This is a genomic window from Bacillus sp. FJAT-27225 (genome assembly GCF_001685025.1).
Taxonomy (GTDB): Bacteria; Bacillota; Bacilli; order Bacillales; family Cytobacillaceae; genus Bacillus_D.
Map to the genome: position 1 here is coordinate 346,028 of NZ_MAYU01000021.1, position 57,671 is coordinate 403,698.

Below are 57,671 nucleotides of genomic sequence, written 5' to 3' on the forward strand. Positions count from 1 at the left end.
CATCTTGTGACGATTCAAGAAGAGGCACCAACTGAAGCCAGGCTGAAGGCGGAATTAGCATGGTGGGGCCATTTTTTACAAATGAAGTTCCCAGCAGTGCTTTTTCATCGTCAAGGACCTTTATTAACAGCTGCAGAACATCATCCGTTTCTTTTTCAAAGCAATGAAGTGTTGGATCATAGGCAGCTTCAGGAATCCTTGTCCCATTTTGAACCTGTTCGAGGAATAGCCTGATATTTTCAATCGGGGCTTGGCCTATTTGCACTCCTATTCCAAACATCATTTTTCCTGGTGCAGCTTCAACTGACTCTAGGGTAAAAATAGACTTGAGCACTTGCCTTGTTTCAAAATGAAGCTGCTTCCGGCTCTTCAGCTTTGTCCCGTTCAGAAAAAGCTGTTGAACATCGGCGGACATCGTTTGCTCTGGAATTTCCTTCTGTTGATGTTTTTGGTCCGAGAGAGCCAGAAGTACTGCCGCAACGTGCTGGCATTCCTTCCGAACCGAAGCAAGAGTTGGACACGTGCAGGAGGTCTTAAAACCACCTTTACCGTCAGCCTCCACACGTACATGGAAATCCTCCGCACCTTTTACAATTGCGGAACATTCCTGATTGGTCCGGTACTGGATTACCACTTTATTCGTCTGGTAAAATGCCGTCCCCCTCTTGAACGACACAACACCGCAGCGGTCTTTAATAATTGATTGTGTAACATTTATATTCAAGGATTTGTTTCGTTCCTTCCGAGTTCATTCAAAAGTAACTTTAATTATAGCTTGTCGGGATCGTTGTTTCCATAAAAGGAGTAGTTGAATTCTGTCTTAAACCAAGTTTTACATAATGAAAGTAGTTCTCTTTTTGGGGATGTGGGAAATAGGAAAGGATTTTACTTGTGGTAATAAATGAGGCACTTTCGGAAGGTGTATACGACTGAAGACTACACCAGCGGTACTCTTCAAGTTCGTTGGCCAGACCTGCCCTAATTGGATTTAGATGTATATAACGACTTAGCTCCAATTCGTATTTGGGACTCGTAACGAGGAAAGATTTGTATCTTCTTTCGAAAACATAACCGCTATGGTGATTCACTCTGTTAAAATACCTGGCATACCCAGCATTTATGTCTTGCATGATTTTACTTAAATAGTGATCAATTGTTTGAATTTGAAGATGAATGTGGTTTGGCATAATACAATAGGAAAAAAGTTTAAAAGGGTATCGCTGCTGAGCCATTTTAACATATTCTAAATACATTTCTCTGTCCTCATCGCTATGGAACAATGTTGTTCTTCGAATACCCCTGCTAATGACATGGAACTGGGCACCTTTAAACCAGATTCGATTCCTTTTAGACAAGCAGATCACAGCCTTCTTATAATATTTTGATTGATAAATAGGGTTGGGAATTTTTATCAGGTGTTGGAAGAGGGAGATTAGAGGATGTACATCTTACTATTTTCTCTTTTATTGGGCTATTTCCTTCTTTTATAAAATTTTTTTTTATTTTTGTAGTCGCAGTAGGTAAAATGTGTAGCCTCCGAGATAGAGTCATTCTGGTACTTCTCTAAGTACTACTAGTTTTTCCGCTGGATTGCCTAGTGATACTCCGAGTACTGCTAGTGATTAGTGACCATTCTATCACCTCGACTAGTAATAAAGTGTAGCCTTTGCGGCATAGTACTTCTAGTACAACTCAGAGTACTACTAGTTTTTCCGACAGGTTACCTAGTGATACTCTGAGTACTGCTAGTGATAAGTGACCGGTCTTTCACTTAGACTAGTTATAAAGTGTAGCCTCTGCGGCATAGTACTTCTAGTACTACTCAGAGTACTACTAGTTTTTCCGACAGGTTACCTAGTGATACTCTGAGTACTACTAGTGAAAAGCGACCATTCTCTAGCTCCATCTAGTGAAAAAGTGTTATCCCAGTGACATAGTCATTCTAGTACTACTCAGAGTACTACTAGTTTTTCCGACACGTTACCTAGTGATACTCTGAGTACTACTAGTGAAAAGCGACCATTCTTTAGCTCCATCTAGTGAAAAAGTGTTGTCCAAGTGACATAGTCATTCTAGTACTACTCAGAGTACTACTAGTTTTTCCAACGGGTTACCTAGTGATACTCTAAGTACTGCTAGTGAAAAGTGACCATTCTCCCCCCCTTCTAGTAACTAAAGTACAAAAAAACAAACCCCTTCCCAGCAAAAAAACCAGAAAGGGGTTTCTAATAATATTAGGATTCTTTCATGCCGGGCAGGTCAGGTGCTTCAAAAATTGGTGGTTCCCCGCCCAGCGCCTTTAGGAAGGCAAGCAAATCGGCTTTCTCTTCCTCTGTCAAGCCAAGCGGCATGAATTGCTTCATAAAAAAGCTCTTGTTCGCGTTGGTACTTTAATTATAAATCTCGAACCCCAGCAAAAGAGCTTGGCATTGTGAACAATTTTCTAAACGTATTCAACATGGAAACTGAGCAAAACCCAAAAAATAATGCCCCATCCTAATTGAAATGGGGCATCAGAACAACAATTTATTCAACAACCCTTGATACATCCTGCTTCTTCCCGTTATCTTTTTCCCGGAAGATGAGCCAGACAATCAAACTTAAGGATACGAGAAGCCCTTCAAGGGATAGGATGTACCATGGGTGAGGGCCGAGGAAATCCAGTAAGCTTGCCGTTTCAGGTTTATGACTCAGATACATATAGTTGCCATCGACCAGCTTATTTATCAGTATGACAACTGGCAGAATTAGATTAAGAAAAACAATCAGTTTCACGACAGACCAAATAGTCGGGCGGTAGCCGTGGACCCATGTAAAATACAGTGGAACCAGGACGATCATCATATGGGTATAGAAAAAATGAATGAATCGGAAATGCGGGAAATCGAAAAAAAGATAAGGAGTTGCGAGTGCCTGGGTTGCACCAAGCAGTGCGGTATAGAGCAGCACATCATAGACTGCCTTGCTCCTTGTAAACAGCAGGATTACAGCCAATATCAGGCTGATACTGCACAACCCTGCCGGCAGAGAATCCATGGAACGCCAGATGCCATTCTTGAACATCCACACATTATACAGCGTCTCCATCACGATAAGGGACACAGCCACCCCTAATTCAATTTTCCTTTCCTGCCTTCCTTTTAATTTTTCACGGAATAAAAAGATGCCGATGGATGCGGTAATGAGGATCCCCAATATAAAGAGGTGGGAGATTCCAAACATCTCAAAGCGAATATCCTTTGAACTTCCGCCAAACCAATCCATCCGGCTCACCCTTTCATGTATGCTAGTCTGTTATCTATTTAGTATACAATGGCTATATGATTTAGACTTAGTTTTTCTTAACCAATTTTCTCCGTGTCCATTTTGAAAGGTCATTGCCCTTCAGGACATCTTCAAGCAATTCTGGCAGGAGGTTCGGGCTGCAGCCGAAGCACGGGATTCCCATTTTGCCAAGTTTGTTTGCATTTCCTTCATCATAGCTTGGCAAGCCTTGGTCTGAAAGAGCCAGCAATCCGACGACTGTCACTCCTGATTCATGCATTTCTTTCATCCGCCTCAGCATGGCAGCCTGGTTGCCGCCCTCATATAAATCAGAAACGAGCAAAAAGATTGTTTTTGCTGGATCGGTGATCAAAGTTTGGCAATACGCAATCGATTTATTGATGTCAGTGCCTCCGCCGAGCTGAATCCCAAACAATAAATCAACCGGGTCTTCCTTTGCCTGCTCTGTCAAATCGACGAATTTATCATCAAACGCTACAACATGTGTCTTTAAAGCCGGTATACTGGCAAAAATTGAACCGATAATCGAGGCATATATGACAGAGTTGGCCATCGAGCCGCTTTGGTCAATATCGAGAATAATTGTCCAATTGTTCGAGTTCCTTTTTCTATCAAAAAAGTAAAAACGCTCGGGTACGATGAGTTTCCGGTCCCGATCATAATTCTTTAAATTCCTCTGTATGGTATATTTCCAGTCGATGCTTTGCGGGCCTCCGGAAATGAGCGTCCTTTCCCTCCGGTTCAATGCTCCTTTGACAGCTTTCCTGACATCGTTTTCAAGAAGCTTCTTAATATCTTCCACTACACTTTTGACAAGCTCCCTTGCTGTGTCCTTCGTGCGTTCCGGAATCCGGCCTTTCAGAGCCATAAGTGTGGCTACCATTTCAATGCTCGGTTTGACATTTTTAAGTATTTCCGGTTCAAAAAGAAGCTGGGTTAGTCCTTTTCTTTCAATAGCATCCTGCTGGATGACAGATACAATGTCATCCGGAAAAAAGGTCCGGACATCGCCAAGCCATTTAGCAAGCCGGATTCCTCCGCCCGAACTGCCCAACGAACCCGTCCGGCTTCCTGTATCGTAGAGGGCAGCGAGCGCTTCATCCATCAGCATTTCTTCTTCCGTTAACAACTGCTGGCTATCCCCGCCAGTCAATTCTTTTTCAGCTGCCGGGCCAAGAATAAGCCTCCATCGTTTTTTTCGGTTAGTCATTTTACCAATCCCCAAAATCAAAATCATTTAATTGGTCTAGCGCACTTTCCTCTGTATCGCTCAACTCTTCATTCAAGTATTCACTGACTTCCAAAGCCTCAAGCCCCCATAAGCCGGCAAGAAGTTCGGCAACTCTTGCCCTGTCCGAGGCAGTGAAGGTTGTAAATGACCTGCGCAGAAATACGAGTGCCCGACGAAACTCCTCTTCCGATAATGTGGCAATATAGGCGTCCATTTGCTCCCATACGAATGAGCGGGAAATCAGCGCGTGCCTATTCCGAAGACAAAGCCCCTCGAACCAGCCTCCTCCAATATCAGCAGGTATCCCGGGTGAGAGCCTTCTCGACACTTCCTGCTCCAATTGTTCCGGACCGAGCTCATTTCTTTCAAGGAGAACTGCACAGCTATAGCCAGAAAGCAATGGATTCAGGTCATCCCGGCTGACGAGCTCCCCCAAGGTTGCCAGCCAGAGTCCTTCATCTACATGTTCATAGAGCTGGCGGGCTGTCTCATTCATGTCGCCCATTCCTTCCATGATTCCTCGCGCCGCGTCATTATTGCACAGGGCAGCACCCGGCAAGAGCAGGGTTCCTCTAAGGAACAGCCTTGTAATAAGCGGGATGAGCGGCGTGGTATCAAGACCGCGTACATCACCGAACTGCAGCACATAAGCAAGCTCTCCGATGGCAGAAGCAGTCTCGTTGAAGTCACCAGTTTCGGTACCCATCCTCGCCACCATGAGCCTTGCCTCTTCCATCATTTCCATCAATCCACACAAATAACTGTCCCGGATCACCCTGGAAGCATCCGCAATAGTTTTCGCTTTTTCCAGCCTTTCCTTGAGAATAAAGCCAACTGCAAGCTCAATCGTTTCACCCAATAGTGTGGACTCTACAAGCTGGATTTCACTTTCAGGGCTCCACCTGAGGTTCCACAATTCCCCCCAGCTGGCATTGTCCTGGCTATAGGCACCTTGAATTGCAAAGCCGACTCCAAGCGTTTTCAACTGATGGAAAAAGAACGATCTGTGCCTGTCCAGGAATGCTGCTTCCCTGCTTTTCACACGTCTGTTTTCCCGCAGGTCAAGCTGGATTTGGACATTGACATTGGTTTTGTATTTTGTAAGCTTCAGGTCATGGAGCCTTCTTTTAAAATCCTGCTGTAACGGTGTCTGTACAACTCCTTCAGGCAGTTCTCCAATATCCGCCCCAATCTCAATTTTGGCGCAGGCATCCGATATCACGGAAAAATCCCCATGTCCGAGGCACATTGTCGCCGAATCCCTAAGGTCCTGCAGGGTAGGCCTTCCACTCCTGAAGGATGCGAGCGAATAGGCAAGCCTGCTCGCCTCCATTACTTCTGCTGTTGACCGGAATGTCCCTTTCTTTCTTAACTCAGCTGCGAGAGACGATAAATAATAGACAGGGAGCTTCTCATGATCTTCTTCCAAGAGGCATTCCCACATCATCTTAAAATAAGCAGGGGCATGATTGCCGGCGCCATAGCCTGAGCGGGAGGACAGCCTGAAATTGGAATACGGCATCAAGGTGAAATTGACGGGAACCTCCGGAAGCAGCTTCAGTTCACCATCCCCGCCTTCTTCCTCCAGCAAACCATTGATATGGAAAGCACCAGTGATCACAACCGTTTTTTCAGGGGGATGGCCTTCCAACATCGCAGCTGCAATTCTGCTCCGCATATAGGATTCGCGTATATAGTTATGCTTTCGTTCCCGTTCACTGTCCGTTCCCGCGGCTTCTGAACGCAGCTCATGGGAAAAGGCATTTATCGAGGAAAGAAACGACATCCCATTCCTTATTTGCTCAAACGATCGCTCCCAATAGGATTCATAATTATGTTCTCCGGCCAGAGAAGCAATCTCATCGTAAACCGAAGCCCGGTTTGTCTCCTCAATCTCTTCATCCTGTTCATTCGCATGTTCAATCCTTGCAATCGCGAATGAGTTCGCAGCCGGTAAATCAATGAACTCCACATGAGCACCATGCTCAATAGCCCAGAGGATTGCCTGGTATTCCGGAGAGTAGTCAGCCAAAGGATATACAATTGATTCAATAGGCAAATCGGTTGTATAAGCCATGATGGCAATCGGAGGTTTTACATTTTTCCTGGCAATATCCTTCAGGAGCGGTGTCATATCGGCAGGCCCTTCAATCAGCACAGCTGTTGGGTTTACTTCATTAAGGAACCTCTCTAAATGCCACGCTGCCGCAGGTGATAAGTGGCGGACCCCGAAAACATGCGGCTTCATCGCCCGTTCATCTCACTGCAAGCATTGTACAGCTTCCGCCATTCTGTTCCCCTTTTCTTCATTACATTCTCCAGATATTCCTTCCAGACGATGCTGTCCTTCTCTTCATCCTTGACAACCGTGCCCTGAAGACCGGCGGCCACATCTTTCTCGCTAATTTGGCCCGTCCCAAAGCTTCCCGCAAGTGCCATGCTGTTGGTTAAAAGAGAAATCGCTTCCGCTGTCGAAATAACGCCGCTCGGGGATTTGAGTTTTTCTTTCCTGTCCATTGTCATTCCTGCGCGAAGCTCCCGGAAAATCGTTACCACTTTTTCGACCAGCTCCTCCGATGGCAATTCAGCCTGGAGGCGGAATTGGGCGGACAGTTCACCTACACGCTTGCGGACGATGTCCATTTCCGTTTCAATGTTTCCGGGAGTCGGCAAAACGAGGATGTTGAAGCGCCTCTTTAAAGCGGAAGACATTTCATTAACACCACGATCGCGCGTGTTGGCTGTCCCAATGATCGAGAATCCGCGAACCGCCGAAATTTCTTCGCCTAGCTCGGGAATTGTCATGCTCTTTTCCGATAAAATAGAGATCAGTGCATCCTGAACCTCGGACGAGCAGCGGGAGATTTCTTCAAAGCGGGCAATGCTGCCAGTTTCCATGGCCCGGAAGACTGGGCTTTTGACGAGAGCCTGACGTGAAGGGCCGTTGGCAAGAAGCATTGCGTAATTCCAACTATAGCGGATTTGCTCCTCTGTTGTACCTGCTGTCCCCTGAATGATTTTTCCCGAATCACCGTGAATCCCGGCAGCAAGCAACTCTGACAACGTTGATTTGGCTGTCCCCGGCTCACCAATCAAAAGCAGCGCCCGGTCAGTTACGAGTGTAGCAATCGCCATTTCTATCAATCTTTTATTTCCGATATATTTGGGTGCAATCTCTTTCTTACCTGCTGTTCCACCGGCAATAAATGTATAGACTGATTTCGGTGATAGCAGCCAGCCTTCAGGGATGCTTCCTTTCTCCTCTTTTTTTAGTATCTCCAACTCTTCCTGAAACAGCTTTTCCGCTGGCAATCGCAGCAATTCCGCCATTACTTTCCCTCCCGCACGCGCATTTCGCTGACTATTTCAAACAGGATTTCTTTCATTTTTTCGTTATTTATTTCGGTCATGGCAATCTTCTCCAGACTGTCCGCTCTTTCTGCTGGCAGGTGGAGCAACAACGATAGATTTTTATATGCTTTGTAGTAATAATAGCTACCAGATTTGATAGATTCGTCCGTTTTTTTCAAAACAGAATAAACGACATCAAAAACATCCTGGTAACCAATCTGGATGAGCGAAGCCATGGCCAGTACAGTTGTTTTATCATTGAAGGATGGTTTCTTGTTTATTTTTCCTAAAATAAACTCAAGGTGGGCTTTTCCGAAAACCTTATCGGCCATTCTGAATACAAGCTTATGTTCATCAACGGAAATGAGGAGAGGAATCCACCTTTCGTCCCACTCAATCCTCGATTTCAGCTCCATTTCCTCAAATTCCTCACGGCGGGGATGCCATATGTATTCCTCATCGAACACCCTAAGTCCCGGCTTGAGAAAAACAAGCTCTTCCATTGTTTCAAGGATGGCTGTCCGGGCTGCATCCTTGCTTGATTTTTTAGCATAATCCGAATACATGCCGTAAATTTCAGATGCCGTTCTCTGTTGTAAAGATGCCCTTAAGGATACTCCGGCAAGCTTCGCTTTTTTTGGTAAAAGAAACAGGGTTTCGACAAATTCCAAATATTCCTTTTCTGGCTGCCCCATTAGGATATCAGCTGCTTTTAATGCAACATCCACGGAAACCTTGGGATCGGCGGCAACTTCCATTAAGAATGTATAGATATCATGGCTCTTTGCCCCATCGAGGGCCCAGATTGCCCAAAGTAGCGAATAGTCATCAGCTTTTGGTTTGGAGATCTTCTGCTCGCCGTACACCTTTTTTGCATAAGAAAGCATCGTCTCTGCCATTTGAGGCGATGGATTGGCTCCTGCAACTTCAATTACTAATTCCTTGTCCCTCGTTTGAAGTGCATTTGAAAGACAGCCAAGGGCCTCCCGGGTTGCCCGTTTTGCAAGGGAAGTATAAGCGGCCCGCCTCAAATCCAGCTTCTTCGCCTTAGTGTAGTCAATCAGCACTGGCTCACACTCATCATAGTCTGCAAGAAAGCCAAGAATGGTTTCCTTTATCACTAACGAACCTGATTCAAGAACCTCGAGGTAAAACGGCAGCCCGTCCTTGCCTAGAATCGTATGGATGGCCCGAATCCGTCTGCTATCTCCCGCTTTACCTTGAGGATTGAAAGAATCATTTAAGAGAGGGACAATTTGCTTTCCAAGGCTTGGCAAAATTTCATCCATGATATAATCCGCAAGAAGTGTATGGGAGTCGTCCAACCCTGAAATTAGCGGTAACACAACCCGCAAGTCATTCATTTTTCCAGTTTCATATGCTTCCTTCACTATTTCCATTCGCCCAGGCCCTTTAGATTCAAGTGCCTGAAGAATAGAATTTAAAGAAAGATACGACATTTCAGTGTTATAAGACATACTATGTCCAGCGTTTGTGATTTCCCCTTGTTTTCCTGTTATCCCCATCGTATATAAGACCGATGATAGCAACTGGGAAAGCTCCAGCAAGTCTTCAGCCGAGCTGCCGTTCCCATTTGCAAGTTCCTCGGTTAACTGTCCGAGCCTCTTAAATACAGGGGCTTTCTCCCCCATCTTCTTTAACACCGGGATTGCTTTTTGAAGCTTCATGTCGCCTCTGGCAAGGTCACTGCCCGCAATTGCAAGCCTCCGGGCTTCTTCCTTCAGTTCAATTAAAACTGGAATGCTCATGATTTCCCTCCCTTAGCCCAGCAGCCTGATGAGGCGATTTTCGGTGATGATTGACAATGGTTTCGCACCAAGCATGCCAGTTGACTGATCATGATAAAAATGGACAAGTATGGCCTGATTTTTCAAGTCTCTATCGGGTAAGAGCCCGAGTAATGGCAATGTGGGCCGTTCATCTTCAGGGCTGTCAACAAGGCTTAATCTTACTCCGTTCATGTCCTCAAGCTGCCACTCGCCTTCGACTTTTCCGATCCTGCTAAAGGAAATAAGGACAGCCGGCTGCTTGTCGGCTAAAGGCAGCCTCAGTATATTCCGTACTTCCTTTAGAACCTCCGTAACACTTTCTTTGGCATATCCTCTTACTTTTGAAAAATCCGCCTTGCCTTCAAGAGTGTATTCCTCCCAGCGGACCCTTCTATTGCCTTCACCTGGATAGATGTACAATTGGCTTGTACTAAGGATTTCCATAACTGAATCTTCTTCTTTAATATATTTAAGCGCCTTAAAGGGCCGGTAGTTTTTTGTATAAACCAATTCCCCTGAACCGAGATCCAGCCAAATTCCCTGGTCCACATACTCCCCGCGTGCTTCATTCCGATGTGAGGCAAATGAAAGTTGTACGAGTCTCACGTTTTGTTTTACCTGTCCATACTCCTTCAGCTCAGTTAATTGCCACGTGTGTCCAAGCCACTCCTCAATAGACGTCGCAGTATCGGGCAGGAGATTTTCATCTTCCAGCCGTTTTTCGAGATGCTGACGTCCCTTTTTGCACAATGCATGCAACACAAGCAGCCTTTCATAGGCTAACTGGTAGAGGCGCTCTTCAGGTTGCTCTTTTTTCCATAAAAGTATAAAAGCTCTTAATTCATTTTGAGCCTCCTTCAAATAATGGTTCCCAAGCAGCCTCGCTGTCTCATCAAGCTGCTTCAGTTTTTTTGGATCAATTGAAGCAAGCCCCGCTAAAAGAAGCTGGTTGATTTGTTTTTCTAGGAGTGAAAGCCCTTCAAGCTGAGTATGCAGCTTCTTTGATAGGGCGGATTTATTTACCTTCCTCGGCGCTTTCTGCTGCTCTTTCTTTTTTTCTTCACGCTCTGAGGCTTTTGAACGTTTGGCGATTATATCTTCAGGAATGGATGCTTCTGTAAAGGGTGCCCCGTTTATGTATGCATACAACAGCCCAAGAGAATGTTTACAAGGAAATTGGCGGCTTGGGCAGCTGCAGCGAAAAACTGGGTCTCCTTTTATAAAGTCAGCCGATGTAAAATACGGGTTTTTCCCACTGCCTTTGCATTCTCCAAAGATAAGTGTCCCGTCACTGCTAATATGCAGGTTTTGTAACTGATTTTTCCGCACCAGGCCCCAGCCATTCTTTACTGCAGCGGCATTTGGTGCAAAAGAATTAACATAGGCTTCCGTTAATGAATTCATTTTTCCACCTCTTTTAAAATTTCACAACGTCTGAAATTTCTGAAATGAACAATATCCACTATTTTACCATCTTATAACTCCCACAGTGGAAAAAAATCGCAAATATTAATAGTTGGAAAATTTAGGGCGAAAAGCAAAATGAGTGTAGCCACCCGCTGTCACGGGTAAACGGGTAGAAAATCACAAGGGAGGAATTTTCATGAGCCTAAAATTAGTGAAACTCCTTTTGGGGGGAACAATTTTATCCGCTTTATTTAGCTTCATTATTCTAATCATGACTATTGTTCATCATTTTAAAATCAAAAGCCTTGTCAGAGAGGCAGCACGTGCTGAATAATAGGATTGCTGGGAGCATTGGTTATTAAATCATTGCTCCCTTTATTTCTAAATTAGTATAGGAGATCAATAGAAAGGCAGGAAGAGTCATTGGCAAAGATTACGGTTGGCGTCATTGGAGTAGGCGGAATTGGCGAGCGTGTCCTTTCCCAATTTAAAGCCCATCCTGAAATCGAGGTAAAGGGCATTTTTGATACGAACAAAAATAGGCTGGATCAGGTTTCTGCTAACCATTCAATCCCGGCATATAAGGATTACAGGGAACTGCTGGGCGAACCGTCCATCAATTTGATTTATATTGCAGTTCCCCCAAACTTTCATCACCAGTTTGTCATGGAGGCTCTTGAAAATAATAAAAATGTTTTCTGCGAGAAGCCCCTTGCTAGTTCTGTGGCGGAGGCTGTTGAAATGCTGCATGCTGCCGAAGCAAAAAACGCGCTTCATGCAGTGAATTTCCCTACAATCTTTGGACAGGGTTTTATTGAGCTTGAGAGACTGGTTAACGATGGCTTTCTTGGCGAGCTCCGCCGTATCGAGCTTCACTGCCATTTTCCGGAATGGCCCCGTCCTTGGCAAAGAAACAGCTGGATTTCTTCAAGGGAACAGGGGGGTTTTGTCCGTGAGGTGTTCCCGCATTTTATCCAAATCATCCAGCAGCTGTTTGGAGATATATGTGATGTTAACTCATCACTTGAACTGCCTGATGACCCTACCCTTTGCGAAACGGGTATTATTGCAAGCGGAAAGCTGGTAAGCGGAGTCCCTGTCCTTTTAAATGGGCTATCCGGCATTGGAATGAAGGAGGAACTTCGCTTCACTCTATACGGGTCGGAAGGAACGCTTTCTTTGGTAAACTGGTCCGAGTTATGGGCATCGAGGTTAAACGAGCCTCTATCGAGAATCGATGTAGAAGGCCCTGGACATTATTCCATGTTCATGGATGAGCTTGTTAAGGCTGTTGACGGGAAACCTTCAAGGCTGGTCACATTTAAACAAGGCTATGAAGTCCAGAAAGTACTCGATGCACTGCTGAATAAAAACTGATTTCAAAACGAATGGCCAACAAGTATTTTGTTGGCCATCAGTTCATTACATATTTTCAAATTGGATGTACTCCAAAATATTCCCAAAGGGGTCCCTGAAGCTAATATACTCTCCAGGCGGGCATCTAGTTGGTTCATCTAAAACAAAATCCACTTTTCTTTCTTTTAACTGTTTGAGTGTTTCATGTATATCTTCCGTTCTTAATGCTAAAACAACCCCAGATCCTTTACCTACTTGAGCATAGGCTGCATTTTCACTTTCCTCCAGGACCAGTGGAATCCCCCCGTTCAGAAGTGTTACAATTTTGGGACCATATTGTTTGTTTACTTGGAATCCTAACGCATTTGTATAAAAATCGATGGCTTTATTCAAATCCGGTACATAAATGCCTATAACACAAACCTGGCTGCTCATTTCGTTCCCCCTTTTTGGAATATCTTTCTATTTCTATAAATTCCGCCATTTCCCTCCTTTTTGTAAAACAAAACTTTCTCTTGCCCAGCTCCAATAAAAAAATGCTCAGGAAAATCCCTAAGCATTTTTGAAACACATTCTTTTATTTTATTTTAAAGCTGGCGTTTAGTATTACTATTCTTCGTTTCTTCTCTTTACATTGGCCATAATAAATCCGCTTGCCGGCCGTGATGGCATCCGTATGAGACTATAGCTCAGATCCTGTCCATCCGGAACATCGTACTGAAGGTGATTGACGAGAAAATCCACGGCTACTTTCATGACCTCCACTGTTACACCTTCTCCAGGACAGCGGTGGCCTCGGGCGGGATCTCCTCCACCTTGCGGAATAAAGGAGTATGGATTTCCATCCCACTCACGAAAACGCTCGGGATGGAATTCATTCGGAAATTCCCATAGCCGGTAATCATGGTTTGTACCAAAAATATCAAGGAGGACAAGCTGCCCTTCGGTAAAATTATAGCCATTCCAGGTAAAATCCTTGCGAGCCCTGGCACCGAGAAACGGCCCAAATGGATAAAAGCGTCTAACCTCCTGAACAAACCACTCCCTGTATTGATTTCCTTCTGATTTTAATTTTTCCCTGCACTCCGGGTAATCATGGATTGCAAGAGCACAATAGGAGATAAAGGTAGAAATCGCGACAATCGGCCTCAGGATATTTATTAATTCAATTGCCGCCATCTTTGCATCAAGCGGTTCGCCATCAGGATCACGATAGGTTGCCCATTCTTGCAAAGCAGAGCCTTGCCTGGCCTGAAGCTCTCCTGATCTGGTTTTTTCAATAACTTCTATTATCCATGCCTCGCCCCGCTCCCTGGCCCGGCGGCCTTTCCAGTGCCTAGGACCGACAGCACCGAACGCATCCACCATGGCATTAAAATCATTGGCCCGCTGCCTCGCCTCATCTTCCTTAAGAGGGACTCCAGCCCATTCACAGGCAATTCGGCAAAGAACTTCCGCGGATTCATCAAATAGTATAACCTGCTCCATTCCTTCCCATTTTCGCGCAGCTTTCTGAAATTGTTTGTATGCAAGCTGCCCAAGCTCTTTCACGCCCTCTGGCGACAATAGTGCCATGAATAAGCTTTTTCTGCTTTGATGGACAGCACCATCCTTTGTCTGGATTGCATTTACACCAAACAGAGTCTTCTGAATTCGTTTAGGAGCCGCTCCGGTCCGTTGAAAAAACTCATTGTCGTAAAATCGTTTAACCGCCTCTTCACCTGTCATACAGACCGCCTTTTGGCCAAGGATACGAGCCTCAAACAGATCGGCTCCGTACTGTTTCGTCCGATTTTGGATAAAAGTATACCCCTCCTGCATCAAGGCAAGGCTGTTGTCGAGACTTTTATCTTTTGGGACTTCACTCATTTCGATTCGCTCCTTTGGCAGAAAAAACTTATTTCTGCGTTCATCTCCATGACTACATAATTTCCATGAAGAACCTGGATTAAACCGATTACACATCCTGTTTTTCTTTTTGCAAATTATATAGGTGTAAGATGACTTGTTAAAAATGCCGGATAAGGGTATTTGTCATTATTTATAATTGAAAACTCCGCTAATGCCTATACCTTCACCACAAACATGACATAATGTATCCTATCTTCTTCTAAAGGGAGGTGTTGCTCATGTTTGGTTATGGTGGTTATGGTTACGGCGGATGTGGTTACGGTTATGGCGGTGTCGGGCACGGTGGCGGTTTCGCCTTAATCATTGTTCTTTTCATTCTGTTAATTATTATTGGTGCCACTATTTGGTGCTAATCTAGTTCTAAAATCAAGCAGTATAGCCGTTTATCCATCTATGTCCTTAAACCGTACCGAAGGCTTTTTACAACCTCACTTACTTTTATCTCGCGCTGAGAAATGGCATTCTCAGCGTTTTTTTATAACATGGAAAATATGGTCCGCTTTCCGCTCTTTGTCATAGGCGTCTTTCCGTAACATGTTCGCCAGCTTCACCTGTAAATAAATATTCACACCACGAATTAAAAAAAGACAGGGACAACTCCCTGCCTTAAAATATGCTGATATCATGCTAGTAATCTATTACCACTGCGGAAATCCGCCCGACCCGATATACCTTTCCATGATTATTTTCCGATGATGGAGTTCGTGCCCCGCTATAATTGAAACTAATGCACGCGCAGAAACATTTCCCCCATTGGCCACTCCTTCACGCTCCCATATCGAGTCATCAAGCGCTTTAACCAATGTAAGGGTAGATGCCCTGACAGCTAAAAAATTGCCCAGTAAATCTGGGAAAGGATACTTGTCAAATCCAGCCTGCTTTACGTATTCATTTTCATCGAAACCAGGAAGTTCAACCAGATCAGCGCGGGCTATCACCAGCAGCCTGTATGCCATGATACGCTCGGTATCAGCAATATGGCCAAGGACCTCCTTGATGCTCCATTTACCTTTTGCATACCGGAACTCTGCCTGTCGCTCGGACAGTCCTTTTAGGAGGATCCTTGTCTCCTCCGCCTGCCTTTCAAGAATTTTAACCAAATCTCCATCCGCAATCAATCGGATGTATGGTGCATAATAGGGGTTATACTCTCTTGGCTCGGGACGACTGATCATCTTCATCCACTCCCTTTAATACGCATAAATTTCCTATTTTCACCTTATCACTTCTTACATAAAAGGAAAAGGATGCCCGTATGACAAATTTCGGACTCCTCATTCATTGACAAAAGGAAAGAAATACTCACCCAAGTTTCCCATGTTCTGGTTTTGTATCCCCTGGTCCAAAGTATTGGCAGTAGAGATCTCCATGAATCTTTCCAATAACCGCATCCCCTCGTATTACTCCCGCAGAAACAAGGTCGTTTTTGACTTTCGCAAGGAAAAGTCTTCTAAAGTAGGCGGAACGATTAGGGTCCAAGTTGGAGATCAATTCCCATATCCATGATTCAAGATTGAGACTGACAGGCTTTTTCTTTATAGAGGCAGGCACGTTCTCCCCTGCATTTCTGCTCCTTACCCTTGAACGGTCCAAACGCACTGGAAGCTTGCGCCGTTTTTGCTGGCACAAAATTCGATAATAATCTGCGAAGGCCTCAGTCATCTGGTCATTTTCACCAATTAACTTTGCATGCAAAAGTTCTTTTTTCATTTTTTCCAGAAAAAGTTCCCTAAAGAATTGTGTTCGATTGGCCTGTATCCGATCAACCGTTTCCCAAATCCATTCTTCAAGATTAATACTGATAGGCACTTTGTCCAGTGTGCCTTTCTCTTTTTTTATTCGCATCTTATATACCCCTTAATTTTCGGGCATGTAGAGAAGCTTGCCCGTCCTTGAAGCCATCCCTTCTTTCTATTCAGGAAAGAGTGCTGTTGAATACCCATCCTTATTGACGATTGCCCCTTTGTCAAAGTTACAAAATTTAATTCTCTTTACTCTTTTACACGACTATCATACAATGTCACAATTTGAACATTTTTTAACCAACCATTATTTACCTATTTTTTATAAAGATAGTAGCTCAAAACTAGAATTGGCAAAATAGAAAAATATTGGCGAAAAGGTAGTAATACTGCCGTTTTTTCTTATTTTTACCACCAAATTATTACAGTTAAATCCAATAATTGGCTTAAATTTTCAGAATTCTCATATTTGCTCGTAATAAACTTGTAATCTCTCTGTGATGACTCTGTTAAATTGATTCCAGTATAGTAGGTTTATCAAATCACCCAGGGGGTATACAACTATGTTGAAGAAATTCATGGCCGTTCTTCTAATGACAACGATGCTGACTACTATCCTGCCGACGATGGGCGAAGCTGCCTACTATCATACAAAAGCTATTTCTGTTGCTAAATCCAATATTGGAGTTCCTTATAAATGGGGCGGTACAAGCACTAGCGGATTTGATTGTTCCGGACTTGTAAAATATTCATTTGGTAAAGCCGGTAAAACTCTTCCTCGTACTACCACTGAAATGTGGACTAAAGGTACAAAAGTCAGCAGCCTTCAGCCGGGTGACCTCGTATTCTATAAAACTTCTTCTGTAAGCCGCGTTTCACACGTAGGCATTTACATCGGAAGCGGCAAGTTCATCCACTCTGCCTCTTCCAAAGGCGTTTCAATCGCATACCTGAGCAACTCTTACTGGAAGCCGCGCTATGTAGGTGCAAAACGAATTTAATAGACCATATACGAGAGGGCTGGACAAGCCCTCTTTTTGTTGGTGAGGCAAGTATCTTAATATATACGTTGAACTTAAAAAATTGCTTTTTAAGCCCTGTTGTTTGAAGTGGAAGGCGCGAAGCTCGTTCGAAAATGCAAAAACCGCATTTTCTCCTGCATGCTTTTTCAGGGAAGCTTATTCAACGTCCTGCGGGAACAGCGGGACAGGTGAGACCCCACAGTCGCTCTCTTCGACAAGGAGAAAGAAATGCGAAGGCGACTGCCCAGCTCCGACAAGCGCTGCAGGGCCTGAAGCGGAAGTCGTTCTTTGACTTCAGCTGAAGGACCGAAGCGACCTCGAGGAGCTAGGAGCCGCAGCTAGACAGGCTCAACGTACGCCCCTAAGGTCCGCGAAGCGCCTCGTGACAGGCAAAGAACGCCTGTCCCTGTGATGAAAATTCTAAGAAGCTTCCCTTTGTGGAACGGAAATCAACAAACCAATTTAGAAAATAATAGGTTCAATCTATATAGATTATTCTTACCCTGACCAAAGAAAATAGAAAAAGAAGTCTTAATACATTGACTTTACTGTAAATATAAACTATTATCACTTTAGCAAACTAAAACTCAATACGTTTTCTTCTTATCAAGAGAGGCGGAGGGAAAGGCCCGATGATGTCTCGGCAACAGGTCCAATGAGGATACTGTGCCAAGTCCTGCAAACTTATGGTTTGGAAGATGAGAAGAGAGTGCGAAATACGGCTCTCTTCTTTTGCGAAGAGAGTTTTTGTTTTGGATTTAAACCCACTAATTTGGTTGGTTTAATAGACATAGTATCGACAAGGAGATGGACAGCAATGAAATATGGATTTTGGTTACCTATATTTGGGGGTTGGCTTCGAAATGTTGACAACGAAAATATGCCCGCAACCTTTGATTACGCAAAACGGGTTGTTCAATCAGCCGAAAAATGGGGCTATTCAACAACTCTAGTTGCAGAACTTTATTTGAATGATATTAAAGGGCCTGAACAGGATTCCCTCGAAGCCTGGACGACAGCTGCAGCTTTGGCAGCCGTGACAGAGAAAATTGAAATTATGACCGCTGTCCGGCCTGGGTTCCATAATCCTGCCGTAACCGCGAAAATGGCAGCCAACATCGACCAGCTTAGTAACGGCCGGTTCACCTTAAATGTTGTTTCCGCGTGGTGGGAAGAAGAAGCACGCCAATACGGCGGCGTTTTTACCGAACATGATGAGAGATATGAGAGGACAACTGAATTTATCGATGTGCTGAAGGGCCTCTGGAGTGAGGATAGCTTCACTTATGAAGGAAGATTCTATCAGCATAAGGATACAAAGCTATTCCCCAAACCGGTGCAGCGGCCAAATCCTGTCCTTTATGCAGGCGGAGAAAGCCCGAAAGGAAAGCAGACAATTGTTGAAAAATGCGATGCCTATGTCATGCATGGCGGAACAGTCGAAGAAATCTCCACCAAGATTGCCGATATGAAATCCCGGCGTTCAGCTGCAGGAAAAGAAGAGCTTTCCGAATTTGGAATGGCTGCATATGTAATCTGCCGGGATACGGAAGAAGAAGCATTTGCCGAGTTGGCCAGAATCACGGATGTGAAGGAATCGGACGCCTATGCCGGGTTTAAGGACTTTACAAGCAAATCACAGCTTGAACAACAAATCCAGCTACAGGATTATTCCGTCTCAAACCGCGGCTTGCGCCCAAATCTTGTCGGAACCCCCGACCAGATAGCAGATCGTATTTTACAATATGAAGAAGCTGGCCTTGGATTGCTCTTACTTCAGTTCTCCCCCCAGCTTGAGGAAATGGAACGGTTCGCAAATCAGGTAATGCCGCTCGTTGAGGAAAAACGCAAACTAGTTGCTGGAGGTGCTATCTAATGAGCAAAATCTATGTTATCCACGAAAACGAAGAATGGACAGTCCATTTAAGAAGGCGCCTGGAGGAGCTTGGTCTTCCATTTGAAGAATGGCACCTTGACGAAGGGACAGTCGATCTATCATCTGAGCCGCCAGAAGGTATATTTTACAGCCGGATGAGTGCATCTTCCCATACCCGTGACCACCGATTCGCAGCTGAACTGACCGGACAGGTCCTTGCCTGGCTTGAAGCCCATGGGCGGACTGTTTTTAACGGCAGCCGCGCCCTTGAGCTGGAAGTAAGCAAGGTAAAACAGTATTTGGAGCTTGAAAAACATGGCGTACGTACTCCTAAAACAATCGCCGCAGTCGGCAAGGCTCAAATTTTAAAAGCGGCCGAAGCCTTTAACAGCAAGCCATTCATCACGAAGCATAACCGAGCTGGTAAAGGATTGGGGGTACAGCTTTTCCAAAGTGTTGAAGCACTCCGCCACTATGTGGATAGCTCAGCCTTCGAGGAGCCAGTTGATGGAATCACGCTTATCCAGGAATACATTCAGTCTCCTGAAAGCTATATCACACGTTGTGAGTTTGTTGGCGGCAAATTTATCTATGCGGTTCGTGTAGACACTTCGGAAGGCTTCCAGCTTTGCCCTGCGGATGCCTGCCAAATTGGCGATCTGTTCTGTCCTGTCGGAGAACAGATAGAGGAAAAGCCCAAGTTTCAAATTGTCGACGGGTTTTATGAGCCGATTTTGGAGAAATATGAAAAGGTTCTCGCAGCGAATAATATTACGGTTGCCGGAATCGAATTCATCCGCAATTCCGACGGAGAAATCTATACGTACGACATCAATACAAACACCAATTACAATTCTGATGCCGAAGCCCGGGCCGGAAAGTACGGCATGCTGGAGCTAGCGTATTTCCTCGGGAAGCAATTAGATAAAAAGACTCCTGTCAGCGTTTCTTAAGATGAAGCCTCACGTTAAAGAGGTCCGTCCCTATTGGGGCGGATTTCTTTTTTCATTGAACTGGTCAAAAAAGTCGGCTCGAACTACTTTCACTATACCTTAGCGAAAAAAGCAACTGCCTTTTGGCAATTGCTTTTTTCATATAAAAAATATTATTCCTCAATATTACGGATTAGGTTTGCCATTTCAATCGCTGTTGAAGCAGCTTCCCATCCCTTATTCCCTGCTTTTGTGCCTGCGCGTTCAATGGCTTGCTCAATCGAATCAACTGTAAGAACGCCAAAGCTAATTGGGACTCCAGTCGCAAGTGCAGTGCTGGCAACACCTTTCGCCAATTCATTGCAGACAAAATCAAAATGAGGTGTGGCTCCGCGAATGACAGCGCCAACCGTAATAACCGCGTCATATTTGTTTGACTTTGCCATCCTTTGGGCAATCAATGGAATTTCAAAAGCACCGGGAACCCACGCCACATCAATATTAGCCTCATCGACACCGTGGCGCTTAAGCGCATCTTGTGCACCGCTTAAAAGCTTATCTGTAATAAAGTCGTTAAATCGGCCCGCAACAATCCCGATTTTTAATCCTGTTCCTACTAAATTTCCTTCAAACAATCGATTCATTTTTATTTCCTCCACTTTCATTTATTCGTTTTGGTCTGTAATTTGGTTTGGCTGCTCTTTTCCTTTATAAACGCAACCAAATCCTTGATTGTTATGATTTTTAAATCAAACCGTTCAGCTACTTTAGACAGCTGCGGCATTCTGGCCATTGTCCCATCTTCGTTCATAATTTCGCAAATGACCCCTGCAGGCTTTGCCCCGCAAAGTTTTGCAAGGTCGACAGCTGCCTCGGTATGGCCGGTCCGTTTTAACACACCGCCATCTCGAGCAATCAAAGGGAAAATATGGCCTGGCCTCTTGAAATCGTCCGGCTTGGCATTTGGATCAAGCATACTGATGACAGTAGCCGAACGTTCATATGCGGATATACCTGTAGTCGAAAATTTATGGTCAATGCTAATTGTAAAAGCAGTTCCATGCGGATCGGTATTATTTTCTACCATGGGATGCAAATTAAGTTTCCTTGCCAGCTCCTTTTCAATTGGTACACAAATAAGGCCGCGGCCATGGGTTGCCATAAAATTAATAACCTCGGGGGTTGCCTTTTCGGCGAGCGAAATAAAATCCCCTTCGTTTTCCCTGTCCTCATCATCACAAACAATGATAGGCTTTCCAGCTTTCAAATCCTTTAATGCTTCTTCTATTGTATTGAACAATGTTGCCACCTCCTTAAATAAACCCGGTTTCCTTTAAGAACTGCGCAGTCAGGGTTGGGGAACTGCTCTTTTCTTCCCGCTGTCCCGGGTTCAGCATATGATGAACATACTTACCTAACATATCACACTCAATATTAACCTTATCCCCTGGGCCTTTATCTGAAAGAATGGTTTCAGACAGAGTGTGAGGTATGAGCGAGATTGTAAAGGTGCGGTCTGATACCCCGAAAACGGTGAGGCTTGTCCCATCAACTGCCACAGATCCTTTTAAAATCACAAAATGGTTGACCTCAGGATTCGTTTCTATTTCATAATAAACAGCATTTTCAAGCCTTTTTTTGCTTTTGATTGTCCCAGTCCCATCAATGTGGCCGCTGACAAAATGTCCTCCGAATCTGCCCCCGGCTGCCATCGCCCGTTCCAAATTGACTTTGGACCCCTTTTTAAGCAAATGAATGGTGGAAGCTTTTACAGTTTCAGGCATAACATCCACAGTAAAATTTGATTTTGAAAAGGAAGTGACTGTCAGGCAAACACCGTTGACTGAAATGCTGTCACCTAGATGGACATCCTCCAACACCTTACTGGCTGATATTGAAAGAACCGAGGATTTGGCTGTTGAAGTGATACTAGAAATCGTGCCGATTTCTTCAATGATTCCAGTGAACATCGCTTTACTCCTTTTTTCTATCCTTATAAGCATTTCCAATTCTTACAGCAACAATATATTTACACGGAAAAACCCCAAAGCATACTGCTTTGGGGCTGGATAAAGTCATGGTTAAATAAGATACCACACATCATGTTTTTTCAAAAAAAGCATGACAAACAAAAGGACAGACCCGCCCTTTTTCGGTACCACCAATCCTTCTCCCATCCAGACTATACTGTCGGCCCTGGAATTGCACCAGGTCCACCGTTTGCCAATCGGCAACCGGGTCACGGGCTTGGAAGCTTCAGCTTCATCACCGCCGGTAGGGAATTTCACCCTGCCCCGAAGGATTATTATATGAAATTAGTTTGATTATATCTCTTTCGGAAATAAAAACAAAATAAAACGTCTTATCCCATCTAGGCAAATTATACCTTTGAGGTTTAGTACCTAATCTTGCGCAATCCCAAAGTATAGAACAGTATTGAAAAACCAACCAATGCAGCGACTGAAGTCCAAATAGTACCTGCATGCAGACTGCCGCCGACAATTTCACGGATGCCTGACATCATCCAGCTCTGTGGCACAAATTTGGCAATCAGCTTCATGATATCAGGAACGATTTCAAGGGGCCAGTATAGGCCTCCAAGCATGGATGTACTGACAATCAGCACCGCACTCACAGCGCCTGCCTGCTGTTTTGTTTTCACAATTCCTGCAATCATCAGTCCAAAACCAACAATCGTCAATATGACCAGTGATGCATAAAGGATGAACCAAACAAGGTTCCCCCACTTCCCGCCATATATCAATGAAATTGCTGACATTAAGACACTAAGCTGAATCCAGCCCATCAGGAAATAAGACATTACATAACCGGCAACGACTTGGCCTCTTGTTGCAGGTGTTGTCATTAGCCTTGGCCATGTACCTCCTGCCCTTTCTTCGAGGATTGCTGAGGCTGCTGACGATATACCGAACATCATGAACATTAAGGTAAAACCGATCGAAAGTAAGCTGATATCGGCACTAAATTTACCTTCCTTTTGAATGATTTCCTTTTCGATCTTCATAGCTTCTTGGCCAGCAACCTCATTCAGTAGAACTGGCCATGCTTCTTCACTGATACTCGCTGCCATACTGCCTGTGCTTGCCAATGTTCTTGCTGTTCCCTCCAGATATGGGTACAAACCGGTATATTCCCGTGTTTCCCGCTGGACAATGATTTCGAATAACGGTTCTGTTCCACCGATTCTCTCTTCAATTCCATCAGGAATAAGAATTGCAGCAATTGCTTCCTGCTCTTTTACCAATGACATTGCGTCCTTTTCCGACACCTGTTTCCATTTGTATTGGTCATTACCAGTTAACAGCTTTACCGCCTGGCCGGTTAAAGGGGCCCCACCGCCAGCAACTGCTACAACAGGTTTGCTTCGGTCGCTGTTTGAAGCCATGCCCCCAAAAATAAGGCTGAAAAGAAGCGGCATCACAAACATAACCACCCAAGCCGATGGCGTCCGGAACATTTCCTTCACATGGAGGAAAGCGATTGCCCACACTCTACGCATACTTGACCCTCCTCTCCGCAGACAAACGAATCCAGCCCAGTGCCAGAAACACGATCCCCAGTCCGAACAGGGCCACAGCCTCCATGAGTACATCGCCTGTACCGGCACCACCCATCAATTCAAGAAATGATTGCAGCGCAAGCGCATTGGGCAATATTCTCGTAATGGAGTTAACCCAATCCGGGAAAAGGTAAAGCGGGACCATACTGCCTCCGACTGCTGCCATGATTTGCGTTGCAAGGCTGCCTGCCACGTCGAAAGACTTTCCTGTTTCCATGAGTGAACCAACGAGAACCCCGAGCCCGCATGCACTGAATACAAAGCCCAACCCAATGATAAGAAGGCCGAGGATGGAAGTTCCCCAATCAACTCCAAATACTAGCCGTGTTCCCAGTACTATGATGAAAAGCTGGACGGATGCCAAAACTAGCAGACCGGCCATTTTCCCCACGAGATAGTTCCGATACGTTAATCTAGAAACCAGCAGCCGCTTATACACTTCCTGCTCTTTTTCCTGAATCATCATTCCCACACCAATTACCACTGTCATCAGCAGGAACATAACGCCCATTCCAGCAGCATAATACTGAAAAGAACTAACTGTTTTTTCGTCTTCACCAACTGCCCGTTCCTTAAGTAAAGGTGAAGAATCGGCGTCCATTGAATTCCAGGAAGCCACCTTAGGGTCAATCTGTCTTCCAGCCTTGGCAGCTGTTTCAATCGCAAGCTTCATTCCCGATACTTGGACTGCGGCTTGTCTCGCGAACTGCTGGACTACATTCTCAACAATAATCGGCTGCAGCCCTGCTGAAGGGATCGATACAATTTTCACAGTCGTTTCATCACCCGCAAGTACCGATTTCGAAAAATCCTTACCAATAAAAAGGCCAATTGAAATGTCCTGATTTCTCAACTGCCTATGTAACTTGTCTTCGTCAACCACCTTTACTTTTACTAAATCAGGCAGACCTTTTGAAAAAACATCCGTTGCCAGTGTATCGCCTAGCTCACCTTCATCAAGATTAGCGATGCCCAACGTAAACTGCTCGATAGCCGCTTCGTCTTCTCCCATCAAACCGCCAAATGCAGCGCCGAGAATTCCGATGAGGATCATAGGCATCAATACAAGGGTAAGCAGTGCCTTTCGGTCCCTGCCAATCAGCAAAAGATCCTTTGCCGCCAGCCAAAAGTAGCTCATGTGAATCCCTCCTAGTCCCGCAGGCTTCTTCCCGTTAAATGCAGGAAGACGCTTTCGAGATTGGGTTCAACAATTTCGACCGATGAAATCCCTGCACCCCGGTCAGTTATTGTTTGAACGAGCGAGCTCAATACGGTTTGGGGTTCTTTATGGAAAACAGTCAGCTTATTGCCCTCCAAGTTGATGTCCTGCCATGGGATTCCATTTAGAAAACCGGCAGGCTGTTCAAACTCTCCGTTTACATCAAACACCATTCTTGATCTGTCCCCAATTGATTCCCTAAGCTCTGGTATTGTTCCGCATGCAATCAGCTTCCCATGATCCATGATGCCAATCCGTGTACAGAGAAACTCAACTTCCTCCATGTAATGGCTCGTATAGATGACGGTCATTCCGTCCTGGTTCAGCTTTTTGACTGTTTCAAGGATATGTGTGCGAGACTGGGGATCGATTCCAACGGTCGGTTCATCCATAATAAGCAAGTGTGGCCTATGCAAGATAGCCGCCCCGATATTTACCCTTCTCTTCATTCCGCCAGAAAAAGTTGAAACCTTGTCCTTTGCCCGATCGGATAATCCAATCAATTCTAGAACCTCAGTAACCCTCTCCTCTAGCATCCGTCCGGTTAGGTCATACATCCGCCCCCAGAATTTCAAGTTCTCTTTTGCACTCATTTCCTGATAGAGAGCGATATCCTGAGGAACAATCCCAATCAGCCCCTGTGCCTTTTTGGGCTCCCTCACCATGTCGATTCCGGCTATTGTAATAGCTCCAGAAGTAGGGGGAAATAATCCAGTAATCATGTTGATCGTCGTCGACTTGCCTGCACCATTCGGTCCGAGGAGACCAAATGCTTCTCCCTTTTTGACCGAAAAAGAGACCCCCTTTACTGCTTCTAACTCCCTAAACGATTTCCTTAACTCAGAGACTGACAATAGTTCCATCGTACCACCTCTCTCTTTTTACACGCACCTTAACTATACCAATTTTCCCAATAATTAGAATCATTTTTGTGGAATTTTTTACAAATATCCAACAATAAAGTGAAACTTCAATCAGTGACGAATTCTACTAATAGACAGTCTCTTCCTACTGCCGCTAACTAATAAAAGGGCGTGGAGTAACGAAACTATTAAGAGCTTGGTTCAGTACTCAATTACCCGAACTTTTACCGCCCGCTTTAACAACTTATCGCCCTGAATGAATGTTTTTTATCCCTCTATCGCAATTATTTCACCCTGAACAAACAATATATCGCCCTTATTCACAATTCAGACACGCTTCGCCAATACGTAAACACTACCAATTGAATGGAAACACCCTTTAAAAGCCAAATACTCTTCAAGCCCCTCTGTCATCGGTGTACAAAATGGGAATCTGACTGCCTTCCTTTAAGGATTCAGACGTTGACATCAAAGATAAATGGCAGCCATAGTTTCTTAATAACCAAAAAAACAGCCGCACGTTTTTGTGCAGCTGTAAGTAATCACTTATTGGTTTTGCTTTTTTCCAGAATCTCATCAAGTTCAGACCAGTCTAAAACCCTTGGCAAGTCCAGATGCTTGTTATAGGACTGGTCCTTGATAAAGACCTTAAGCCCTTCCTCTTCAAGCAAAGTATTCAGAACATCCGGCTTGTCGTCAAAATAGTAATCCAGTTTCAATTCCCGGATAATATTGATCTTCTCCGTATCCTGCATTCCATAAAAGAATCGGCTGTCTTCTACTGGAAACCCATTCTTCTTCATCCACTCTATTGTGCGTTCCCGGTGCCCCTGTGGCCTGGAAGTTATGTAAAAAATTTCATGTCCCTGATCAGCAAGCTTATTTACCGCTTCAACCGCACCCGGGTAAGGGGGACAGTTGGTAAAGTAAATCTCCTCAAGTGAAGATAGCCAGGCTTGTCTGCCTTCATCATCCGTCAAGCCAAAAGGTTCATGTATTTCAACCCGGTTCAGCTTATGAAACTCTTCAAGAGGGACTTGCTTATTGAACTTTTTATTATAGATGCCAAAAGCGTGTTCCCTCAAGCTAATTAATGTGTCATCAATGTCAAATCCCAGCCTCATCTAGCTTTCACCTTCCGGATAGACAGGATAGCCGACAAACTTAAAATCTTTGCCAACCTGTGTAATGCTGGTTTCCGTCAGTTCAACCGCATCTTTCATTTTATCAATGCCTGTCCCTTCAAGAAAAGTTGGGGCATTCTTGCCGCCAATCAGCTTCGAGGCAACATAAAGGACGACTTTATCAATTAGTTTCTGTTCAAGGAAGCTGCCATTGACTGTCCCTCCACCTTCAATCAGAACAGAAGAAACAAGTTTTTCACCAAGGATGGTCATCACATCCTGAATGTTGACTCTTTGCTTTCCCTCCGTCTGGAAAATCTCAATTCCTCGGCCGGAGAGCAAATCTGCTTTATCTTTATCATATGTCTGGCTTGTAAAAATCCAGGTAGGGGCAAGGCCATCGGTAACAACCTTGGATTCGGCCGGAATTTTCAATGACGAATCAAGGACAATTCGGATTGGATTACGTCCATTCGGAATCCGTGCTGTCAGCTCTGGATCATCCTCAATAACAGTATTTGCACCCACAAGAATGGCCATATTTTCACTGCGGAGGTGATGGACATCGCGCCTTGCATCTGCCGACGTAATCCATTTGCTGTCGGATGTATGGCTGGCAATTTTCCCATCAAGAGTGATTCCTGCCTTCATCGTAACAAACGGTTTTTTCTTAACAATAAACTTATTGAAAACTTCGTTCATCGTTCTTGACTCTTCCTCACGAATGCCTATTACGACTTCTATCCCTGCATCCTTTAATATCCTGACTCCATTGCCTGCAACAACCGGATTCGGGTCTAGCGTTGCAATAACAACCGTATTTAGGCCAGCCTCGACAATTGCTTCTGCACACGGACCCGTACGCCCATGGTGCGAACAAGGCTCAAGCGTTACATAAATGGTTCCGCCTTTTGCCTTGTCGCCAGCCATTCTGAGTGCATGAATCTCGGCATGCGACTCGCCTGCTTTAAGGTGGGTTCCAACCCCGACAATCCGATTGCCATTTACAATTACCGAGCCCACAAGAGGATTTGGGTCTGTCTGCCCTTTCATTGCCCGGGCATTCTGCAGAGCCAAATCCATGTAAAATTCATGATTAGTCATTTGTGACTTCCCCTTGTTCATCTTCCTTTAAGTGTCCGGACCGATTGATTTTGGTTTGCAAATATTTCTTGTTATATTCGGAAACGTCGCCCCAAAGCGGCTTTCGTCCACTTACTGGCAAACCTGATTCTTTAAGTGCTTCAAGCTTCCTTGGATTATTCGTCATCAAGGTAACCGGCTTGGAACGGAGTGCCTTCAGTACGGTAATCGCATCATCATAGTTCCGTGCATCGTCAACGAACCCGAGCTTTTCATTTGCCTCTACAGTATCATAGCCTTGTTCCTGAAGAATGTATGCCATTGCCTTGCTGAAAAGGCCAATACCGCGCCCTTCATGGTTTGCCAGGTAAAAAAGTGCACCTGTTCCGTGCTCGACAATCATTTTCATCGACTGCTTCAACTGGAAGCCGCAATCACAACGCTTGCTGCCAAAAATATCTCCAGTATGGCAAATTGAATGCATCCGGATAATCGCGTCATCCCCAAATTGGAAGTCACCGTAGACGAGCACACTGGATTGCTGCAGCTCCGCAAGATTTACGTTTGAAAGCTTATCAATAATCCGCTGGAAGTCCTCGGTCACTTCATCACAATTCAGCCAGCAGTACCATTGAAAGACAACTGTTTCACCGTATAAATTAACTGGCAGCCTGATTGGCCCTACCAGATAAATGGCGCCTTCGCCTGTTTTAATCAATTGTATTTTATCCTGCAAAGCGATCAGAGCTTCTGATTGTAATTTGGCCTGAGTCACATTTAATTCCTCCTTGGGAGTAGTTTTCTTTATGAATGGTAATTTTATGAACACTATCATAAGTTACATCCTTTTTCAAAGAAATACAACTTTGATGCACTCTTTTTAGCAATGATTGCAGGCCATTCCTACTGACTAAAATAAATTTTATTACAGTTTCATTTCAATGAATTCGTCTCTATACGGATTATAATTAAGCCAGTCGTCAAAACTTTCATCATTCACTTTAAAATAGTTTTTGGCAAAGCGGATAAATTCAATCGTTGCAATCTTTTTACCCGAGTATGTCTTTAAATAGCCAGACAGAAAATTCCATCTATCATTTTGGCTGTGGGGCTTCATTAACTCCCATAATCGATATGCAGGCTTTAATTGGGTATGGACGATCAAACCACTCGTTGTACTGTAATATTGTTCCGGCGGAAGGTTCGCTTTACCGCTTTCCCATCCCTTTAATACATTCAAATATTCCAATGTGTATTGAAAGCTTTCTTCCTCCGTTAACTGTTTTCCATCAAGAAAGTATAGCGATGCAGCCAATTCAGAAAGGCCGTATTGAAGCCACAAATCCCTGTAACGGTCAAACAGGACTTTCCCATAAAACCATTGCTGGGCTGTTTGCACGACAACAGCATGCTCCAACGTTTCCTCTATCCTTGCAAACATACTCATCCCCTCCCTTCTGTTCTCAGGAACAAGAATCAAGCCCGGATAGCTGCCACGGTTAGCCTTTGTTAAAACAATATCCAACTGTTTATATGGATATGGCCCAAGTTTTTCCTCAAAAAAGGAAACTGCCTCGGCTGCAGCCTTCAGGGCATGTTCGCCATCAGATTGTTTACCTTGTTCGAAATGGACGCGAATTGTCATATCGTTTACTTTTGCTTCCTCTTGAACAAACCCGTCCAGGAGCATCAGGTACCACTCATTTAAAGCGTTAGCCTTGATCGTACCTGCAGCTGCCTTTGTCGCAGGATCACTGCCTGATGAGACGATATTGAAATCTTTAAAAAGCTGATAGTGAATAGTATACTCTGCCTCCGCGGAAGTGTACGTATCCTTCTGTTCAAAATAAGGCAGAAGATTCCAGCTGCCATCAAAATCCGGTACAAGCGGATACCACTGGGGTAAGTTATAACTGCCGTTCTCTTGATACATACCTGGGAGTGAAAATGTATACTTTATTTCGATATTTCCTGTTTTTCCTTTGTTTAACGTAGAGGAAGGGTAAAGCCTTAATCTGTCCTCCTCGAGAAAATACTTAACAGGCTCTCCGTTATACTGGACAGATTCTACCTTTACCTCACCGCCCCCAACCTTTTTTAGGCATGCTTCAAACGCAAGCCCCCCTTTCGAATAGCACTTTAGTCTTGCATTCGTGCCCATCCGATTCAAATAAAAGTAAAGCAGGATTTCATTCCAGTTTAGGCTGGATGTATTTGTTAAACCTATCTTCGCCTTAACATTAAATACATTTTCTTTTGGCATCTGGATATCAAAGTTATAGACAGCCTTACTTCCGGTTTTCAGTACCTCTGGTTTAAAATCAGGACTAAGTCCGGCCTTATTTACTTTAACGGGCCTTTTTCCATGGGATGATTGAACTCCGTCTGTTTTCACAGCCACATCCGCTGAATCACCCTTCATTAGTTGGACGATGAGGCCTTTACTAAAATACATTCCTAATCCGAAAATGATTATAGCAGCGATTAAAACGAGTTGTTTTTTTCCAAGAAAAACGGTTTGCCTGGTATCGATCCGCTCAAAACTAAATTCTTTATACTTTCGCGAACCTCCTAATCTCTCAAACTCCTTGTTTACGAATTTGAATTTATCCATAAGTCCTCCCTGCCGATTTTTTCCTAAAGCTTAAACGACTCTATGCCTTCATTTGTTGCATATGGATTATAGTCCAGCCACTTGGCAAACATTCCGTCCCCAACTTTAAAATACTCTTTTGAAAACCGGATAAACTCGAAGCTGGATAACTTTTTCCCGGAATATGTTTCAAGATATGTTCTCAAGAACGAAAGTCCCCCATTGGCACCATATGGACGAGAAATCCGCCATAGTTCAACAGCCGGCTGTGCCCTTGTATAAGCGAAATGACCTCCCATTGAACCGCGATAGTCGGATAGTGGCAGATTGGAATTCAAATCTTCCCTCACTCCAAAAAAATCATTGACTTCTTGTGCCAGCGCAAAGCTATCTTTCTCACTCCACTTCTCGTGCTCAAGTAAATATAAGCAGGCAGCAAATTCAGCAAACCCATCCACCATCCATGTATCTTTAAATCGATCTACCTCCACATGCCCATGGAACCATTGTTGAGCGATACGATAAATTAAGGCGCGATGTTCATCTTCTTCCACTTTAAGGTAAATAGGATTAACCGTTTTTCGCTTTTCAGGAACAAAGACAATTCCCGGATAACTTCCTTCTCTTTCCTTGGAAAGAATGAGGTCCAGCTGCCTGTAGGGATATTCCCCCAATTTCTCTTCAAAGAAGGAAATCACGTTTGCCGCCGTTTCAATACTCTGATCCACTCGTGATTCCTGGCCTTTTTCAGCAAAAACCCTTATTGAGAGTTCCTTCACTTTTGTTTCTTTTGCTGCTTTATGAGGCCAAAGCATGACAAACATCTCAGGAATGCCTTTTTCATTTTGCATTCCAGCCCTTTGAGCCTCTTCCGGGTCGATTCCCGAAGTAACCACATGAAAATCCTTTACCAGCTCATACGTAAAATCAAAATTGCCGGGAGACGAAGAAGTTAACTGCCATTCCTTCCTGTCAATCTGCGGAACAATCGGGTGCCATTGCAGCAGGTTATACGTTTCATTTTCAGTGAAAAATTGAGGTAAAGAGAATGTATAATCAAAGTCTACCCTTGCTTTCGTTCTTGAACTGAAAGCCCTCTGAAGGTCAAGCTTAACAACCGTCTCATCGAATTGATAATTCATTTTTTCTCCGTTGAGTTTGATTGACTTTAATTCAAATGCTCCCCCATCCTTCAAGTTACTGATGCATTGATCAACTGCCCATGAAAAGACTCTTTCCTTGCATTTCGCTCTACTTAACTCGCCAACTTGATTCATAGAAAAGTTAAAGGGTATGTTACTTAAATTTGCTGATGATAGATTCTCGATATCTATCGATGCACTTGCCTCAAATTTGTTTTCCTCTATCATCCTTAAATTCAACTTATAGTCTGCCTTTATCCCAGGATTTAACGTTTCTGCCTTGAAATCATCTGGCAGCCCTATTTGCTCCAATTTCATTGCAGGTTCAGCCTGCTCTTTAGGATTTCCTTCTTCGGATGCTGAGTAGGCTCCCTCTTCCTGATTCTTTCGGGCTTCATCATTCTGAAAAAAGTAAATAGCAGTCCCTACAATTACAACGAGAGCTGCCGCAACAGATAATACAAGTTTTATCGGTTTTTTCCTTACTTGTGTACCATCATGAAATGTAAATTGCCTTTTCTTTTGGTCAAGCATTTGATAATCCTTGTTTACAAATTCAAATTTGTTCATCGAAAGCTCCCTCCCTCTGGCAAAAGTTTCCCTAAACGAATAGACTCTTTCACCCAGAAAAAGGTTGCAATCATAAAGTGAAACTTCAAACAGTGGCGATTTTCCACTGTTTGTTAGTCCCGTTCTACTGTCGCTAATTCGCCTAAGAGCGTGCCGAATAAGCGCCACTACGAACCCGATTGGTTCAACTATGCCGCTGAAGTTCACAGCGGCTAGTTTCACTGTATCTCACCAATCGGGCATTTAGGGTCAGTTGCCTCTGGAAGAGGCTTACTGACACTTAATGCGGGATATTTTTGACAGGGAATCCCTGGACAAGCATCTTGTATTTACAAAAGAAAGCCCGCCTAACGGCGAGCTTTCCGGTTAACTTTCTGCTTCCATTCTTGCTTCCTGATGCCTTTTCGTTGCCCATAATGAGGTAAGTAAAATCAGTTCAAACCCATTAACCGCGGCATTGCTATCCACAGGGATTGGAATTGCACTCCCAAGTCCCATTAGAATCACACCAATCGCCATCCACTTCCAGCCTTGCTTTTTCCAGACAGCCAGAGACGAAAAGAGCAGGATCAGTGATACTGCCATGACCATCATCGGCGGACCACTATTTTGTTCTGCAGGTTCATAACTTAAAACCCCATATTCGGTGTCCGGCTTCAATCTGATGCCCACCGTTTCTGCCGCTAATTCCAACACGATTAGAATAACCGTGATAGCCACTGCAATTAGAAAAGAAGGTTTTTGTTTGATCCATCTGACTCCCGCCCGTTTCATGGCTGTCCACGCAAACAATACGAGGGTAGGAGTAAAAAGCCCATGCAGCCAATAACGCACCAAATTCATGTTCTCTAGGGTTTCCCCCTTACCAATCCAGCTTCCTGAAGCCAATATCGCGTTATCATAAATAAGGCCTGCTGTTACTAGAAATAAGGCGTTTTCAGGGGAAAGCCAGCCATTCTCTTTATTTATTCTTAAACCCCAAACGAATAAGGCAATATAACAAAAAGCATAGATTATATACAACAGAGTATCCAAAAAAGGAGGCCTCCTAACTAAACCTCTATGTCTGGATTACTTTCCCCTTAATATTATTATCTTAAACGGAAGGCCACACTCGAGGTTTACAGAAGGATTTTAGTATACTGGGAAACAAGTAGCCTATCTTGGAAAAAGTACGACCAATGGAGTAGAGGATTTAAGGCTTCTGTATGGCAACAAAGCAGTGAATGTAAGATACACTGGGGTTATAAAACGAATTGGAGGTAAAGGAATGTCGAATTCTTGGTCAGAGTTATTACCTGTTGTTCAATTCAGAGTGGCACGCCCAACTGATAAATTGCAGGAAGTTGTGGCTTTTTACAGGGACGGGCTTGGCTTGAAGGTTATCGCTTCTTTCAAAGACCATGAAGGCTACGATGGGGTCATGCTTGGTCTCCCTGACAGCCATTATCATCTCGAATTTACCAGGCATGAATCTGGCAGCCCCTGCCCAGCACCAACCGAGGATAATTTGCTAGTTTTCTATATTCCTAACAAGGAAGCGCGGGATAGAATCGCTAAAAGGCTGGCAGAGATGGGCTATCCAGAAGTTGAACCTGAAAATCCATATTGGAAGAAGGCTGGAATAACAATTGCGGACCCTGACGGCTGGAGAATCGTTTTACAAAATTCGCCGGGGCTGTCCGGATAAACATTACATCTTATTTTTTTCACAGTTTACCTTACATGTTCAGAAGAGGATGGATCTATACTTTTCTATTAGACAAAGAAGGCATCAGCGCTAACCTGCTGATGCCTTCGATGTTCAAGATGTGAAAACATTCTTTCAAGACGCATGACTGTGTCCGGCAAACTTTTTTAACGACAAAATCCCAAAAATAGAAAACGCAATAATGGACCAAACAAACGATAGTTTAGGATTTATATTGGATACAACAAACAAAGAAGGAATATTCCCGTATACCGTGCTATCCATTGTTACGAACCAGCCAATGAACATATTGTTTGCTGCATGCGCGCCAATTGAGAGTTCGGCACTGTTTGTACGGGCCGTGATATAGCACCATATCACACCTGAAAGAACATAATCCGCACCAACGAAGACGGCCGAATAGCCCATTTCCGGATTTGAAAAATGCAATGCTCCGAAGATGCCTCCTGCTATGACCGATAAAGCAAGTGGTGTGGAGACCAGCCTTCCAACCCACTGCATCAAATACCCCCTAAAAAACACCTCTTCCGTGGTCGTCTGAATTGGTGTCAAAACCAGTACCGATAAAAACAAGAGCCAAAAATCGATAGAATCAAAAGTATTGAAGGAATAATCTTCTGGGTTCATTAAAAAATCGGCGGCAGTAGTTCCTGTGAGCAGACAAAAAAACAGCGCAAAGCCCCAAAAAATCTTTTTCCAATTTATACTCCTATAAGGGGTTACCAGGCTGATTAAGCCCCTTTTATGAACAAGTCGTATCCAAAGTGCAATACCGCCAAGCCAAAACACATAAATCAAATGGGAAAACACAAAATCATACACCGGATTCACATTTACCCATATCATCTTGTCACTGTCATAGTATGTACCTGGGTTTCCTCCAAACCACCCATCCATCACCAGGGAATAAACCGCAGAGCCGATAAACATAAAAATCATGATAAGTACGAAAGAGCATATGTACCTCTTCCAATTGTTTTTTCCCACCTTAATGTTTATAAAATCTTCCTTCAAACACTCCACCTTCCCCTTCTTTGCTCCTCCTACGGCCTGTACACCTTCTTCTAGTCTATTCACTCAATGATTAATAATGAACCCTTGCAGGAAACGCCCTATCGAATAGTTCCTGAGAATAGTTGAAAAAGGAAAAAGGAGGACATTTCTGCCCTCCCTAAACATATTCAGTAAACGAAATACTGCTAGTTATTATATTCCCAACTTGGACTTCGTGGTAGTACCGACAATTCCATCTGCCTTTAGCTTGTTGTCCTGTTGGAACCTTTTTACGGCCGCTTCAGTTGCTGGACCGAATGCCCCGTCAATTCCCTTTGTATTATAGCCTTTCTTTGTCAGGATGGTCTGGAGCTGTTTCACTACTGGACCCTTCATTCCTTTTTTCAGAACTGCACTTGGTGTGGCTGCAACAGGGGCAGCACCGCCACCCGTTCCTTTCAATCCATATGACGCGGCGATGGAATCAAAGGATTTGCTGGAGGTAGTGATGACGACCGGTGTATTCACCTCTACCTGGGAGAAGAGCCATTCTACCTCGTTATCATACATCCGGATACAGCCGCCACTGACATAGCCGCCAATCGAGGATGGATTATTATTTCCGTGAATGGCATAGGTCGTTCCCCATGTGCCCCTGGCATTCAGGCCAAGCCATCTATCCCCCAGCGGGTTTCTTGGATCGCCTCCAGGAATATTCGAACTGTAATACGGACGATTTTTGATTTTATTTACAACCTTGAACTTTCCTTCAGGTGTATAGGTAGGCTTTCGTCCAGTGCCAACCTTGAAGGTTTTTACGAGTTTGTTATTATCATAATAAGCCAGTTTGTTATTGGCTTTATTTATAATAATGAATTCCCCCGCTCCCGCTGCCAACGCCGGTACCTCGAACAATACAATAGACAACAACAGCATTAGGCTAATCATAATCTTTTTCATTTCCCAATCCCCCTTATTACGCAACACGCTTTATCCTATGCAGCTCTGTATTAAAATGGTGTAAAGATAAGTGCATATCGATTACAAAATATTGCATCGGATAAAACGTAATCACAATAATAGACTTTCTATTGAAATAATTGTTACATAAATTCCTCTAAACTGGAAAATAAACATTTCCTCTTTTTATGACAAAAGCTGTCAATAAAATATGGATTGAGATTTGTTATGTGACATAGGATTCCGGTTAATCGGACCGCCACTAGAAGGATTTCAAACCGATTATTCAAGCGCCACTCACTATTGAATGTGGCCGTCTTAAAGTTTATCCGAGGCTTTTAACCATATATCCGAGAAAAATGAGTATGTTCGCGAATTTCAACCTTCAGCCACAATCACCACTCCGTAAACAGCACCAATTGAAGGAAAAATGGGTACCAATTTAAAACAGCTACACTAAATTGATGCCAGTCGATAAACATTCTCTCCATAACAAAAGGCCCCCATAAGTCTTGGGGACCTCCATTCTTGAACGATCATACTGCCTTTTGTGATGCATGCAGTTTCCAATATAAACCGCGGCGCTTGAGAAGTTGCTGATGTGTTCCTTCTTCAACAATCCGCCCTTTATCAATAAAAAGAATCCTTGTTGCATTTTGGATGGTTGACAGCCTATGGGCGATGATGAAAGACGTCCGGCCCTTCAATAGTGTTTCAAGCCCTTTTTGCAGAGCCAGCTCGGTTTCGGTATCAATTGACGAGGTTGCTTCATCCAGAATCAGAATTTTCGGGTCGGCCAACAGCGCCCTCGCAAATGAAATTAGCTGGCGCTGGCCGGTTGAAAGCCTCGTACCCCGCTCGTTCACCTCTGTAAAATACCCATCCTTTAAAGAGCTGATAAATTCATGTGCCTGGACCGCTTTTGCTGCCTCAATAACCTCTTCGTCTGTCGCATCGAGGCGCCCATATCGAATATTGTCCATTATTGTCCCTGAAAAAATAAATGGGTCCTGGAGCATGACGCCCATTTGCCGGCGAAGCGAGTGGATGGTGGCTCCGCTAATATCGATGCCATCAATTTCTATTTTCCCATCGGTAATATCATAAAAGCGGCTAAGCAGGCTGACGATAGTTGTTTTACCTGAACCGGTCGCACCGACAAGCGCGATTGTATCGCCCGCTTCTGCTGAAAAACTGACATCATCGAGAACCCGGCCTCCCTCGTCGTAGGCAAAGACCACATGCTTGAACTGAACATGCCCGCGAATTTCAGGAATTTCTTTCGCGTCCGGAGCATCAAGAACGGCAGGCTTTTCATCCATCGTCTCAAATATCCGTTCCAAATAAGCCATTGCATTGATGATCGCATTATAGAAGTTGCCAATGTTTGCGAGCGGCGTCCAGAACATCCAGATGTAACCGACAAAAGCAATCAGCGATCCGACTGTGACACCATCCCCGATCATAGACACACCGGCAAAGTAAATGAATGAGACTGTTAAAACCGAAATATTTTCAATAGCGGGCCATAATAGGAAATGGATTTTAATTGCCCTCATCCATGAATTCCTGTAGCTGCCTGATACCTCGCTGAAAATCCGTTTGTTTTCATGTTCCCTAGTAAACGCCTGGGTTACTTTTATTCCACTGATGCTTTCATGGATGTATGCATTCATATTGGATTGTTTATTGCTGACACTTTGCCACGCCTTTCTCTGGGCATTTTTCAACAGAAGGATGACACCAGCCAGAACCGGGAAGCCTGCCATTGCATAAAGAGTCAGCTGCGGGTCAATTGAAATCATGAACCCGACAATCACAATAAGGCTGAATAAATCAGTAATAACATTGATAATTCCATTTGACAGCAAATCACTTAATGAATTGACATAGTTCACGACTCTGACAAGGATTTTACCATGCGGCCTGCTGTCATAGAATGAAAAGGACAGGTTCTGCAAGTGGGTGAACAAATCTTTTCTGATGTCCCTAATGATACTCTGTCCAGTCTGGGTCATAATTCGGATTCTAAATTTCATGCATAATCCGCTCACGACTAGTGCTAGCAGGTAGATTCCTGCAAGCAGAACCAAACCAGGCACATCACCATCGGGTATTTTATCATCAATTGCCAGTTTGACCAGGTATGGTCCGACAAGATTGGCCGCACTTGCAACAAGCATAATCAAGACAGCCATTAGCAGTTTCCGATTGTATGGCCTCACAAAGCCCATCAGCCGTTTTAAATGGATGACCCTGAAAGGGGATTCCAGTTCTTCATCCACATCGAATTTATTCCGCGCCATGCTGGTATGCCACCTCCCTGTCAGCTGTAATGTCCGCAAATCCGCCATGCTGATTCACAAATACTTTATAGTAATAGCCTTTTGCCATAAGCAATTCCTCATGTGTGCCGCGCTCAATAATCCGCCCTTTTTCCAACACGATAATCAAATCGGCATCTTTAACCGAAGAAATCCGGTGTGCAATAATAAAGCATGTTTTTCCCTTTAAAATCTTCTTTAGAGTTTCCTGGATCCGTTGTTCGGTTTCCATATCAACGGCCGAGGTTGTATCATCCAGAACAAGGATGGATGGATTTTTTAAGATTGCCCGAGCAAGGGCTATCCGTTGCTTTTGGCCTCCGGAAAGTCCGACACCACGCTCCCCGACAATGGTGTCATAGCCCTCAGGCAGTTCCTCGATGAACTCATCCGCTTCCGCCATCCTCGCAGCTTCTTTTACGGCTTCAAATGGCGCATCAGGATTGCCATATGCAATATTCCCTTCGATTGTGTCTGAAAACAGGAAAATATCCTGCATAACCATTGCCATGTTTTCACGAAGTCTTTCGATATCCCATTCCTTTACATTCGTCCCATCTACCTTAACCTCGCCGCTGTCGGCATCGTAAAAACGGTTAAGCAGATTAACCACTGTTGATTTCCCTGAACCAGTTGCACCGATAATCCCAACTGTCTGCCCGGGCTCTGCTTTAAAGCTAACATCGTTCAAAACGTTTTCATCGCCGTAGCTAAAGGACACCTGGTTGAACTCAACATATCCCTTAAGCGGTTCTTTCTTACCTCCGGCAGTATTGAGGATTTTAGCGGGAGTTTTGAGAAGCTCTTCAACCTTCTTGGCCGAAGCTATAAAGCGCTGCACATCATTGATGAGCCAGCCTGCCATCCTCATGGGATTGTTCAATGCCCAGATTAAGCCATTAAACATTGCCAACTCGCCAAGTGATAGCGAACCGTTAATGACCATTATCCCGCCAACGAGGATCATGACGACAATGAAGACTCCGGCAAGCGAATCAAGTACCGGCAGGAATTTTTCCCAAACCTTGGCTGAGGCAAGATTCTTTTCCTTATATCCCTCATTTTCAGAGGTGAATTTTTCGATTTCGTACTGTTCTTTTGCAAACGCCTTAACAACCCTGTTTCCGCTAATATTTTCCTGAACGACTGAATTCAATTTTGCAAATTGTCCGCGAATCTCAGAAAATGTCGGACCGACTGCGAATGTCAGTCTGTATGCAAAAAAACCGATGACAGGTGTGACAGCAAGCATAGCCAGCGCAAGCTGAGGGTGGATGGCAAACATGAAGCCAACCGCAAACAGCAGAATCGTCGCATTTTCAAAAATCATATAAATCGACCAGGCTGTAAACACCCGGACCATTTCCATATCACCGGTCATCCTTGCCATAATATCGCCGGTCTTTGTTTTATCGTAGAAATAAAAATCGAGCAGGTTCAGCTTATCATACAGCTTACCCCTGATCGTATAGACAACATTTTGTGAGATTCGCTCGAAAATCAATTGATACGTGTAACGGATGAACGTTTTGAGAATGGTCGCCCCAATCATGATTCCAATTAGCGAAAACAGCATCCCTTTCTCATTTCCAAGGATTACATCATCAATGATTTTACCAGCTATATATGGGTTAACGAGATTTAGTGATGTCACAACAAGCGCCATCATCAAAGCAAGAATGAATCTCCCCCTATATATCCTGATATACCCCCAAACCCAGCGAATGCTATGCATATGTAATTCCTCCCCCTTCAGCATTCCGTAAACATTAAAAAACCCCTATTCACCCCTTATATGTGTGTGACGGACCTTTTATTACGGAAAACGAAACAAAAATTCCGTGTCATCCATTCTACTACAGGCTTATTTGAATTACTATCAAAATCTTCCACTTAGGTAAAAAAATTCAAAACTTCTCTCAGTTCTGACTTAAAAAGCTCGTTAATTTATTCACTTCCTGGAAATACTGCCTGCAACATTGTCGAACAAAAAAGTGCATAAAAAAACACCCGCATCCTGTTTAGGAATACGGGTGTTGTATTTTTAAATTAAACTATTTCATGCCTTATCGGATGCCCTTCATATAGCTTTGAATCTTAGGAGAGATGAAGAACAAGATAATACCAAGAACAATCGAAGCTCCACCTATAAGACCAAAGTAAGAAATCTCATTTTCAGGTGAATAGAACTTAACCAATTGGGCGTTCAGTGCTTGTGCACCAGAGCTTGATAGGAACCAAAGGCTCATTGTCTGTGCTGAGAATGCCGCAGGTGCCAGTTTCGTTGTGGCTGACAAACCAACTGGCGACAGAAGCAATTCCCCGAGAACAACGATAAAGTAGCTCAAAACAAGCCATAATGGGTTAACCAATGATTCAGTTCCTGTTAGGTACCCAGGCAGCAGGATAACCAGGAAGGATAAACCTGCAAACAATAGCGCCAAGGAGAACTTTTGCGGAATGGTTGGCTGGCGATCACCAAGTTTTACCCACATCCATGCAAATGCTGGCGCAAGGAAAATAATAAATAACGGGTTTAGAGATTGGAACCATGCCGGAGAAATTTCAAGGCCGGCAAAGTTCAAGTCTGTACGCTTGTCCGCATAGCTTGCAAGAATGGTTGATCCCTGTTCCTGGATAGCCCAGAACATAATAGAAGCAATGAACAGCGGGATATATGCAAGCAAACGTGAACGTTCGTCCGAATTTGTTTTAGGGCTGCGGTACATAACAATAAAATAGATGGTTGGGATAAGTAGTGCAAGAATACTTACAATGTCAACAAAGCCGACAATTGTCAAGCTGCCAGTTGACACACCAATAATAATAATTGCTAAAAGAACGGCTGCGCCAATTCCGATATAAGAATATACCTTTTTCTTTTCTTCAGGCAAAAGCGGGTTCGGTACCTGAGTACCAGCAAGGCCGAGGTTCTTCTTCTTCGTGAAGTAAAATTGAAGAAGACCGAAGAACATACCTACTGCCGCTACACTGAAGCCTAGGTGGAAGCTGGTTTTCATGAAGTGGCCTGTAATAAGCGGCGCAAGGAAACCACCCATGTTAATCCCCATATAGAAGATACTGAAGCCGGCATCACGGCGGTCATCATTATCAGCATACAAGTCTCCTACAACCGAGGAAACGTTTGGTTTCAATAATCCTGTACCAAGGATAATAAAAACCATCGACACGTAAAATAGTTCAACACTGCCCGGTATTGCAAGGGCGATGTGACCGAGCATAATTAAAATACCACCATAGAAAATGGCTTTTGATGTACCAAATATACGGTCAGCGAGCCAGCCGCCGATAATCCCCGACATATAAACGAGGGCCCCGTAAATGGACATAATCGCTAACGCAGTTTTTTCTGGCAGCCCTAAGCCGCCTTGGGAAGTTTCATAGTAAATGTAAAAAACGAGGATTGCCCTCATACCATAATATGAGAAACGTTCCCAGAACTCTGTGAAGAAAAGTGTGAACAAGCCTTTTGGATGTCCAAAGAAGCCTGTTTGCGGAACACTGTCCACAATTTTCTGTTTATTGTAGTTTGACATCGTCTTTCTCCTCCTCATATTATGCAATGATACTTTTTCACTGCATATGTTGTCAAAAACTATTTTTGGTAATAGTCTGATTTTGTTGGAAAAATGCTGATTCTTAGGGATTTGAACTATAAAAGTAAGTTTTTTTAAAATAATAATAATCATAAAATAATTCGTATAAATGGTAATATTCGCTATATAGAAAACGACTTCACATGTATTCCCTTTGCTAAACACCACTAAACCTATATAGTGTGATTAGTATGCAGCTGCTTTTGGGCCACTGGTTAAAGCTCCTATTATCGACTCTTCTTCTTATTTTTTATACTTTATAGTATAATTAATACAGAAATGTGATTTTGATGGGAGGATACTACTTGGAAGAGACCAGAAAATCGACTAAGGACAAGATTCTGGAACTTTTAAAAAAAGAAGCATCAATGACAGTCACCCACCTTACCGGCCAGTTAAATATTACGCATATGGCTGTACGGAAGCATCTTAGCGTGCTTGAAAATGACGGACTTATCCAATCCCGGGAATTAAAACAGCCTATGGGCAGGCCGTTGCAGATTTTTACCTTGACTGAAAAAGGGGAAAAGTTGTTTCCGAAGAATTATGAGGGAATTACACTTGAATTTCTGAATGATATACAGGACTTATATGGAGAAATAGCGGTAAAGAGCCTTTTTCAAAAGCGCGAGGAAAGATTGACCCTGGAATATTCTGAAAGGGTCGACAATAAGTCAAATCCCGAAAAAATTCAGGAGCTTGTTTCGATTCAAAATGAAAAAGGCTACATGGCTGCTGGTGTCCAGATAGATGAAAATACGTATGAATTAATTGAATACAATTGCCCGATTCTTGCTGTTGCAAATCAACATAAGGAAGCATGCCGCTGTGAAACAAGGATGCTCAGAAAAGTCCTTCAGACTGAAAAAGTTGAAAGGATCAGCTGCAAAACTGAAGCTGATAACCACTGCAAATTCAGGATTGTGTTTAACTAAAAAACCACTTTCAGCAATGAATGCCGAAAGTGGTTTTTGTTTTATATAGATTGAAATTAATATTTTCTAAATACGTCTGTTGATTTCCGTTCCATAAAGGGAAGCTTCTGAGAATTAAGATCGCAGAGACAGGCGCTTTTTCCCTGTCGCGAGGCGCTTCGCTTTCCGCGGGGCGTGCGGTGAGCCTCCTCGCCGCCGTTGGCGTCTGTGGGGTCTCACCTGTCACGCTGCGCTCCCGCAGGAGTCTTCGCGCCTTTTCTCTCCAATATTCAAGTTCAACATATATAGTATAAAAAAGTCTTTTCTAAGCTTTTCTATTTCGCTGCAGCGTAGAGCTTGTTCACTTCATCCCAGTTAATCACATTGAAGAAAGCTGAAATATAGTCAGGACGCTTGTTTTGATACTTGAGGTAATAAGCATGCTCCCAAACGTCAAGGCCCAGGATAGGTGTTTTGCCTTCCATTACAGGGCTGTCCTGGTTTGGGGTGCTTGTAATAGCCAATTGTCCGTTATCCACAACAAGCCATGCCCAACCGGAACCGAAGCGTGTAGTAGCGGCTTTCGTGAATTCAGCTTTGAAATTGTCATAGCTGCCAAACGCAGAATTAATGGCCTCTGCAACTTCACCTGTTGGTTCACCGCCTCCATTTGGTGATAGAAGTGTCCAGAACAAGCTGTGGTTCGCATGCCCGCCGCCATTGTTGCGGACTGCTGTGCGGATATTTTCCGGAACTGCATCCAGATTGGCAATCAATTCCTCAACGGATTTGCTTGCAAGGTCATCATGGCCCTCAAGCGCAGCATTCAAGTTGTTTACATATGTAGCGTGGTGGCGATCATGGTGAATCTCCATTGTTTGTGCATCAATGTGAGGTTCAAGTGCATCATTAGCATAAGGTAAAGCTGGCAATTCGTGTTTAGCCATTGTCCATTCCTCCCAATTGTTATATTTTTTGTGTACGGTTTCATTATAAGATTGATTTTATACTTTTTCAACTAATAAGTATAAAAAGACAACTTGCAAGGTCTTTACTCGGAAAACACAATTTCCTCAAGAATAGCCAATGGGTCTCTTTTCAATATAGGCTGAATATAATGATTTACCCTGCCGTGGTATTTGCTTAGAAGTTGGCTGTCTTTAAAAAATGCTTCAAGCTGATCGTCAATTGACTTACCTGCATATTCTAATGGCTTCAGTTCATAAATTAATCCCAGATTTTTAAGGATTCTCAGATTAATTTCTTCCTGGCCAGGCAGAGCATGATAATTAAAAATTGGTTTTCTTTTCATGATACATTCGCTAATCGTTACTCCACCTGGTTTTGTAAGGATTGCATCTGCCATGTCATATAATGCATTCATTTCTTGTCTGCACGATATATAGTCAATTGGTATCAGATTATGTTTATTAAGATCCTTAATTTTTTGAAAAAGAGCTTTATTGGTCCCACAAAGAATTAAATAATGATTAGGAGAAGTATGACCAATTTTTAAAATTAACTCTTCAATCGCTCCTACCCCCAGGTTCCCGCCTGTAACGAGTACTGTCAAAGGTTTTGGCGGGTTGGTTCGTAGAACAGGGCCGCTGATGGAGATTTTATGATGGACCGGGATACCAGTCAGATAGATTCGGTCTTCTACAATCCCATTTTCGATTAAGTATTTTTTCGCGTCATCGGTAGGAACAAAGTGAAAGTCAATATATGCCTTTCCCCACACTTTATGAATGAAAAAATCAGTATAGACATTTATAACAGGTATTGATAAATTCCCACTTGCTTTTAAATGATTCAGTAAATACGACGGCAGGCCGTGTGTACAGACGATAAGGTCAGGGTTTTTCTCATTTATCAACCTTTTCATGGCTTTGAGAAAAATCCTTTCGTATACCCAAAATCGTTTTTCTTTTTCGAGGTTGCTGTATACATTCCACCGATAAACAGTGCTATAAATTCGTGGAAAACGTTTTATCCATCCAAGATAAAAAGAAGAAACGAGATTCTCTGCTTTTCCAAGGGTATAGGAAAGGATATCGACCGCTTCGCAAAGGACAGAAGGATGCTTCGATTGGATTCCATCCATTAAAGCTTTGGCGACCTGATGGTGGCCTGAAGGGATTTGCAGGAACGGCAAAAATAATATTCGTTTGCTGGCAGAACCCTTTTCCATGTTATCACCTCTATCATTCCGTACGTAGTTCCATCAATTACCTTGGTTCTAAGAGCCGATCCCCCTGTATAATCAAAGGAGGAGGTGGATAAATGAACATACTTTATGTTGTAGCAATTCTTTTGGTCTTATCTTGGGCTATTTTACGTGCTTATAAGAATACGAAGGAAGTCGTTATAAATAAAATCGAAATTGGCGGAAAGACGAACTCTATCTTGACCATATTGCAGTTATCCGACCTTCACCTCGAACATATATCAATTTCCCCAGAACAGTTATATGAGGAGCTATCAGATAAGGATATCGATTTGATTGCGCTCACTGGAGATTTTTTGGACCGAAAACGCACCATCCCCAAGTTGGAACCCTATTTAAAGGCTTTAGGCAAATTGAACGCCAAATATGGGATGTTTGCAGTATTAGGAAATCATGATTATGTCCTTCGCGGAGAAAATCTTCAACTTTTAAAGGATACCCTTCAAAATTACGGCGTTACTCTCCTACAAAATGAAAGCAAGCTGCTTTCCGCCAATGGCGACTTAGTGAACATCATTGGTATCGATGACTTTAGTACCGGCCGAAGCAATTTGAGAGCATCTTATTCACACGTTAACAACGGACCCAAAATTGTATTGACTCACGACCCCAATATTGTCCTTCATATGAAAGATTATCAGTACGATTATTTAATGGCAGGTCATTTTCATGGTGGACAAATTTGTTATCCTAAAGCTTACCATCTTGTAAAAATGGGAAAGCTCGTCCGGATGAATATGATTAAGGGACTTCACACTCATGATGGCAAACCTTTCTATATAAATGAAGGTCTTGGACAAACAGGAGTAAATATTCGTGTTGGGAGCCGCCCGGAAATTACACTTCACCAGATAGCTTTGCCAATTGGCAAAACAGAATCCAATCCAGCTGTTTAATGAGACTGTTAACTATTGTTAACAGTCTTTTTGTATTACTTATTTGAGTTGTAAAGTCTTCCAAGTTTATCCTTAGACATAACTAAATATCCCGGAGGAGATTTTTTTATCCTTTTTATAGAAAAGCTAGTTGATGCCAAAAACGCAATGGGCAAGAACGTGATCCACTTTAACCATCTATAAAAAGGATGTGAGATAGAAAAAACCTCGAATCCCAATCTGTCACTTCCAGTACATAAAGTTGTGATTCCGATAATCCCTTTAATTTCACTTGAGCGCTTATGATCGCGTATATACGTTTCAATCCCTGGCAAAGACCTCTCAACTAACCTATAAATGGTCTTGGCCCTCTTTATTTCACTATTCATTTGATAAAGTTCTTTTAAAAGTCGGACATTATGCAAATGGATTTTTACCAATAAATCACTTTTCTTAATATGCAATCCATCGGACAGAATTAGCTCCTTGCCCTTATACCTGGTCAATCTAACCCGGAATATATTTCGGCTTACTAAGGAATCCGAGACGTAGGTCAGTCTCGTGAACTTATAATAAAAAGGATCCAATATAGTCCAAACCGATAAAATATACTGTTTCACAATATCCTTATCCCCTTACTCTAGGTTTAGCTTTGAACTCCCCTCCTCTGTACTTTGGCCAGAAAATGTTAACGTGGCCAAAACAGGAAGATGATCCGAGATCTCCCTCTCACTTGTAACAACCTCACAATCAACAACGTTAAAGTATCGATTGACAAAAATATAATCCAGCCTCCTAAATGGGCGTCTTGATGGAAATGTATGCCCTCCCGATGAACGTTGATGAGTTTCAGTCCATACGTCGGTAAGCTGTTCTGTTACTCTCCGCCACGTCCTGGACCGCGGAGTCATGTTCCAATCCCCCATCACAATGGATGGTCCTTTGATTTCATTGACTTTGTTAAGAATAAATGAAGATTGTTTTTTATGCTGAAACAAAGCAAGGCTTAAGTGGGTGACAAAGACTTTCAACGTCTGGTCCCCAGTTTTTAAGGCTACCTCAAGGAGGGCTCTGTCTTCGATTACTTTTGGCAAAAAATCAAAAGGGTAATTCTTTGGTTCAATAATTGGCAAACGGGTTAGTAACGCATTACCAAATTGTCTTTTTTCATTACCATCGAGGCCTTCCATCGTTACTGCGGGCCCAAAAACATGATCATATTGTAATTCCTTTGCCAAATATTTCGCCTGGTCTTGAAATGCACTTCGTTCGGAAAAAAAGCGGTCTACTTCGTTGAGACCGATAATATCCGCATCCAAACTCTTTAAGAGTGAGGCAATCCGTCCTAAATCGAGTTCTTTATCAACTCCGATCCCATGATGAATATTAAAAGTTACTACCCTGAAGTCCACACTGCACTCTCCCAATTAAAATTACTGCCTCTTTTATGGTTTCACCTAAATCCGAGTTTATGATAGCAGATGCTTATTTTTTTCAAAGAAATGGCTGTCTTTTTTGGAAACTAAGGGTTGTTTCAAGTGATTGAGGAACATATTAAAAAGAAAAAGCGGGGGAAGGCTATGCATTTAAATGACACGGACGGGAAACCGACTAAAAAACCGATTATTTTGATCATCGTTGATACACTTATGGATGGGCCTTTGGTAGAGGCGATGCAGACGGGTATGGCTCCCGCATTGAAATTCTTGAAAGAGAAAGGGAACTATTATCCAAATATTGTTGCTCCATTTCCGACCATGTCAGTAAATGTGGATACAACCCTACTGACAGGCACGTATTGCCATCAACATAAGATTCCAGGCTTGGTGTGGTTTAATAAGAAAGAAAACAGACTCGTTAACTACGGAACCCATTATCGTGAGCTATTCAAACTGGGCCTAAGCAAGTCGGTTGAGGATTTGTTATTTAATATGAACGAGAGTCATATCAGCCATAATGTAACTACGATTCATCAGGACCTGGATAGGATGGGGAAGTCTTCCGCTTCCATTAATGCCCTTATTTTCAAGGGCCCCGTTCTGCAATCATTAAAGATACCTTGGCTCGCAAAAGCATTTACTAATATTAAGAAGCATCAAGTGCACGCTCCTAAGTATTTTGCATACGGAAGGTTAGCCCGCCTTTCCCCTTCAATGCAATATCAGCATTTTTGGCAGAAAGGCGGCGTAAACGACTTATCATCTGTTCATCAGCTACGGCATTTAATCAAATCCAATAATCTTCCTTCTTTCTCAATTGTATATTTGCCAGACCTTGACCAGCGAATCCACAAAAATGGAAGGATGGATTTGAAGGGAATTAAAAACGCAGATAAACAAATTCAAAAAATCCTTGATCTGTATGGTGATTGGGAGAAAGCTTTGAGTGAAAACATCTGGATCGCAATGGGAGACAATGGGCAAGCATGGGTGCATTCCAAGCGGTCAGAGGCTGTCATCAATTTAAAAACAATCCTTCATTCTTTTAAAATCATGGGGCTGCGAAAAGGGATTATGCCTTCGGACGAAGTGATCCTTGCAGTGAACGATAGAATGGCTTATATTTATTCGCTCAACCTTGAAACGGTACCGCTTGAAAGTATCGTTAAAGAGCTCCAAGGGGAAAAAAGAATTGATATTATAGCCTGGAAAATAGGTGAAGATATTGCTGTTAGGTCTACAGACTATGTGGGCGAATTAAGATTTAGGAGGAATGGTGTCCACAAGGATCAGTATGGGCAAACTTGGGATCTGTCCGGGAACCACGCCATTTTGGACCTTAAACTAAATTCGGGGATAATTTCATATAGGGATTATCCTGATGCCTTGGCAAGATTATACAGCTCCCTCTTTTCTCATGAAGGGGACTTCCTCGTGGTAAGCGCAAGGCCAGGATATGAATTTGCCGGAGAAGGATCTCCCGTTCACCTTGGAGGAGCCGGGCATGGCGGTTTGCATAAGCAGGATAGCATCGTACCCCTTATTGTAGCAGGGACGGATTCTACCCCTGAAAAATTACGAATTGTCGACTTAAAGAATTGGCTCCTCACTCTTTTATAATATAACTAAAAGAGACCATCCAAAGTTTGGATGGTCTCCTTTTTATCGATTATCGAGAAGGCACTTCGTCTCCTAGCGCGCGAAGGCGTTCGGCTACCTGCTCTCCAGTTAGCCCGTGTTCTTTCACATACATATTACGTGGGTGAACCCGACATTCATGAGTACAGCCACGAAGATGCTTATGCTCGTTTTCCTCGGAGCAAAGGATTTGCTTATTGCACTCAGGGTTGGCACAGTTCACATACCGTTCACACGGCTCACCAGTGAAGTAATCTTTTCCGACAACAACATGCTCAACCTGATTGACTGGCACGGAAATACGCTCATCGAAGACATACATTTTGCCATTCCACAGCTGTCCCTTTACCTCAGGGTCCTTACCATATGTTGCAATTCCGCCATGCAGCTGTCCAACATCCTCAAAGCCTTCCTTCACAAGCCAGCCTGAGAACTTCTCACAGCGAATCCCGCCTGTGCAATACGTCAGGACTTTTTTGCCCTCCAACTCGTCTTTATGCTCGCGAATCCAGTCCGGAAGCTCGCGGAACGCTTTAATGTCAGGACGTATCGCACCGCGGAAATGGCCAAGGTCATACTCATAGTCATTCCGTGCATCAATAACGACCGTATCCGGATCCTGCATTGCTTCATAAAATTCCTTTGGGCTTAAATATTGGCCGGTCACCTGGTTCGGGTCGACATCGTCTTCAAGCCTTAAAGTAACAAGCTCGCTTCGATGGCGAACATGCATCTTTTTAAACGCATGCCCTTCCGCTTCATCGATCTTGAATACCATATCAGCAAAACGAGGGTCTTCCCTCATTGCCTTCATATAGTCATCTGTTTGTTCAATGGTTCCAGATACAGTTCCATTGATTCCCTCTGATGCAATCAGAATCCTTCCCTTCAGGCCAAGCTCCTTGCAGAACTTCAGATGCTGAGCTGTAAATTCCTCTGGATTCTCAATGTGGACATACTTATAATACAGTAAAACTCTATATGGTTTTGTTTCGTGCATATATATGAACTCCTATCATTAATACTATATGAATAGGGTTAACCCCCAATAAGCCATTTTATAGGAAAAGGCGGAAGTTTTCAATACTACTCGAACTCAGCCAACTCTTTTTTAATCTGAGTGCGGATTTTATCAAGGCATTCCTCGGGAGTTTTCGCAAAAATCCGCTTCCCATTTACCATTGCATATGGGCTTCGGGCGCACATCCCGCAAAAATTCAAGCAATCATTGCGGAGCACCGCAACCTCCGGGAACTCAGCTTCCAGAATCGCTTCAATATCTAGCTGATTAATCCAATTGCTGTCACATATATCGACGATGATTATCCCCATTTGCGGTTCCTCCCTCTTTGTTAATCTTCTCCCAAAACAATTACTTCAGTCTCTAATTCAACATCATACTTTTTCTTTACCGTATCACGGACAACTTCAATTAACTTTAAATAGTCACTCGATGTTGCATGGTCAATGTTTACGATGAAGCCGGCGTGCTTTTTGGAAACCTCGGCTCCGCCAATCCGTTTGCCCTGAAGATTGCTATCCTGGATCAGCTTGCCCGCAAAATATCCCGGCGGCCTCTTAAAAACGCTCCCGCACGAAGGATACTCCAACGGCTGCTTTGACTCCCTGGCTTCTGTAAGCTCATCCATCTTTGCCTTAATCCGTTCAGGGTCTCCCTCCTCAAGACGGAACTCCGCCTCCACAATAATGTAATCACTGCCCTGAAACATACTCTTCCGATAACCGAGAGCCAATTCCTCTTTTTCGAAAAAACGGACGGTACCATGCTTATCTATCGCTGTCGCCATAACAAGCACGTCAGAAATTTGTCCGCCATATGCACCCGCATTCATGTACAATGCCCCGCCAACGCTGCCTGGAATTCCGCAGGCGAATTCAAGACCTGACAGGCTGTGCTCTAATGCCATTCTGGAAACATCAATAATCCGGGCCCCGCTTTGGGCGGAAATTACATTGCCGCTGGCGGTTATACTTGTTAGTTTACCCATTCCAACCGTAATTCCCCGGATTCCCCCATCTTTGACAATCACATTTGAGCCACTGCCCAGAATCGTAACAGGAATCTCCAGCTCCTGTGCATGCCGCAGGACTGCCTGGAGTTCCTCAATCGTTTCAGGGGTCACAAAAATATCTGCCTTCCCCCCAAGTTTCGTATACGTATGGTTTCTTATCGGTTCATCCAATAAAACGTTTTCTTCCTTTATATAGTCACATATTAAGCCATAAAATTTCGTTAGTTTATTCATTGTTGCACCTCTAAAAAATGATAATACCTCCCCGGAATAAGGAGAGGTATCACTAGTCTAGCCTAAACTTATTTAGTATAAAACTCAACAGGAATTTTGCCGAACGTCCGCTTATGATAAAGAAGCGGTTCTTTGTTGTAGCTTTCAATTCCGATAACTTCGCCAATCAAAATGGTGTGATCCCCGGCATCCACTGTTTTGAAGGTTTTGCACTGCATAACACCCGTAACTCCGGCAAGCACTGGAAGATTGTGTTCAGAAAGCTCCCATTCACACTGGCTGAACCGGTCCGCACCCTTCATGGCAAACAGGCTGCAAACATCACCCTGTTCTGCAGCAAGTACGTTGACTGCAAACTTCCCGGTATTAACAAATAGGTCATGAGAAGAAACTCTTTTGTCTATCGACCACAAAATCAAAAGCGGGTCAAGTGAAACCGATGCGAATGAGTTAACAGTCAAGCCCACAGGTGTGCCATTTTCATCAACTGTTGTCACAACTGTAACGCCAGTCGGATAATTCCCCATTACCTCTTTGAATTTTGCTACTTGATCCATCCCCATACACTCCTTAGAAATATTGTGAAAAGCCCATTAGCAAGATGTGCTCCATGACTTGAAAACCAACCAGGGGTAACTTAACTTGGTAATCTACACTTCACGTTCAGCAAGCTTTTTTAGCTTTACAAGCAGATCGCCTGAAGATTCTGCAGAAACATATTGGCCATCGACCAGTGCATAAGGAGACAATTTGCATTCCCTGCAATGGCTCTGGCATTCATATTCCTTATATGAAACCTGTTTTCCATTTAAAAACTTCTGATAGTCCGCAAGATTCTCCTCCGACAAAAACCGATCAAGGTTTTTCTCGCAAAACTCAACATTGATCCTCTTTTGCTTTGGAAACAATGCGCTGAATAATTTCATTCTCCTGCATCCTTTTGGCTTTATGGCTTTATCCCGCATTAACGGGCAGTAAGATCCCATATCAGAATCCTGAGTTAATAAAAATATAGACGTGGGATCAACTGCCCACAAATGCCCGATTGGTTCAACTATCAATCAGTGGGAGACAAAGCCCCCCTCTGATTGAAGTTTCACTTTACATACTTATATTCAACTTCATCATATTCTTCATTGTACTCCACATAGAGATCGTGCCCGTTAAAGAACCATATGTCCGTTTCATCGGCATAAAATAGAATTCCATCCACTTCGGTCGAAACAGCCGCATCGACAGGATCCTCGACCGAAAAACCAAGTGAAAAGTTTTCCTGGACAGGGCTTGAACCATAAATCTTCGCGAAAAACTTCACATGTGACCCGGACTCAACGCCGACCTCGTCCTTGAACCATCGAAGAGCTTCTTTGCTAATGTTAATTTTCAATATATGCTCCTCCTAAAAACAAGCAATTTTATTATACTAATTTGCAGCATTTATTCATATAGTGTTTATCTGATTTTCAATCTAAAGATAAACTCGGGGATTGTCAAACAATCCGTTTGGTCATTTTAACATGCTTTGCACGTTTTTTAGTGAAAGCCATCCAACAAAAGAAGCCTCGTTTGTATGGGATTTTCCTTAACCCTCACAAACAAGGCCGATCGTTCTGTTTTTATCCGTTACTTTGCAACATAGATGATTTCCGGATAGTCATCGGCAATGATGTCCACACTTCTCGGCACCTTCAAATAAAAGATAAAATTACTACTCATGATTGAATGATTCATATACCTTTCATTTGTAAATTGCCGGGCCGGGAAGCCATTATTAACAATGGACAGATAGATGGCTTGATTCGTATTTTGAAGTTTTAAACGATCTTCCTGTAATGTAAAGCTGGCAGACTGAAGCGAAGAAGTAAAATCCCAATCATCTACTATGAGGGTACCATTAAAAGTATAGACTTCTATTTTGTTTCCCTGGCGATCTGTTTTTTCGATGAATATCGATGCCCCTTCAATGGTAGTCGGGATGTTTAACGTGTCATACTGATAATTTTCAATGGTTTCATGCTTGATGATTTGCTCTTTATCAATTTGCTCAAGTTTACCGTAACGAAGCTTTTCGTATAAATCAAAATGGGCTTTGTCGGCTTGGATATTGCGAACCCGTTTCTCTTCCAATGGTACATCTCTTAAAAAAGGCGCGATAACCGTTGCAAGGGTCAGTATTCCCACATACACGATCAAAAACCAGTGAGTAATCTTAAAGTGGATAATTCTTTTTTTACCAGATGAGGCGATTAATCCAGAAATTAGAACAATCAAAAGGATAAGAATAAGGAAGTTCATTTCCTCACCTCCATCCGATTAAATAACACTACCCCTGCGCTGTAAAACAAACCAGCTGTTATTAATGCTTTCAGGGTGAACAAGGACAGGCTTTTTTCCTGAACATAAAACTGGACTAATTCAATGGTGCCAGTAAAGTTAATCAACGTATTTAAGTAAGTAAATCCAATAACGATGAACGGTATCAAAAATAGAAACAGCTTGCTGATTTGCCCCAATGAACTAATGAAATAACCTACCGAGCTTATGAGTATAAGGTAGAGGAATGTTCCCCCTATTGAGGTGATGAGCCCTTCCGCCCCATTCGCCGCCGTGTATACTTCTTTTTCAAAGAAGAGATAAACGAGAACATTTAGTAGATTGCTAGTAAGGTTGGCTGTGATGCTCGCTAGAAGGCCCGCCACTGCTAAAAAAAGGATATTTGAAATGCTGCTGCTTAAACGATTTGTGATAAAGGTGAAATCCTGTTCCCGGTTGGCCCTCGTATTGACGGTTATCGCTGTTACAAACGCCCACATAAGAGTAAAGCCAATCACAACATCGGCGGAATAATACTTAACCGTGACAGATAATCCATCGCCGGACATGCCAGAAGACCCAACGCCTCCTATTGAAAAAAGTAATCCAAGGATCTGAATGCCGACCATGGCGCTAAACGCATCAATGTTTGCCTTCAATTTATGAAAAAATTGTTTCTTGATCGCCTCGCTTAAATTAATTTTCGTTAAAGACATCATCAATCCCGCCTTTCCGGTCATTTGTAAGATAGACAAATAGATCACTTGTACTGACGGGCTTGAACTCGATTCCTGTATAATGCAGACCATTCAATTCAGCTTCAGTAAATTCATTCCGGACGACTGCGGCGGCTGTTCCAGCTCCGAACAATTTTTGATGTATCACTTCTTTTTCTAAACATATTTTCTCGACAAGCTCCCTGCTTCCGCGCAATTCGATTGCCCACTCCTTTAAGTCGGCAACAGGCAAATGGAGCAAAGCTCTTCCGCTTTGTATAAACAGAATATCCTCCAGGATATCCTCAATCTCCTCAAGGTGATGGCTTGAGAGTATAATTGTCCGCGGGTGTGCAATATAATCCTTCAGCAAAGCCCGGTAAAAGTCCTTCCGGGTTGCTTCATCCATACCGGTCGTTGGCTCATCAAACATTGTAAGCGGGCATCGGGAGGCAATCCCAATAATCGCGTTGAAAGTACTTGTTTTTCCTTTTGAAAGGCGGGTGTGGTAATTTTTCGGGTCAAACGAGAAATAAGTGAACAGCCGCCTCGCGAGGCCTGCATCCCAATTTGGATAAAAACGTCCTGCCTCTTCAAGAATTTCCCCGAGCGGCAGCGCTGATGGAAACACCATCTTGTCATCTATAAAAATAGAATTAGCAGATACAGTCAGGCTGTTGAATGGTTTTTCCGAAAAGACCTTCAGGCTGCCTGAGGTCGGTTTCAGTAAACCCGCAATCAATTTAAGGAGCGTCGTTTTTCCTGCACCATTGCGGCCTACAAGTCCGGTTATTGTATTTTCGCCAATTGAGAATGATATTCCATCCAAGGCTTTTTTTCGTAAAAAGGATTTTGAGATCGTGTTGCACTCGATTATTTTCATCTTTCTCCCTCCCCAGCCTCTGCAGATTCAATCATTTGAATGAGTTCTTTTTTTCCGATATGAAGCCTGTTTGCCTCCATAACTAAATCATGGACGAGCCGTTTTAGCGTCTGGTTCTTCCTTTTAGCAATAATTGCTTCTTTCGCCCCTTCTGCAACAAACATCCCAAGCCCCCGCTTTTTGTATAGAATCTTTTCGTCAGCCAATAAGGCCAGCCCCTTTGCAGCTGTAGCCGGATTAATCGTATACATCTCAGCCAGCTGATACTGGGAATACACTTTCTCATCTTCTTGAAGGTGTCCACTGATTATTTCCGATTCAATCCAATCGGCAATTTGGACATAAATCGGCTTCATACTGTCCGTGTTTAAAATAGGAATCAACTCCTTTTCAACACAGTGCATTAGTGTAGTAATGTACTATGTAATTTTATGATATATTTTCTAGAAGTGGAAGTCAATCATAAGTTGTAAAATAATACAAAAAAGCAGCTATCCAGTAATGGAAAGCTGCCTACGGTTTTTTTAATTTAAGGTTAATTTTTCAAACGAGCTAGCAAAGGTTCGGATATTGGCCATTACTTTAGTGGTGTAGGTGAAATCTCCATAGCAATACGGATAGCGGAAGTTATTCTTGTCTCCGCCGCAATTATAGGTAGTTGGATTCTTTTGGACCTGCAGATAGGAATATTCCTTGGCAAGCTCCTCTTTATGTTTGCCGCCTCTGTTGGCTACATAATCAATATAGCCAAGCCCCATATTATAGGCCTGGATGATAGTGGGCAAATCCACATTCTTTTTTTCCCCATACTCGACCGCCTGCCTGAAATGCTTTATTCCCTGGCGGATACTTTGTTCAGGATCTTCGATTTCATTCGGAGCAAGGCCGGCCGATTCGGATGACTGCATCGGGTCGCCGCCCTTGCCCTTACTTTCCTGCTGCATAACAGCGGCCAATACGGGAGTATACTCTTCAAGATTTTGTTTTTGCAGCTCTTCGTGCAGAACTGGAATGTACCGTTCTACATTGCCGGTAAAGAGGTTTGTTTCCACGTAGTTCCCTATGGAAAACAATTGGTCTTTCATTGCAAACAAAATGGCTGCCCCCGCCAGGATGATGAGTAAATTCACATTCCGGCGAAGTTGGGTTCTTTTTTTGGATATCGTTCGTTTCTTCTTCATTGCCATCCCCATGTCTGTCATTCTATGTTTCTATTATAATGAAAATCCGTTGTAGGGAACAGGCAAAACCCCTACATCAATAATTACCAAAAGATAGAATCAAAAGTAACACTTCACAGACTCATCGGGTATCCGATGGTTTTAAGTGTTTTTCCGAGATTTCTAGATGCTTATCCGAGAAAATTTAAATATTTCCGAGTGTTTACTTCATATATCCGAGAATTCCACAATTCAGACACATGTGGTTACACTTTAACACCACCAAGTGAGCGTGAACCGTATCATTTACCCACTTCTCTTGCCCCGCTATCCTCATAGTAAAGATATCTCACAATTTTATCGACTGACTTGTATAAACTTTTTTATCCCTTTATTGACAATTGCTTTTTGACTCATTTGCGATGCAACAAAATTCCATCCAAAAAAAACCGCCGCACTCATTGAGTACGGCGGCCTAATATCTCACCTGAAAATAGATAAAACCAGAATAAGCAAGGCACCGAGCCCCAGAAGTCCGAACAGAAAATACCCAATCAGCCTGATCGGTTTTGGCAGCTTGCTCCAGTCTGTACTAGCTGCATTAGCTGGATTTCCCTCAATTTTGTTGTAGTGGTCGATTACGTCATTGAATGGTTCCTTTTCATTCATCACCGCCACCCCTTACCTGCATTTTAACATATTATGGAATAAACTTAAACGCTATAAAGTGAAACTTCCATCAGCGATTTTCGCTAATGATTAGCCCCATTCTACTGCCGCTAATTCGCCAAAGTACGGCGATTAAGCGGCACTATGAATCCGATTGGTTCAACTAAGCCGCTGAAAGGCACAGCGGCAAGTTTCACTGTATCTCACAAATCGGGCATTTAGGGACAGTTGCTTCCGAAAGAGGCTTACTGTCCCTTAATGCGGGATAAAACTTTCACTCTTTCCGAACCTACAACTTTTATGATATAATGAAGTTGTTACTTTAGAGAAAGAAAGATTATTATAAGGGGGAAAAAGATGATTACGTTCGAAAACATTATAAAAAGCTATGGAAAACGGCCAGTCATCGACAATTTCAATCTTGAAATTGATTCTGGAGAACTGGTTGTTTTTATTGGCCCGAGTGGCTGCGGAAAAACCACTTTGCTAAAGATGGTCAACCGCCTGATCGAGCCAAGCTCAGGAAAAATCTACATAAAAGGGAAGGATATTTCGACGATTGACCCGATTGAATTACGACGGAACATTGGGTATGTCATCCAAAGTACTGGTCTGTTTCCGCATATGACAATCAGAGAAAATCTCGAATTAATTCCCAAACTCAAAGGTGAAGATCCCGAAGCGATTCAAACGAAAACAGAAAACTTAATGGACCTTGTTGGACTAAATCCAGAAGAATTCCTCGACCGTTATCCAAAAGAATTGAGTGGCGGACAGCAGCAGCGTGTCGGCGTTGCCCGTGCATTCTCCACAGATTCAGAAATCATCCTGATGGACGAGCCTTTCAGTGCGCTCGACCCCGTAACAAGAAGCTCCCTCCAGGAAGAA

56 protein-coding genes, 1 pseudogene and 2 riboswitches (2 of these 59 running past the window's edge) are annotated in these 57,671 nt (G+C 43.4%); of the genes and pseudogenes, 11 read left to right on the plus strand and 46 right to left on the minus strand.

Going from position 1 to position 57,671, the window contains the following annotated elements; genetic code table 11:
* The 9 genes from A8F94_RS13770 to A8F94_RS13805 all read right to left on the minus strand — a co-directional run.
* Positions 1 to 724: the beginning of a DEAD/DEAH box helicase gene (locus A8F94_RS13770; protein ID WP_066201423.1), read on the minus strand. The gene continues 2,432 nt to the left of window position 1, outside the view; the window shows 724 of its 3,156 coding nt (coding positions 1–724); it begins with the start codon at positions 722 to 724; the stop codon falls past the left edge of the window.
* Between the two features lie 40 nt (positions 725 to 764).
* A complete protein-coding gene (locus A8F94_RS13775; protein WP_066201426.1) occupies positions 765 to 1,355 on the minus strand; it encodes a transposase in 591 nt (196 codons plus the stop codon).
* An 879-nt stretch (positions 1,356 to 2,234) separates the two neighbouring features.
* Entirely contained in the window at positions 2,235 to 2,363 is a 129-nt protein-coding gene (locus A8F94_RS26385) for a hypothetical protein (protein ID WP_302621316.1), read from the minus strand.
* Between the two features lie 163 nt (positions 2,364 to 2,526).
* Positions 2,527 to 3,264, minus strand: coding sequence for a YwaF family protein (locus tag A8F94_RS13780; RefSeq protein ID WP_066201430.1), 738 nt, complete (start codon positions 3,262 to 3,264; stop codon positions 2,527 to 2,529).
* Positions 3,265 to 3,331: 67 nt separating this feature from the next.
* Complete coding sequence (locus tag A8F94_RS13785) at positions 3,332 to 4,495, minus strand: VWA domain-containing protein (protein ID WP_066201434.1); 1,164 nt, start codon at positions 4,493 to 4,495, stop codon at positions 3,332 to 3,334.
* A gap of 1 nt (position 4,496) precedes the next feature.
* On the minus strand, positions 4,497 to 6,764 hold the full coding sequence (locus A8F94_RS13790; protein ID WP_066201437.1) for a DUF5682 family protein: 2,268 nt from the start codon (positions 6,762 to 6,764) through the stop codon (positions 4,497 to 4,499).
* Positions 6,761 to 7,846 carry an ATP-binding protein gene (locus A8F94_RS13795; RefSeq protein ID WP_066201439.1) on the minus strand — a complete coding sequence of 362 codons (1,086 nt, stop codon included), beginning with the start codon at positions 7,844 to 7,846 and terminating at the stop codon, positions 6,761 to 6,763. Before A8F94_RS13795 ends, A8F94_RS13790 begins: the two co-directional genes overlap by 4 nt.
* Complete coding sequence (locus A8F94_RS13800; RefSeq protein ID WP_066201441.1) at positions 7,846 to 9,636, minus strand: hypothetical protein; 1,791 nt, start codon at positions 9,634 to 9,636, stop codon at positions 7,846 to 7,848. The genes A8F94_RS13795 and A8F94_RS13800 overlap by 1 nt, the downstream gene beginning before the upstream one ends.
* Before the next feature lie 12 nt (positions 9,637 to 9,648).
* Positions 9,649 to 11,061 carry an SWIM zinc finger family protein gene (locus A8F94_RS13805; protein ID WP_066201444.1) on the minus strand — a complete coding sequence of 471 codons (1,413 nt, stop codon included), beginning with the start codon at positions 11,059 to 11,061 and terminating at the stop codon, positions 9,649 to 9,651.
* 199 nt (positions 11,062 to 11,260) lie between these two features.
* Between A8F94_RS13805 and A8F94_RS25770 the strand changes: the two genes are divergently transcribed.
* Entirely contained in the window at positions 11,261 to 11,398 is a 138-nt protein-coding gene (locus A8F94_RS25770; RefSeq protein ID WP_175384423.1) for a hypothetical protein, read from the plus strand.
* An 89-nt stretch (positions 11,399 to 11,487) separates the two neighbouring features.
* Entirely contained in the window at positions 11,488 to 12,441 is a 954-nt protein-coding gene (locus A8F94_RS13810; protein ID WP_066201450.1) for a Gfo/Idh/MocA family protein, read from the plus strand.
* 45 nt (positions 12,442 to 12,486) lie between these two features.
* Here A8F94_RS13810 and A8F94_RS13815 read toward each other — a convergent pair whose 3' ends face one another.
* Together A8F94_RS13815 and A8F94_RS13820 are read right to left on the minus strand one after the other, a co-directional pair.
* Entirely contained in the window at positions 12,487 to 12,855 is a 369-nt protein-coding gene (locus A8F94_RS13815; protein ID WP_066201454.1) for a VOC family protein, read from the minus strand.
* 174 nt (positions 12,856 to 13,029) lie between these two features.
* Entirely contained in the window at positions 13,030 to 14,289 is a 1,260-nt protein-coding gene (locus tag A8F94_RS13820) for a cytochrome P450 (protein ID WP_066201457.1), read from the minus strand.
* A gap of 260 nt (positions 14,290 to 14,549) precedes the next feature.
* Here A8F94_RS13820 and A8F94_RS25050 point away from each other — a divergent pair, with 260 nt between their 5' ends.
* Entirely contained in the window at positions 14,550 to 14,684 is a 135-nt protein-coding gene (locus tag A8F94_RS25050; protein ID WP_077247714.1) for a YjcZ family sporulation protein, read from the plus strand.
* 285 nt (positions 14,685 to 14,969) lie between these two features.
* On the opposite strand, the gene A8F94_RS13825 is transcribed toward A8F94_RS25050, so the two are convergent.
* Both A8F94_RS13825 and A8F94_RS13830 read right to left on the minus strand, forming a co-directional pair.
* Positions 14,970 to 15,506 (minus strand): DinB family protein, encoded by a 537-nt coding sequence (locus tag A8F94_RS13825; RefSeq protein ID WP_066201461.1) that lies wholly within the window; start codon positions 15,504 to 15,506, stop codon positions 14,970 to 14,972.
* Between the two features lie 127 nt (positions 15,507 to 15,633).
* A complete protein-coding gene (locus A8F94_RS13830; RefSeq protein WP_066201465.1) occupies positions 15,634 to 16,176 on the minus strand; it encodes a hypothetical protein in 543 nt (180 codons plus the stop codon).
* A 460-nt stretch (positions 16,177 to 16,636) separates the two neighbouring features.
* On the opposite strand from A8F94_RS13830, the gene A8F94_RS13835 reads away from it, so the two are divergent.
* The 3 genes from A8F94_RS13835 to A8F94_RS13845 all read left to right on the plus strand — a co-directional run bounded on the left by A8F94_RS13835 (position 16,637) and on the right by A8F94_RS13845 (position 19,924).
* Positions 16,637 to 17,074: a C40 family peptidase gene (locus tag A8F94_RS13835; RefSeq protein ID WP_066201470.1), complete on the plus strand. Its 438-nt coding sequence runs from the start codon at positions 16,637 to 16,639 to the stop codon at positions 17,072 to 17,074.
* A gap of 621 nt (positions 17,075 to 17,695) precedes the next feature.
* Positions 17,696 to 17,800, plus strand: a riboswitch (SAM riboswitch).
* Between the two features lie 112 nt (positions 17,801 to 17,912).
* A complete protein-coding gene (locus A8F94_RS13840) occupies positions 17,913 to 18,971 on the plus strand; it encodes an LLM class flavin-dependent oxidoreductase (protein ID WP_066201473.1) in 1,059 nt (352 codons plus the stop codon).
* Positions 18,971 to 19,924, plus strand: coding sequence for an ATP-grasp domain-containing protein (locus A8F94_RS13845; protein ID WP_066201476.1), 954 nt, complete (start codon positions 18,971 to 18,973; stop codon positions 19,922 to 19,924). Before A8F94_RS13840 ends, A8F94_RS13845 begins: the two co-directional genes overlap by 1 nt.
* Positions 19,925 to 20,076: 152 nt before the next feature.
* Here the strand turns inward: A8F94_RS13845 and ribH are convergent, their stop codons facing one another.
* The 12 genes and pseudogenes from ribH to A8F94_RS13905 form a co-directional block, all read right to left on the minus strand.
* Complete coding sequence (gene ribH / locus A8F94_RS13850; RefSeq protein WP_066201478.1) at positions 20,077 to 20,547, minus strand: 6,7-dimethyl-8-ribityllumazine synthase; 471 nt, start codon at positions 20,545 to 20,547, stop codon at positions 20,077 to 20,079.
* Positions 20,548 to 20,576: 29 nt separating this feature from the next.
* Positions 20,577 to 21,203, minus strand: a pseudogene (ribB, locus tag A8F94_RS13855) (3,4-dihydroxy-2-butanone-4-phosphate synthase); the annotation flags it as partial.
* A gap of 13 nt (positions 21,204 to 21,216) precedes the next feature.
* Positions 21,217 to 21,873, minus strand: coding sequence for a riboflavin synthase (ribE, locus tag A8F94_RS13860; RefSeq protein WP_066201480.1), 657 nt, complete (start codon positions 21,871 to 21,873; stop codon positions 21,217 to 21,219).
* 191 nt (positions 21,874 to 22,064) lie between these two features.
* Positions 22,065 to 22,209: riboswitch (FMN riboswitch) on the minus strand.
* Positions 22,210 to 22,298: 89 nt separating this feature from the next.
* Positions 22,299 to 23,423, minus strand: a complete 1,125-nt coding sequence (locus A8F94_RS13865) for an ABC transporter permease (protein ID WP_066201483.1) — start codon at positions 23,421 to 23,423, stop codon at positions 22,299 to 22,301.
* Complete coding sequence (locus A8F94_RS13870; RefSeq protein WP_066201486.1) at positions 23,416 to 24,621, minus strand: ABC transporter permease; 1,206 nt, start codon at positions 24,619 to 24,621, stop codon at positions 23,416 to 23,418. Before A8F94_RS13870 ends, A8F94_RS13865 begins: the two co-directional genes overlap by 8 nt.
* An 11-nt stretch (positions 24,622 to 24,632) precedes the next feature.
* Positions 24,633 to 25,565 carry an ABC transporter ATP-binding protein gene (locus A8F94_RS13875; protein ID WP_066201491.1) on the minus strand — a complete coding sequence of 311 codons (933 nt, stop codon included), beginning with the start codon at positions 25,563 to 25,565 and terminating at the stop codon, positions 24,633 to 24,635.
* 542 nt (positions 25,566 to 26,107) lie between these two features.
* Positions 26,108 to 26,689 (minus strand): 5' nucleotidase, NT5C type, encoded by a 582-nt coding sequence (locus A8F94_RS13880; RefSeq protein ID WP_066201493.1) that lies wholly within the window; start codon positions 26,687 to 26,689, stop codon positions 26,108 to 26,110.
* Positions 26,690 to 27,793 carry a bifunctional diaminohydroxyphosphoribosylaminopyrimidine deaminase/5-amino-6-(5-phosphoribosylamino)uracil reductase RibD gene (gene ribD / locus A8F94_RS13885; protein ID WP_066201496.1) on the minus strand — a complete coding sequence of 368 codons (1,104 nt, stop codon included), beginning with the start codon at positions 27,791 to 27,793 and terminating at the stop codon, positions 26,690 to 26,692.
* The gene (locus A8F94_RS13890; protein ID WP_066201498.1) at positions 27,786 to 28,547 is read right to left on the minus strand and encodes a GTP cyclohydrolase II; all 762 of its coding nucleotides are present in this window, start codon (positions 28,545 to 28,547) and stop codon (positions 27,786 to 27,788) included. Before A8F94_RS13890 ends, ribD begins: the two co-directional genes overlap by 8 nt.
* A gap of 150 nt (positions 28,548 to 28,697) precedes the next feature.
* Complete coding sequence (locus A8F94_RS13895) at positions 28,698 to 30,386, minus strand: hypothetical protein (protein WP_066201501.1); 1,689 nt, start codon at positions 30,384 to 30,386, stop codon at positions 28,698 to 28,700.
* Positions 30,387 to 30,409: 23 nt separating this feature from the next.
* Entirely contained in the window at positions 30,410 to 32,077 is a 1,668-nt protein-coding gene (locus A8F94_RS13900; protein ID WP_066201504.1) for a hypothetical protein, read from the minus strand.
* Between the two features lie 366 nt (positions 32,078 to 32,443).
* The gene (locus A8F94_RS13905; RefSeq protein ID WP_066201507.1) at positions 32,444 to 33,112 is read right to left on the minus strand and encodes a hypothetical protein; all 669 of its coding nucleotides are present in this window, start codon (positions 33,110 to 33,112) and stop codon (positions 32,444 to 32,446) included.
* Between the two features lie 235 nt (positions 33,113 to 33,347).
* Between A8F94_RS13905 and A8F94_RS13910 the strand changes: the two genes are divergently transcribed.
* Positions 33,348 to 33,767 carry a VOC family protein gene (locus A8F94_RS13910; protein ID WP_066201510.1) on the plus strand — a complete coding sequence of 140 codons (420 nt, stop codon included), beginning with the start codon at positions 33,348 to 33,350 and terminating at the stop codon, positions 33,765 to 33,767.
* Positions 33,768 to 33,902: 135 nt separating this feature from the next.
* Here A8F94_RS13910 and A8F94_RS13915 read toward each other — a convergent pair whose 3' ends face one another.
* The 5 genes from A8F94_RS13915 to A8F94_RS13935 all read right to left on the minus strand — a co-directional run bounded on the left by A8F94_RS13915 (position 33,903) and on the right by A8F94_RS13935 (position 41,622).
* Entirely contained in the window at positions 33,903 to 34,802 is a 900-nt protein-coding gene (locus A8F94_RS13915) for a CPBP family intramembrane glutamic endopeptidase (protein WP_066201514.1), read from the minus strand.
* A gap of 192 nt (positions 34,803 to 34,994) precedes the next feature.
* Positions 34,995 to 35,741 (minus strand): L,D-transpeptidase family protein, encoded by a 747-nt coding sequence (locus A8F94_RS13920; RefSeq protein WP_066201517.1) that lies wholly within the window; start codon positions 35,739 to 35,741, stop codon positions 34,995 to 34,997.
* Positions 35,742 to 36,277: 536 nt separating this feature from the next.
* Complete coding sequence (locus tag A8F94_RS13925) at positions 36,278 to 38,047, minus strand: ABC transporter ATP-binding protein (RefSeq protein WP_066201521.1); 1,770 nt, start codon at positions 38,045 to 38,047, stop codon at positions 36,278 to 36,280.
* Positions 38,034 to 39,800 carry an ABC transporter ATP-binding protein gene (locus tag A8F94_RS13930; RefSeq protein ID WP_066201524.1) on the minus strand — a complete coding sequence of 589 codons (1,767 nt, stop codon included), beginning with the start codon at positions 39,798 to 39,800 and terminating at the stop codon, positions 38,034 to 38,036. Before A8F94_RS13930 ends, A8F94_RS13925 begins: the two co-directional genes overlap by 14 nt.
* A gap of 331 nt (positions 39,801 to 40,131) precedes the next feature.
* The gene (locus A8F94_RS13935) at positions 40,132 to 41,622 is read right to left on the minus strand and encodes a peptide MFS transporter (protein WP_066201525.1); all 1,491 of its coding nucleotides are present in this window, start codon (positions 41,620 to 41,622) and stop codon (positions 40,132 to 40,134) included.
* A 365-nt stretch (positions 41,623 to 41,987) separates the two neighbouring features.
* On the opposite strand from A8F94_RS13935, the gene A8F94_RS13940 reads away from it, so the two are divergent.
* On the plus strand, positions 41,988 to 42,617 hold the full coding sequence (locus A8F94_RS13940) for a helix-turn-helix transcriptional regulator (RefSeq protein WP_254660857.1): 630 nt from the start codon (positions 41,988 to 41,990) through the stop codon (positions 42,615 to 42,617).
* A gap of 314 nt (positions 42,618 to 42,931) precedes the next feature.
* Here A8F94_RS13940 and A8F94_RS13945 read toward each other — a convergent pair whose 3' ends face one another.
* A complete protein-coding gene (locus A8F94_RS13945) occupies positions 42,932 to 43,543 on the minus strand; it encodes a superoxide dismutase (RefSeq protein WP_066201531.1) in 612 nt (203 codons plus the stop codon).
* Positions 43,544 to 43,647: 104 nt separating this feature from the next.
* Positions 43,648 to 44,787: an MGDG synthase family glycosyltransferase gene (locus A8F94_RS13950; RefSeq protein WP_066201533.1), complete on the minus strand. Its 1,140-nt coding sequence runs from the start codon at positions 44,785 to 44,787 to the stop codon at positions 43,648 to 43,650.
* 92 nt (positions 44,788 to 44,879) lie between these two features.
* Between A8F94_RS13950 and A8F94_RS13955 the strand changes: the two genes are divergently transcribed.
* Complete coding sequence (locus A8F94_RS13955) at positions 44,880 to 45,719, plus strand: metallophosphoesterase (protein WP_066201536.1); 840 nt, start codon at positions 44,880 to 44,882, stop codon at positions 45,717 to 45,719.
* A 35-nt stretch (positions 45,720 to 45,754) separates the two neighbouring features.
* Here the strand turns inward: A8F94_RS13955 and A8F94_RS26665 are convergent, their stop codons facing one another.
* Positions 45,755 to 46,318: a YkoP family protein gene (locus tag A8F94_RS26665; RefSeq protein ID WP_066201539.1), complete on the minus strand. Its 564-nt coding sequence runs from the start codon at positions 46,316 to 46,318 to the stop codon at positions 45,755 to 45,757.
* A gap of 15 nt (positions 46,319 to 46,333) precedes the next feature.
* Positions 46,334 to 47,110, minus strand: coding sequence for an endonuclease/exonuclease/phosphatase family protein (locus A8F94_RS13965; RefSeq protein WP_066201546.1), 777 nt, complete (start codon positions 47,108 to 47,110; stop codon positions 46,334 to 46,336).
* A gap of 126 nt (positions 47,111 to 47,236) precedes the next feature.
* Between A8F94_RS13965 and A8F94_RS13970 the strand changes: the two genes are divergently transcribed.
* Positions 47,237 to 48,757, plus strand: coding sequence for an alkaline phosphatase family protein (locus A8F94_RS13970; protein WP_368072787.1), 1,521 nt, complete (start codon positions 47,237 to 47,239; stop codon positions 48,755 to 48,757).
* A gap of 49 nt (positions 48,758 to 48,806) precedes the next feature.
* On the opposite strand, the gene trhO is transcribed toward A8F94_RS13970, so the two are convergent.
* From trhO to A8F94_RS14030, 12 genes are all read right to left on the minus strand, one after another.
* Positions 48,807 to 49,775 carry an oxygen-dependent tRNA uridine(34) hydroxylase TrhO gene (gene trhO / locus A8F94_RS13975; RefSeq protein ID WP_066201551.1) on the minus strand — a complete coding sequence of 323 codons (969 nt, stop codon included), beginning with the start codon at positions 49,773 to 49,775 and terminating at the stop codon, positions 48,807 to 48,809.
* A gap of 86 nt (positions 49,776 to 49,861) precedes the next feature.
* Positions 49,862 to 50,107, minus strand: coding sequence for a YuzB family protein (locus tag A8F94_RS13980; RefSeq protein WP_066201554.1), 246 nt, complete (start codon positions 50,105 to 50,107; stop codon positions 49,862 to 49,864).
* A 20-nt stretch (positions 50,108 to 50,127) separates the two neighbouring features.
* Entirely contained in the window at positions 50,128 to 51,042 is a 915-nt protein-coding gene (gene murB, locus A8F94_RS13985; RefSeq protein ID WP_066201557.1) for a UDP-N-acetylmuramate dehydrogenase, read from the minus strand.
* Between the two features lie 68 nt (positions 51,043 to 51,110).
* The gene (locus tag A8F94_RS13990; RefSeq protein ID WP_066201560.1) at positions 51,111 to 51,599 is read right to left on the minus strand and encodes a flavin reductase family protein; all 489 of its coding nucleotides are present in this window, start codon (positions 51,597 to 51,599) and stop codon (positions 51,111 to 51,113) included.
* A 93-nt stretch (positions 51,600 to 51,692) separates the two neighbouring features.
* Entirely contained in the window at positions 51,693 to 51,968 is a 276-nt protein-coding gene (locus tag A8F94_RS13995; RefSeq protein WP_066201563.1) for a DUF1450 domain-containing protein, read from the minus strand.
* A 170-nt stretch (positions 51,969 to 52,138) separates the two neighbouring features.
* Positions 52,139 to 52,429 carry a HesB/YadR/YfhF family protein gene (locus A8F94_RS14000; protein WP_066201566.1) on the minus strand — a complete coding sequence of 97 codons (291 nt, stop codon included), beginning with the start codon at positions 52,427 to 52,429 and terminating at the stop codon, positions 52,139 to 52,141.
* 236 nt (positions 52,430 to 52,665) lie between these two features.
* The gene (locus tag A8F94_RS14005; RefSeq protein WP_066201569.1) at positions 52,666 to 53,337 is read right to left on the minus strand and encodes a hypothetical protein; all 672 of its coding nucleotides are present in this window, start codon (positions 53,335 to 53,337) and stop codon (positions 52,666 to 52,668) included.
* The gene (locus tag A8F94_RS14010; RefSeq protein ID WP_066201571.1) at positions 53,334 to 54,071 is read right to left on the minus strand and encodes a hypothetical protein; all 738 of its coding nucleotides are present in this window, start codon (positions 54,069 to 54,071) and stop codon (positions 53,334 to 53,336) included. Before A8F94_RS14010 ends, A8F94_RS14005 begins: the two co-directional genes overlap by 4 nt.
* Positions 54,052 to 54,954, minus strand: coding sequence for an ATP-binding cassette domain-containing protein (locus tag A8F94_RS14015; protein ID WP_066201575.1), 903 nt, complete (start codon positions 54,952 to 54,954; stop codon positions 54,052 to 54,054). Before A8F94_RS14015 ends, A8F94_RS14010 begins: the two co-directional genes overlap by 20 nt.
* The gene (locus tag A8F94_RS14020) at positions 54,951 to 55,310 is read right to left on the minus strand and encodes a GntR family transcriptional regulator (protein WP_254660858.1); all 360 of its coding nucleotides are present in this window, start codon (positions 55,308 to 55,310) and stop codon (positions 54,951 to 54,953) included. Before A8F94_RS14020 ends, A8F94_RS14015 begins: the two co-directional genes overlap by 4 nt.
* Positions 55,311 to 55,478: 168 nt before the next feature.
* The gene (locus tag A8F94_RS14025) at positions 55,479 to 56,135 is read right to left on the minus strand and encodes a lysozyme family protein (RefSeq protein ID WP_066201581.1); all 657 of its coding nucleotides are present in this window, start codon (positions 56,133 to 56,135) and stop codon (positions 55,479 to 55,481) included.
* A 462-nt stretch (positions 56,136 to 56,597) separates the two neighbouring features.
* Complete coding sequence (locus A8F94_RS14030; protein ID WP_066201585.1) at positions 56,598 to 56,783, minus strand: hypothetical protein; 186 nt, start codon at positions 56,781 to 56,783, stop codon at positions 56,598 to 56,600.
* Positions 56,784 to 57,140: 357 nt separating this feature from the next.
* Between A8F94_RS14030 and A8F94_RS14035 the strand changes: the two genes are divergently transcribed.
* Positions 57,141 to 57,671, plus strand: partial view of an ABC transporter ATP-binding protein gene (locus A8F94_RS14035; protein ID WP_066201587.1) — the 5' portion only. It continues 594 nt past the right edge of the window; only the first 531 of its 1,125 coding nucleotides appear in the window; its start codon is at positions 57,141 to 57,143; the stop codon falls past the right edge of the window.

Bases quoted from the DNA above. Each gene is read 5' to 3' on its own strand.
- A8F94_RS26385 (WP_302621316.1), bottom strand. From the start codon at position 2,363: ATGAAGCAATTCATGCCGCTTGGCTTGACAGAGGAAGAGAAAGCCGAT.
- A8F94_RS13780 (WP_066201430.1), bottom strand. From the start codon at position 3,264: ATGGATTGGTTTGGCGGAAGTTCAAAGGATATTCGCTTTGAGATGTTT.
- A8F94_RS13785 (WP_066201434.1), bottom strand. From the start codon at position 4,495: ATGACTAACCGAAAAAAACGATGGAGGCTTATTCTTGGCCCGGCAGCT.
- A8F94_RS13790 (WP_066201437.1), bottom strand. From the start codon at position 6,764: ATGAAGCCGCATGTTTTCGGGGTCCGCCACTTATCACCTGCGGCAGCG.
- A8F94_RS13795 (WP_066201439.1), bottom strand. From the start codon at position 7,846: ATGGCGGAATTGCTGCGATTGCCAGCGGAAAAGCTGTTTCAGGAAGAG.
- A8F94_RS13800 (WP_066201441.1), bottom strand. From the start codon at position 9,636: ATGAGCATTCCAGTTTTAATTGAACTGAAGGAAGAAGCCCGGAGGCTT.
- A8F94_RS13805 (WP_066201444.1), bottom strand. From the start codon at position 11,061: ATGAATTCATTAACGGAAGCCTATGTTAATTCTTTTGCACCAAATGCC.
- A8F94_RS25770 (WP_175384423.1), top strand. From the start codon at position 11,261: ATGAGCCTAAAATTAGTGAAACTCCTTTTGGGGGGAACAATTTTATCC.
- A8F94_RS13815 (WP_066201454.1), bottom strand. From the start codon at position 12,855: ATGAGCAGCCAGGTTTGTGTTATAGGCATTTATGTACCGGATTTGAAT.
- A8F94_RS13820 (WP_066201457.1), bottom strand. From the start codon at position 14,289: ATGAGTGAAGTCCCAAAAGATAAAAGTCTCGACAACAGCCTTGCCTTG.
- A8F94_RS25050 (WP_077247714.1), top strand. From the start codon at position 14,550: ATGTTTGGTTATGGTGGTTATGGTTACGGCGGATGTGGTTACGGTTAT.
- A8F94_RS13825 (WP_066201461.1), bottom strand. From the start codon at position 15,506: ATGATCAGTCGTCCCGAGCCAAGAGAGTATAACCCCTATTATGCACCA.
- A8F94_RS13830 (WP_066201465.1), bottom strand. From the start codon at position 16,176: ATGCGAATAAAAAAAGAGAAAGGCACACTGGACAAAGTGCCTATCAGT.
- A8F94_RS13835 (WP_066201470.1), top strand. From the start codon at position 16,637: ATGTTGAAGAAATTCATGGCCGTTCTTCTAATGACAACGATGCTGACT.
- A8F94_RS13840 (WP_066201473.1), top strand. From the start codon at position 17,913: ATGAAATATGGATTTTGGTTACCTATATTTGGGGGTTGGCTTCGAAAT.
- A8F94_RS13845 (WP_066201476.1), top strand. From the start codon at position 18,971: ATGAGCAAAATCTATGTTATCCACGAAAACGAAGAATGGACAGTCCAT.
- ribH (WP_066201478.1), bottom strand. From the start codon at position 20,547: ATGAATCGATTGTTTGAAGGAAATTTAGTAGGAACAGGATTAAAAATC.
- ribE (WP_066201480.1), bottom strand. From the start codon at position 21,873: ATGTTCACTGGAATCATTGAAGAAATCGGCACGATTTCTAGTATCACT.
- A8F94_RS13865 (WP_066201483.1), bottom strand. From the start codon at position 23,423: ATGCGTAGAGTGTGGGCAATCGCTTTCCTCCATGTGAAGGAAATGTTC.
- A8F94_RS13870 (WP_066201486.1), bottom strand. From the start codon at position 24,621: ATGAGCTACTTTTGGCTGGCGGCAAAGGATCTTTTGCTGATTGGCAGG.
- A8F94_RS13875 (WP_066201491.1), bottom strand. From the start codon at position 25,565: ATGGAACTATTGTCAGTCTCTGAGTTAAGGAAATCGTTTAGGGAGTTA.
- A8F94_RS13880 (WP_066201493.1), bottom strand. From the start codon at position 26,689: ATGAGGCTGGGATTTGACATTGATGACACATTAATTAGCTTGAGGGAA.
- ribD (WP_066201496.1), bottom strand. From the start codon at position 27,793: ATGACTAATCATGAATTTTACATGGATTTGGCTCTGCAGAATGCCCGG.
- A8F94_RS13895 (WP_066201501.1), bottom strand. From the start codon at position 30,386: ATGGATAAATTCAAATTCGTAAACAAGGAGTTTGAGAGATTAGGAGGT.
- A8F94_RS13900 (WP_066201504.1), bottom strand. From the start codon at position 32,077: ATGAACAAATTTGAATTTGTAAACAAGGATTATCAAATGCTTGACCAA.
- A8F94_RS13910 (WP_066201510.1), top strand. From the start codon at position 33,348: ATGTCGAATTCTTGGTCAGAGTTATTACCTGTTGTTCAATTCAGAGTG.
- A8F94_RS13920 (WP_066201517.1), bottom strand. From the start codon at position 35,741: ATGAAAAAGATTATGATTAGCCTAATGCTGTTGTTGTCTATTGTATTG.
- A8F94_RS13925 (WP_066201521.1), bottom strand. From the start codon at position 38,047: ATGGCGCGGAATAAATTCGATGTGGATGAAGAACTGGAATCCCCTTTC.
- A8F94_RS13930 (WP_066201524.1), bottom strand. From the start codon at position 39,800: ATGCATAGCATTCGCTGGGTTTGGGGGTATATCAGGATATATAGGGGG.
- A8F94_RS13935 (WP_066201525.1), bottom strand. From the start codon at position 41,622: ATGTCAAACTACAATAAACAGAAAATTGTGGACAGTGTTCCGCAAACA.
- A8F94_RS13945 (WP_066201531.1), bottom strand. From the start codon at position 43,543: ATGGCTAAACACGAATTGCCAGCTTTACCTTATGCTAATGATGCACTT.
- A8F94_RS13950 (WP_066201533.1), bottom strand. From the start codon at position 44,787: ATGGAAAAGGGTTCTGCCAGCAAACGAATATTATTTTTGCCGTTCCTG.
- A8F94_RS13955 (WP_066201536.1), top strand. From the start codon at position 44,880: ATGAACATACTTTATGTTGTAGCAATTCTTTTGGTCTTATCTTGGGCT.
- trhO (WP_066201551.1), bottom strand. From the start codon at position 49,775: ATGCACGAAACAAAACCATATAGAGTTTTACTGTATTATAAGTATGTC.
- A8F94_RS13980 (WP_066201554.1), bottom strand. From the start codon at position 50,107: ATGGGGATAATCATCGTCGATATATGTGACAGCAATTGGATTAATCAG.
- murB (WP_066201557.1), bottom strand. From the start codon at position 51,042: ATGAATAAACTAACGAAATTTTATGGCTTAATATGTGACTATATAAAG.
- A8F94_RS13990 (WP_066201560.1), bottom strand. From the start codon at position 51,599: ATGGATCAAGTAGCAAAATTCAAAGAGGTAATGGGGAATTATCCGACT.
- A8F94_RS13995 (WP_066201563.1), bottom strand. From the start codon at position 51,968: ATGAAATTATTCAGCGCATTGTTTCCAAAGCAAAAGAGGATCAATGTT.
- A8F94_RS14005 (WP_066201569.1), bottom strand. From the start codon at position 53,337: ATGAACTTCCTTATTCTTATCCTTTTGATTGTTCTAATTTCTGGATTA.
- A8F94_RS14010 (WP_066201571.1), bottom strand. From the start codon at position 54,071: ATGTCTTTAACGAAAATTAATTTAAGCGAGGCGATCAAGAAACAATTT.
- A8F94_RS14015 (WP_066201575.1), bottom strand. From the start codon at position 54,954: ATGAAAATAATCGAGTGCAACACGATCTCAAAATCCTTTTTACGAAAA.
- A8F94_RS14020 (WP_254660858.1), bottom strand. From the start codon at position 55,310: ATGAAGCCGATTTATGTCCAAATTGCCGATTGGATTGAATCGGAAATA.
- A8F94_RS14025 (WP_066201581.1), bottom strand. From the start codon at position 56,135: ATGAAGAAGAAACGAACGATATCCAAAAAAAGAACCCAACTTCGCCGG.
- A8F94_RS14030 (WP_066201585.1), bottom strand. From the start codon at position 56,783: ATGAATGAAAAGGAACCATTCAATGACGTAATCGACCACTACAACAAA.